This is a genomic window from Pseudomonas sp. P4_B4 (assembly GCF_056402255.1).
Map to the genome: position 1 here is coordinate 113,043 of NZ_JBFUHS010000003.1, position 56,238 is coordinate 169,280.

Below are 56,238 nucleotides of genomic sequence, written 5' to 3' on the forward strand. Positions count from 1 at the left end.
ATGATTGCCAACGACGGCAATATCATGGAGCACGCGGTGCCGTTCGATGGCAGCCTGGACCTCGATGGCGACGGCGACACACAGGACAACAATGCCATTCTGCCGATGCTGGGCGTTGCCGAACGCTATGACATCGTCGTCGACTTCGCGAAAAACGGCATCAACCCGGGCGACAGGATTTTCTTCGTCAACATTGAGGAGCATGAAGACGGCAAGCGTCCAAAACGTGATATTCCATTGGCGGATGTACTCTCCGAGAAGTACCTGCCCGTTGTCAGGCAAACCAGCAACGGGCCACAGTGGGTCGGGGGTGACCCGGGCGTGGGCCTGTTCCTGCAACTCAACGTCCAGCCTTACACCGGCCAGGATGTCAGCATGAATCCGGTCGACTTCGAGCCCGCCAAGCCTGGCAAGCCCGAGGGCAGGTTCATGATCCCCTTGCCCTTGCATCGTGATGACCCTGCCGATATCGCCCGGCTTGCCCAGGCGCGGCACCGCACCTTTATCTTTGGACGCTCCAACGGCACAGATTTCACGCCCTGGACGATCAAGACCGATGGCGGCAGAGGCTTCCCCATGGACCCGCGGCGGATTTCAGCCGCGCCACAACTGGCCACTGGCCCGACACCGGCAGGGTTCAAGGGTGAAGGCACGCTGGAAATCTGGAAGATCCAGAACGGCGGCAATGGCTGGACTCACCCGGTGCATGTGCACTTCGAGGAAGGGGTCATTCTCACTCGAGGTGGCAAACCGCCGCCAGAATGGGAAAAAGGCGCGCGCAAGGATATCTACCGTGTAGGCCGCGATTCCGACAGCCTCGACGATGTCGAAATGGCCATACACATCCGTGAGTTTGCCGGTACCTACATGGAGCACTGCCACAACACACAGCATGAGGACACGTCGATGCTGCTGCGCTGGGACTCTGAGCACCCGGGCCAGTTCCAATTGATGCCCACACCCTTGCCTAGCTGGGACGGCGTGAAATTCGTGGCCTCGGTTGCATTACCGACATTCCGTACGGGAGATGGCGTCGGGCCACAGGCCGGGGTCAACAATGACCAGGAAGGTAGCAGTGGCAGTGGTAGTGGTAGTGGTAGTGGTAGTGGCAGTAGCAGTGGTAGTGGCAGTAGCAGTGGTAGTGGCAGTAGCAGTAGCAGTAGCGGCAGTGGCAGCAGTGGCAGCAGTGGCAGCGGAGGCAAAGGCAAAGGCTAGCGTCGTCTATCAAGCCACTTTTCTCGTCGGACAAAAAAACGGGCGCCTCTTATGCGCCCGTTTTCATTTACTCCGCGGCCTGCGCCCGCAGTCGCCGTCCAATCACATCCATCAAATCACAACCATCGCGCAACGGAATGACCAGCAGCTTGGAAAAGTCCTCCAGCACCACGGTGTCGCAACCGAGTTCGGATCGGTAGGCAATGTTTTTCAGCACCTGCGTAACTGCCCGAACACGACATTCGCCATTGTTTACAGAACATCGTAAAAATAAATCAGTCCCCTTTGTTGCAGTAGCCCGTATATGGCAGATTGAATTCGGCACTTTTTGCTGTAAGGGTTTTTACTGGAGGCCGCAGGAATTACTTGGGCTTAAAGCCATCTCCCATGCACGACATATGCAGTTAATATTTCAGGTATTGAAATGAATTCATTATTGCAGCATAACTTTGGTGCTTGCCTATTACATGGAACTCATATTGTTGCACGGAGCGCTATATGCAAGAACCTATTACTCCTTCTCCGCTTTTAATAACGCCCGACTCTCGGCAGGTTCCACCCAGGGAAGCCCCGGTTTTTCCTACAGGCTTCGATAGTATTTTGTTTTGGGATGGGACTGTCCCGACGGTTACTACGCCCCATAGTATTGAGGGTGTCAAAAACACCAGCGACGCATACCAAAAGTTGGTGGCGATAGGGCTTTCGGTGCACGATCAGATAAAGAGTAGTTTTTCGGGTGGTGCACCGAATGTTCGAGATTATCTAGAAAAACGCATAGTTGCAGCCATTGACGGGCAGGAACTCAATGCGTTGGAAGCTGCCTTAAAAAAGAAAGCGATCATCGTTGAGCTTCTGCAAAGGGCCAAAATGCACAGGAGTTGGCACGACGCAATACTATATAATGGTTTAGACGCATTGTCGCTAGACAGAAAAATGAGTGCCGCGGTATTTGCAACGGATGTGGATGTCGAAGAAGATATGGCAGTGCGACTAAGCATTTATGAAGAGTTCCTATTATCGCTAACTGCCGCCTACGTTAAACGAATCCTGGTCGAAGCCATCCCCATTCTGGAGGACGCTTCCACAACTGCAGACGCTGCAATTCATCGCGCCTTGGCAAGGGGCGAAGTCGCCTACACCTACAGGTTACCCATTGGTAATGGCGCAGAGGCAGGAACTGTGGCGGGTGCCATTGCCATCCATGTCGCCGACGGTTGGACCTTCAGGGCAGTGATTCATGGAGGCATTAAGTTATTGGCAGGGTTGGGGGAAGCGCTTATCAGTCGGGCCACTGCTGTTGGGATCGGGGCCTTGTTCTATTCACCTGCTCTTGCTAACGGCGAACGCGTTCCTCAAACAGTTCTCACACTGTCCGGTAGCACTTTTTTGCCAAAGCTGCCGTCAAACCTGAATGAAATCGCCGCTGCCGAAGGAACCATTGACCTTCCTTATCGGATTGTTGGCGAGCTTAATCAATACACACTCGTTGCAACCCCGGCTGGAGGGAGTGTCTCGGCAAAAGTGCCAGTGCGAGCATTGGCATTCGATCCAGCGACCAGCAGCTACAGTTTTACGTCAAACGATACACCGCCCAATATCCTCAGTTTTCCCATTATTCACTTGGGAAACGGTTCGACAACTTCGCCCGCCCGACCTGCGCAAGTACCGACTTACACTGGAGTTACGCTGTCGCCATTGCTTGTGCAGCCTGAAACCTTACCCGCGTTCGAATTGCCTGATTTCAGGGATTGCATTTACTGCTTTCCGATTGAAAGCGGTCTGCCGCCAATCTACGTTGTTTTTAATAGTCCTTATGAAGGAGCAACCACAAGGGGAAAATACAGTGGTCGATTTTTCAATCCCGCCAAAGCTGGAGGCCCAATCCTCGATCTCGATTGGACCAGTGCTACGGTGACCCAAGCGGGTATTGACCTGATCAAATTACATACGGGACGTTTCAGGTCTTCGGATGCCAATGCCATCATGATTGATCGCTTGAAAAAAATTCTGCTGGGTGAATTGGTAATCACAGATGTGGACAAACGCTTCTATACTCATGAAATCAGAGAACTCGAACGTTTCAGAGCATTAGGTGTAGCTGACGGTGTAAACTCGGATGACGGTGTTATTTGGAACAACACTCACGCCGCGACGCTGGAGGACTACAAAGTCAAGGATGCTTTTGAATTGCTCTATAGTCCTGATGCTTTAGAAACGGATGAAAAGCAAAGGGAACGAGAGTACAAGGAACTTGGAGGGGTAATATAATGAGCGTCATTGCAACCATCGTACTTAACGAAAAACCTGAAGAGGTAATTCTATTTGTAACCAAAAATCAATTGGGTATTTCCTTTCCTCAGCTTGATGGCCTTTATAATCGGGCTAACTGGGCGCATGTGGAGAACAACATAGGGCTATTGAACCTTGTCCATAAAATGTGTGATGCCGGTTTTATCAAATATAGTGGGGGTGGGGTTGTGAGAGGGCCCAACTGGAGAGAGCCGGCATTCATGCTCGAAGGCAAATATACCTTTGATTGACAGCACCAGGTGCCTGAACGCAGGTGCCAGAGACCGATGACAGTAGCCATCATTTCGTGGTCGTCCGGTTCCCTTGTCCAGTCGTTTAAATCATCGAAGGTTTCCCAGGTTGAGCCGCTGCCGCAGCGGCTCTTCTCTTTGTTACGGGCATATTGAATATCTTCGCCTGATTGGTTTTTCGCGGCCTCGAATCAAGCTGAGGGGCAACCCCTTTCTGGCGTAGCAATAAAATGGGCGCGAGAGCCCCCGTTTTTCTTTACTCCGCAACCTGCGCCCGCAACTGCCGGCCAATCACATCCATCAAATCACAACCATCGCGCAACGGAATGACCAGCAGTTTGCAGAAGTCCTCCAGCACCACCGTGTCGCAACCGAGTTCGGAGCGATAGGCGATGTTTTCCAGCACCTGCGTGACTGTACGAATGCGGTATCCGCCATGGCTTGCAGAACGTCGAGTGGGGCTTGGGTGTCGATAAGCAGGGAGGCCGGAACCAGGTCGATTCCGGTGAGGGGCATGTATCGATTCATTTTGAATGATCTCTTTTAGATGGGCTCAAGGCCGTCAGTCGGTCATTCTCTGTTGTCAGGTCGCCAAACCCGAATCGCCATCTGGGCGACGGCGCCGACTATAAGCCGCAGGAGATCAGCGCGGGAAGGTGAGGGATTCCGAGTTTTGTGTAGGACCGGTGATGATGAAACTTCAGGCCTTTCACCTCACGTCGCTGGAAATATAAACACAGACCTGAGATGTTCAGCGCCCCTTGGTTTCAGCCACCAACGCTATCCTTAATCATCGCTCCCGCCGTCGAGATGGACCTTCCCGAATGCAAACCCCACCCCCCCAACGCCACCTCTGGAAAACCTACCTGCTGTTCCTCGCCCCCATGGTCCTGTCGAACTTCCTGCAATCCATGTCCGGCACGGTCAACAGCATCTACATCGGCCAGATGCTCGGCACCCAGGCGCTGGCGGCGGTGTCGGGGATGTTCCCCATTGTGTTTTTCTTCATCGCCCTGGTCATCGGCCTAGGGGCTGGCGCGGGGGTGTTGATCGGGCAGGCGTGGGGCGCGCGGGAGACGCATCTGGTGAAGGCCATCGCCGGGGCGACGTTGTTGTTGGGGGTGTTGATCGGTTTAACGGCGGCGGTGGTGGGGAGTGTGTTTGCGCGGTCGGCGTTGGTGGGGTTGGGGACGCCGGCGGATGTGCTGGACGATGCGGTGGCGTATGCCCATGTGATGTTGTGGATCATGCCGTCGCTGTTGGTGTTTGTGCTGTTCACGCAGTTGTTGCGCGGGGTCAGCGATACTCTGTCGCCGCTGTTGGCGCTGGTGGTGTCGACCTGTGTCGGGCTGGCGCTGACGCCGGCGTTGATTCGCGGGTGGTTGGGTTTTGCGCCGATGGGGATTCAGAGTGCGGCGTTTGCCGGGTTGGTGGGTAACCTGGTGGCCATGGGGTTGCTGGCGTGGCGGCTGATTGGCAAGGGCCATCCGCTGGCACCGGACCGCGAGTTCTTTGCGGCGATGAAGCTGGACTTGGCGATCCTCGGCAAGGTGCTGCGCATCGGTTTGCCCACCGGGTTGCAGATGGTGGTGTTGTCGCTGTCGGAGCTGGTGATTCTGGCGCTGGTGAACCAGCACGGTTCCCAGGCGACGGCGGCTTACGGGGCGGTGACGCAGATCGTCAATTACGTGCAGTTCCCGGCGCTGTCGATTGCGATCACCGCGTCGATTCTTGGGGCGCAGGCGATTGGGGCGGGGCGCATTGAGCGCATCGGGCCGATCTTGAAGACCGGGCTGATGATCAACGTGTGTTTGACCGGTGGTCTGGTGGTGCTCGGGTACTTGTTGTCGAGCTGGTTGCTGGCGTCGTTCCTCACCGAAGAAGCGACGCGGACCATGGCTCAGCATCTGTTGCACATCATGCTCTGGAGCCTGTTGGTGTTCGGCTTCCAGGCGATCATCGGCGGCATCATGCGCGCCAGCGGCACGGTGATGGTGCCGGTGGCGATTTCCATTGTGTGCGTGGTGGGTGTGCAGTTGCCGGCGGCGTATCTGCTGGATGCGAAGTTCGGGCTGCAAGGGGTGTGGATGGCGTTTCCGGTGGCGTATCTGGGGATGCTGGTGCTGCAGACGCTGTATTACAAACTGGTGTGGCAGCATCAGAAAATTGAGCGGTTGGTGTAGGCGGGATAAAGGGGCGGATAATGCTATGGACCAAGTTTGTGGCGAGCGAGCTTGCTCGCGCTTGAGTGCGTAGCGCTCACAAAACCCGGTAAGCGTTATCGGTTTTTTGGGGCTGCTGCGCAGCCCGGCGGGAGCAAGCTCCCTCGCCACAAAAGCCCCTGCCACAAAAGGCAGGTTTGGCTGAAGTTCGCAGGCGCGATCGCCTGGGGAGGTTTTCAAATGAGCCCCTTGTCCCATTCCATCCTGCAAGACCGGCCAGCGGCCGGACGGCGTTTGGTAGAGCCGCTGCTGCCTTACGCTAATCGCCCCGACGTCATCGTTCTGGCCTTGCCCCGTGGCGGCGTGCCGGTGGCTTATGAAGTGGCCACGGCGCTGAAGGTTCGCCTGGACCTGATGCTGGTGCGCAAGCTCGGCGTGCCGTCCCACCCGGAGTACGCCATGGGCGCGATTGCCAGCGGTGGCATCCAGATTCGTAATGAACAGGCACTGCGGGTGCACCCGATTGATCGCGCCGCGTTCGACGCCGTGGTCGAACGGGAAAGCCGCGAGCTGCTGCGCCGCGAGCAGGTCTACCGCGGCACGCGGCCGGCGGTGCAGCTCAAGGATCAGGTGGTGATCCTGATCGACGACGGCCTGGCCACCGGCGCTTCGATGAGGGCGGCGATCCAGGCGCTACGGGCGCAGGCGCCATCGCGCATCGTGGTGGCGGTGCCGGTGGCGCCGATCGAAACGGTAGAGGCGCTGCGCAGCGAGGTGGATGAGTTGATCTGCCCGCTGATGCCCGAGTGGTTCACTTCGATTGGCCATTGGTACATGGACTTTTCCCAGACCTCGGATACCGAGGTGATCGACCTGTTGCGGCGGGCGTGGCAACGCGGGGAGTGCGGGTAGCTCGGACGGCCATCGGCAGGTGGTCGCAAATCAACGCGCGAGGTGGAATAAACGCCGGTTGTTTGCTTTAGTCATCTGATGCCACCCGATCTGTGCGGCACGCCAACTCAAGACGGGAGCCCTCCCGGAGAGTGCCATGAACCTTCGATCCGCGCGTTGCGTCGCTCTGGCCGGAACGTTGGTGTTCGGCCTGGTGCCGTTCGCTGAAGCCGTGGAATACAAGAAAGTGAACGCCAAGGCCAGCACCTTGAGTTTCACCTATCAGCAGATGGGTTCGCGAAGCTACGGCACCTTCGGCAAGTTCGAGGCCAATCTCGACTTCGACACCGATAACCCTGGCGCCGCCCATGCCACGCTGACCATCGACCTGAACAGCATCGACGCCGGTAGCAGCGACGCCAATACCGAACTGCAAAAACCTGCGTGGTTCGATACGGCGACTTATCCGGTGGCGACCTTCGAATCGACGTCCATCAAAGCCCTCGGCAATAACCGCTACACCATCACCGGCAAGCTTTCCCTGCGGGGGCTCACTCGGGAAGTGAGTGTGCCGGTGCTGCTGAAATCGGAGAGCTCCATTGGCATCTTCGATGGTGAACTGGTCCTCAAGCGTAACGACTTCAAGATAGGCAAGGGCGAGTGGGCGGACAGTGTGGTGTCCAACGAGATCAATATCCGCTTTCGGATGGTGGCGCCGCAAAGGTGACCGTCAGCGCAAATGCCAGGCGCTTTGCGGATAGAACCGATAGTCAGTAAACCCCACCTCGGCACCACCGTACGATCCGCAAAAAAAAGCGCCCGATCCACATTGCATGGACCGGGCGCCGATCAATCCGCTCTAGTTCGCCACTATTGGCACCGTCACGGTTTTGCCGAGGGATGATTTGACGGTCGCCGTCGGGCTAGGCGACGGGCCACTGCCGACGGTTGTCACCGCTATATTCCAGCGTGCGCCTGTCGCCGTAGGCGTCAGGGTGGCGGTGCCTAGGTTCACCGTACCGGTTGTAACCGTGGCAGTCGCCGTGATGGTATTGCCCGTGCCACGGGAGGTGGTGCCGGACAGGACCCAATACCAGCGGCTGTTGCTGCGGGCGGTGACGGTAGCGCTGGTGACGATCAGGCTCTCGTTGACCGCTGCCGAGACCGCCACGGACACCGTTGCCGATGCCGACTCCGCGCCCTTCGTATCGGCGGCTTTATAGGTAAAGGTCGCGGTGAACGGCGCGGGGACCGTGGCCGGTGGTGTGTAGGTCACGCGCGTACCATCGGTGCTGACCACGCCCTTGCCGGAGTCCGGTTGCTCCAGCCCCACCACTTTAAGTGGCACGTTACCGTCAGGGTCGCTGTCGTTGGCCAGGACGTTGATGGTCAGCGGTTGGCCGTTGTTGCTGACGGCGCTGTCGGGGTTGGCGATCGGGTTTTTGTTATCGCCATCGTTATTGGCACGGGTATCGCCAGTGCGGAAGGTCGGCAACGCGGAGGAATTGACGTAGGTGACGCCGTCCCAGCCGGGCAGGGGCGCTGGCATCAACTGGAACTGGCCGGGGTGCTCGATATCCCAGCGCAGCAACATGGACGTGTCCTCGTGCTGGGTGTTGTGGCAGTGCTCCATGTAGGTCCCGGCGAATTCACGGAAGTGAATCGCCATTTCCACATCCACCGAGCTGTCGATGCCCTCGCCGATGCGATAGACGTCCTTGCGCGCCCACTTTTCCCATTCCGGCGGTGGGTTGCCATCGCGGTGGAGGACGATCCCCTCTTCGAAGTGCACGTGGACCGGGTGGTTCCAGCCGTTGCCGCCGCTCTTGATTTTCCACACCTCAAGGGTGCCGTCGCCGGAGAACCCGGCAGGGGTCGGGCCGTTAGCCAGTTGCGGAGCGGCGCTGATGATTCGAGTGTCCATGGGGAAGCCGAATTGACCACCGTCGGTCTTGATGGTCCAGGGGGCTTCGTCGGTGCCGTCGGAGCGGCCGAAGATGAACTCGCGATGCCGCGCCACCTTGAGCTTGGCCTGCACCGCCGGATCATCGCGGTTGAGGGTCAGCGGGATCATGGTCTTGCCGGCCGGTTTGCCCGGTTTGGCGGGTTCGTAGTCGGCGGGGTTCATGCTAACGTCCTGGCCGGCATAAGGCTGGACCACCATCTGCATGAACTTGCCCACCCCCGGGTCGCCGGCGTCCCACTCTAGCCCTTTGCTGCCCAGTTTGAGCACCGCCTTGTATGTGCCGGACAGGACATCGGCCAGGCTCAGCAGTGTAGCCTCCGGCCCCTTGCCGTCGTGATGCTCCATCAGGTTGACGAAGTACAGCTTGTCGCCGGTGTTGATTCCGTTTTTCGCGAAGTTGACGATGATGTCGTAACGCTCGGCGATGCCCATGGTGGGCAGGATGGCGTTGTGGTTCTGCATGTCACCGTTACCTTCCAGGTCCATGCTACCGTCGAACGGCACGGCGTGTTCCATGAGGTTGCCGTCGTTGGCGATCAAGTGGAACGGCACGCGGGTATAAGACAGGCCAGAACCGGCCGGGCCGGGGAATTCGCCGCCGGTGCCGGCGACTTCACGCACCAGCGCGATCCTGAAGTAGCGCGACACCGAGCCATTGAGGATGCGGAAGCGATAGCTGCGCGCCCGCACGTTCAGGCGCGGCTGGTACTGCCAGTTGACCAGGACCTGATCGCCGAGGAAGCCGTCGGTGTTGAACGGGTTGAACCACAATTGGCCGTTCTGATCCCAGGCCTTGTCGGCAATCATCAGGTTCACATCGTAGTCGCGGTTGCCCCAAGGCATCGCCGAACCGCTGGGCAGGCGCAGGTTGACGCCGTCTTCGAAGGCTTCGTTACCACGGTCCACGGCGCTGTAGTAATTCATCATCACCGCGTTGCCCTTGTAGACGTTCTGCGCGGTGAAATCGACCATGTGGTCATGGAACCAGTGGGTGCTCATGGTTTCGCGCCAGTCGCCACGGATCTTGATGCTGCCGTTGTTGCACGTCTTGAGGCCCGGAGTGGCATCGTTGACGAACAGGGTTTCGCCCGGGGCGCAAGGGAACGCCGCGCGCGGATCCTGGGCGCTGGTGTTGATGGTGTCGTAACCGGCCAGTTGTATCGGCCAGCGATAGTCGTAGTACTGTCCCGGAAAGAAAAACGCACCGGAAAAGCCATCGCTTTCGGCCGGGGAATGGCCGTTGTGTTCGTGGGTGGTGAGGGTGTGCAGGCCAAACCCCATGTTGGCCGCCGGATCGATCGGCAGGGCGTTGTAGTGGCGCATCAGCGCGGCTTGACCGTAACGCACCATCAACAGTTTTGGCGGAAAGGTGCCGTCGAAGGTCCAGAGCGCCTTGTGGTTCTGAATCGGCATGTTGGGGTGAAAACGAACATTTATGCCTTTGGTGGTGCCCGCTATGACCGGGGTGTTCGAGGTCTGGTTGTAGAGCCCGCCAGGCCCGAACTCACCGACGGCGTAGTTGTGCAACTGTCGGCGGTCGCGCATGCCGCTGTTGAGCTGGGCGCCCGCTTGAGCGGTCTTGAAGCCGACCTGTGGGTAAAACTCGTTCCAGCGCTGGTGCGACCAGCCTTTTCCTGGTGGACGACCTTCGGCCGGCGAGCCGACCGGATGGCGGTTGAGGAAGGCTTCGATCTGCGCTTTCCAGGGGTTGCGGTCCAGCACGTTGGAATACTGCGACGGAAACGGGTACAGCCCCGGCTGGCGCATGAAGGCTACCAGCGCCGTGGGCGAAGGGCCGCTGCGGGCGATGTTGTTCGGATCCTGCGTGGGCGCCGGGCCGACGAGCGGAACCGGGAAGGTCAGGGGCGGTGCCGGCAGAGTCGGGTCGAGTTTTTCCGTGCCGAATTCTTCGAACAGCAGCAGTTGCTGAGTGTACGGCTGGGCCCCGAACAATGGGCTGGGTTTGCCATTGGTGGGGATTTTGAATGATGTCTGCAGGGCTGGAGGCAGCACGTTGTCGGTCGTTGGCGTGGTGAGGCGGGTACCAAAAGCGCCATTGGGCAGGGCGATGGCGCCCTGGTTGACGGGTGGCATGGCCCGTAAGGCATCCGCCGCAGCTTTGAGGTCGGCCGGGGGATTGCTATATGCCGAAGGGTCCGTTGGGGGGGGCGGGCCGAAATCATCCAGCGGTACGGCGTTGGCGTTGCCGAGGCTGATGTTGATCAGCATCACAGCGGCGATGCCCGGTTTGCAGAAAAAACCGAGCGATTTGAGGTCAGGCATTTTTTTCATGTTGTTCCCCTCGGGGGCACGCCGGTGTGGCAGACGTTCGCAATTCGCAATTCGCTCGATGCAAGAGGTGCGCCAAGCGCGAGGAGATCCGGGGGAAACAAATAGCTGTTTGATATCAAACGCTTGATGGATTGGACTTTGGTCGTAGTGGCGCAATGGGTGGCAATCCTCACAGTTGGGGGCCTTCACCCACCGATTCCCCCCCACCCACACCAAAGGCTGTTGTGGTGGTGGACGCTTTCGCGAGCAGGCGAGCTCCCACAGGAGATCGAGGAGTGGGCAAAACCGCAGTCCCCTGTGGGAGCGAGCCTGCTCGCGAAGCCCCCTGTTCATCCAGCACAAAGTGTGCCTGACTCTGCTGTCAGCCTCGAAAACGCAACGCCTCCATTCGGACCGCAGGTGTCAGGCGCGCTATGATAGGCGGCCCTTGCCCCCGGAGCCTGTCACTGCAATGCCCCTGATCAGCCACTTCAAGACCCCGTGCCCCGAGCACATCAATAGCCAGATCCTGCAGATGGTGGTCGACAACCTGACCGACATCAGCATGGTCGCGATCCCGCCCAGCAACCTGCTGTACAACCTCTATCAATACGCGATCGGCTATGAGGTGCACCTGTATCTGGAGGCGCTGAACGGTGAAAAAGGCATTGCCGTGGAGTTGATCGTTGCCACGGACGAAGACGACCCGCAAAAGGTGACTGGCTTTGTGCTGTACCTGCCGGTGCAGGACGACCCCGAGGCCTGCGGCGTGGCGTACATGGCGGTGCAGGCCGAGTATCGGCGCCAGGGCGTGGCCCGGCGGATGCTGCGGGAAATGGTCGGTCGCTATCCCCATGCCGAGCTGACCTGCGCGGTGGCCAAGGTGCCGTATTTCGAGGCGATGGGCTTTGAGGTGGTGGGCGTGCGTGCGACCCAGGTGTTGATGAACACCCGCGACTACGCCACCGATGGCTTGATGGCGCTGCTGGATGTGGCGTCGATCTACAGCTCGCTGGAAGTGCGGCAGATTCATACCTACCTGCTGCAAAAGCATGGCAAGCGGGCCATGACCGACGCGGAAAAACAGCGCGACCGGCATCTGGACCAGTTGACGCGCAAGGCTCAGGAGTTTGTGCGGGGGCGGCTCGGAGAAGATGCCATACCAGCTAGCGGACCTCGATTGCGCCTGGTCTGACCGAACTCTCCTAAACACCACAACTCCCCTGTGGGAGCAAGCCCGCTCCCACATTGGTCCGCGCTTTACCTGTCCTTTCAATCAGTGTCAGGCCAGCTTCACATTCATGGTTATCCGCGCCGTGAAGACCTTCTTGCCCTCGGCATCGTGAATGTCCACCGGCACGATCTTGTCGCCTTCGGTGGTCCAGTCCACTGCGTCCCCCTCGGCTACCGCCGTCACATCGCTCTTGGCCTTGGCCAGGTATTCCACGGTCATGCCTTTGGGAATCCAGCGTGCACCAGCGGGAATGGAAACGTCGGTCATCATCCCGGCGGCCAGTTCGGCGGCGTTGCACATGGCAATCGCATGCACCGTACCCAAATGATTGGTGATTTCCCGGGCAAACGGTACGTGCACGGTGGCGGAGCCTTTGCGCAGGTCCTTGACCAGCGGGTTGATGGTGGAGAAGTAGGGCGCCACCTGGCAGGCCATTTTGCTGAATGCTTCTGGGCCTGCGCTGTTGAACATGCTGAGGAACTGACTCATTTTTTTGCCTCTTGAGGATGACGGTTTGCAGAATAATGTTCCGAAACAGAATAATGTTCTGTGGCGGAACAGTATTCTGTCGAAGGGAAATCTGTCAACCTAGCGCCACTTGTTCGCTGGTAACCGCCAGCCCTCACCTATGACTTTTCCGGACTGTCTTTGCGCATGGAAACCGCCGATCTGCTCGAACGCTGCTACCCCGGACGACGCGCCGAACTCAAGCGCGACATCTTTAGAAAGGCCCTCGGCCTGTTCAACGAACAGGGGATCGAGGCCACGACCATCGAAATGATCCGCGCCGAATGCGATACCAGTGTCGGTGCGATCTATCACCATTTCGGCAACAAGGAAGGCCTGGTGGCGGCGCTGTTTTTTACCGCCCTCGATGATCAGGCCCGCTTGCGCGACAGCTATCTCGCCGAGGCTCAAACCACTCAAGCAGGGGTGCATGCGCTGGTGCACAGTTATGTGGATTGGGTCGATAGCCAGCCGGAGTGGGCGCGGTTCCAGTACCACGCGCGGTTTGCCGTCACCAAGGGGCCGTTCAAGGACGAACTCGCCACCCGCAACAAGACGCGCAACAGGCAGTTGCTGGAATGGCTGGGGGCGCAGGGTAATGAACTGGGGAGTTTCCCGGCGGAGTTGATCCCGTCGCTGATCGTCGGCCAGGCAGACAGTTACTGCCGCGCCTGGTTGTCGGGCCGGGTCAAGGGCAGCCCGAAGGCGTACCGGGACATGCTGGCGGAGGCGGCGTGGCGGTCGTTGTGCACCAGCGAAGCACAATGAAAATCCCCCCTGTGGGGAATGTGTGTTTTTCGGAGGTAAAAAAAGAGCCTCAAAGCTCTTGATGGGGAGGAAGTGGAGCCGTGAGGCTCAAGATGCGCATGAAGCAAGCGGTGAGCTTGATAGTGGTTCAGTTCACTCACCACCTACGCAGCGGCTTGCACAAACAAGCGGCTGCGTAAGTTCATCCTAAAAAGACCTAGTGTTTCACTCAAGTACCGCTAGTCGCATCCCCCGGCCAGCCGGCGCGACGCAACGCCTTGAGCAGGGTTTCGGCATCCAGCCCCTGCACTCCATGTCCGTTGCCTTCGGCCGTTTCGGCGGCGAGCAGGGCATTGATGATGGCTTCTTCCACAGCTTCGGTGGCGGCCAGGAACAGCTCGCTGATGTGGTCGTTGTTGACCATGCTCAGGTTGTGGGTGGTCGGTGCTTTCTTGCTCTCGTAGGCAGCCGGTGGCACGTGATCGTTACCGGTGGCGAAGGCGATGAAGATGTCGCCGCTGTGGTCTTCATTGCCGCCGCCGGTGCGGGCCAGGCCGAGGCTGGCGCGCTGGGCCAGGCGGGTGCACTGGTGCGGCAGCAACGGCGCATCGGTGGCCAGGCAGACCACGATCGAACCCATGCCCGGATGGGGCAGCGAGGCCTTGAGGAACGGCGAATCGACCTGTTCCATATAGCGCCCGACCGGGTAGCCATCGACCCGCAGTTCATGGCGGATGCCGTGGTTGGCCTGAACAATCGCCCCCACCGTCCAGCCGCCCTGGGCGCTGTTCAAGCGGCGCGACGCGGTGCCGATGCCGCCCTTGAATTCGTGGCAGATCATGCCGCTGCCACCGCCGACATTGCCTTCGGCCACCGGGCCACCCGTCGCCGAGCGCACGGCCTGTGCCACGTGTTCCGGTTTCACGTGAAAGCCGTTGATGTCGTTGAGCAAGCCGTCGAAGGTTTCCAGCACCACCGGCATGTTCCAGTACAGGCGCCCGTCATCCGGCTGCTGCTCGCGGTCGAGCACGATCAGCGCGTCGCGCACCACGCCCAGGCTGTGGGTGTTGGTGAAGGCGATGGGGCTGGTCAGCAAGCCGGCCTCGCGAATCCACTCCAGCCCCGTGGCATCGCCGTTGCCGTTGAGCACATGCACACCGGCAAAGCAGGGTTGTTGGCTGGTGGAGCCGGCGCGCGGTTCGATGACGGTGACGCCCGTGAGGATGTCGCGGCCATTGGCCGTGCGGCCTCGTACATCGCTGTGGCCGACCCTTACGCCAGGGACGTCGGTGATGGCATTGAGCGGGCCGGGTTGCAGTTGGCCGATCGGGATGTTCAGGTCGCGGGCGCGTGGTTTCATGGTTTTCTCATCTTCAAATCGTGGCTGAAAAAGGGATGTTCCGGGCACCACAATCCCACAGGGAAATGCAGTGGATTCACTGACCGTTTTTGACCTTGCTCCAGATCCGCGTGCGCACGCGCTCGGTAGCCGGCGGCAGTGGCTGGAGGGTGAACAAGGTCGCCATCGCTTCGGCGGGTGGATAAACCGCCGGGTTGCTGCGGGTCGCTTCGGCCACCAGCGTGGTCGCACTGCGGTTGCCGTTGGGGTAGTTGAGGTGGTCGCTGACCGGGGCGATGACCTCAGGGCGCATCAGGTAGTCGATGAAGGCCATGCCTTGTTCCGGGTGCGGGGCGTCCTTGAGCAGCACCAGCGTGTCGAACCACACCGGCGCGCCTTCCTTGGGCAAGCTGTAGGCGATTTTCACGCCGTTGCCGGCCTGCTCGGCGGTGTTCTTGGCTTCGAGCATCGCCCCGGACCAGCCGACCGCCACGCAGATGTTGCCATTGGACAGGTCGCTGATGAATTTCGACGAGTTGAAGTAGGCGATATGCGGACGCAGCTTGAGCAGCAGCGCTTCGGCCTTCTTGTAGTCCTCGGGGTTGGTGCTGTTGGGCGGCAGGCCAAGGTAGTGCAGGGCCACCGGCAGCATCTCCGACGGCGAGTCGAGCATGGCCACGCCGCATTCGCCGAGTTTGGCCAGGTTCTCTTCCTTGAACACCAGGTCCCAGGAATCCACCGGCGCCTTGTCACCCAGCAGCGCGCGTACTTTGTCGATGTTGTAGCCGATGCCGTTGGTGCCCCACAGGTACGGCACGGCGTACTGGTTGCCTGGATCGTTGTTGGCCAGTTTCGCCAGCAGATCGGCATCCATGTTCTTGAAGTCCGGCATCTGCGCACGGGGCAGGGGGGCGAGGGCACCGGCCTTGATCAGCGTGGGTAGACTGAAGTTGCTGGCCACCACCACGTCGTAGCCGCTGCGGCTGGTGAGCAATTTGCCTTCCAGCACTTCGGCGCTGTCGAAGGTGTCATAGACCGGCGCAATCCCGGTGTCACGCTTGAAGTCCTGCAAGGTGGTGGGGCCGATGTAGTCGTACCAGTTGTACACGTGCACCGTCGGGGCTTCGACCGCAAAAGCCGACAGCGAAACCGCCAGACAGGCACCAAACCCCAGATTGAAATACAAGCGGTGACGACTCATGATGCGGCACTCCTGGCCTGTTGCGGCCGGTGGTAATCAGGAGTTTGCAGCGTATCGACCGGGGTGGCCTTCACCCATTCCCATCATGGGTTACTCAAAAGGGGTAGTGCGTGGACGCGTTGTTGAAAGAGTTGCCGGTGCACCAGGGGCTGGCGCGGGTTTTCACGGCGGTGGGGCGGGACAGTTTCTGGCGTGCGCTGGTGGATACCTTGCGCTTGCTGGTGCCGCTGGATAACGCGCTGGTAGCGCTGATGCGTCCGGGCCATGTGCCGCGCCTGCTGATCGATTTCGATGCCAAGGGCAGCACCGAAGAACATGAAGAACTGGCGGACTACCGCGCCGGCATGTACCTGCTCGACCCGTTCTACCAAGCCGCCTGCGCGGGCATCGCCGACGGTTTGCACAGCCTCGAATCGGTGGCCCCCGACCAGTTCCAGCACAGCGAGTACTACCTGAGTTACTTCAGCGCCGTGGTCGGTGGGGACGAGTTGCAATTCATGGTTAACGTCGATGGCGCCGTGCTCGGCCTGTCCCTGGGGCGTGCGACACGCTTCAGCCTTGAGGAGCAGGGCCGCCTGCTGTGCGTGCGTGACTGGGTGCTGGCGGCGATGCGCCGACACCTGGATTTGCTGCCGCTGGAAGGGCCGGCCGCCGAACCACCGGCCGGCGACCTGGCGACCTTGCTCGATCGCTTCGACGCACGCCTGACGCTGCGGGAAATCGAAACCGCGCGCCTGATTCTCCAGGGCTTCTCCAGCAAGGCCATCGCCCAGCAATTGGGCATCTCCCCGGAGACGGTGAAAGTGCACCGGCGCAACCTCTATCACAAGCTCAATGTGAACGGGCATGGCGAGTTGTTTGCGCTGGTGTTGCGGCCGCGTTGAACGGTCATGGGGTGTGCTGTTGCCAGTGCGCCTCGCTGATGATCAGCAGCCCTTCAGCTGACTGAGTGGACGGTTGCGTCCGACCGCGGCCCGAGCCATCGCGAGCCTGCTCGCGATGGTGATAACACTGATAACCGATTGCTCAGCCCTGCTTCATTCCCAGACATTCAATAGACCGATCCACCATCGCCTTGGCAATCTCCAGTAAATGCCAGATCGAAAACACCAGGGCCCGATCAGCGCCCTTGAGTTGATCGCCACACTGATACGCCGTGACCGAAGCGCAACGCAGCAGGTCGGCGATATAGAGCTGGGTATCTTCAAAGCTCACGTCGTTGCTGACGTTGTAAAAGCGCAGTTCATCGGGGCGGGTGGGTTGGTCGCCGGTGAGGTGAAAGTCAATCGCACGGTAGAGCGCTGATCGATCCCTGAGTCGGTCTTCAGTGACGGTTTCGTTGGTGGGGGTTTCGGGAGGTGGATCGGGTACGGATCTTTCCATGAGTGTTGCTCCTATTGCTGCATGGGAGCCATCACTTATCGCCTACTAAACGATTGGGTGGCGGCTGTACGCAGGTTAGTAGGCCGGTCAATAGGAAAAACCGGTGCACCCGAAGGTGCCCCACGCACAGCCACCATATTCTGCATGCGGCAAAATTTGCCGGACATGAGCATGGAATCGCTATGCGCCTATTGTTCCGGGCTACTAAACCCGATCACTGATGAGCAGTGACGGACCGAGACTAGCCACGGAAAATGGCAGGCGCAAGCGAGCGAAATGATCTAGGAAATGTCCTGCAAAAGAAAGGGAACGGGCCTGCAAAAGCGCTGATTTTCCTGTACGAAAACTTCCCTCTGGAAGTCTGTTATCACCTGTGGCGAGGGAGCTTGCTCCCGCTCGATTGCGCAGCAATCGTAAAATCTGACACCAGAATTTCACTGACACTGCGCATTGAATGGTTTGGGGCCGCTTCGCAGCCCAGCGGGAGCAAGCTCCCTCGCCACAAAAGCACGGTGACTTTCAGCTCGTCAGCGCTTGTTCAACCCCAGCGCCAACCGATCCCCACCCAACTGAATCACCGCCACCAGCAACACAACCACCGTCAACATGATCTGGCTGACAACCCACGGATATCCATTCGGCGCGATTCATTGTGGGAGCGAGCTTGCTCCGGGCGGCGTTCCGACGATGGCGATTTCACAGGCGCCGACCTGTAACTTCTTACAGTTTCGGTCCGGCCAAAAAAGGCCCAGTCTGTCCTCAGTCAAAGCGAAGGATCGTCAATGCCGTGAACGCTCACCACCACGCCGCGACACCGACGCTGTCGGTCATCGATCCACGCGCCCTGACGGTTCGCAGCGTGGGCTATTGCCGTCATCCTGACAGCCCGGAGATTGATCCGCGTATCACCCGGCAACGCTTCGACGCGGCAGGGCGCTTGGTCGAGTCGTGGGACCCTCGGTTGTGGGGCACGGCGCCGACGCCGAACCTGACCACGATCTACGGCTTGAACGGTCAACCGTTGCTGACGGACAGCGTCGATGCCGGGTGGCAGCTGAGTTTGCCGGACCAGGCCGGTTCGCCCTGTTCGTTCTGGGATGCACGAGGCAGTCAGCGTCACACGGTGTTCGACGGACAACAGCGGCCCATCACCGTCACGGAACAGGACGCGGGGGAACGACTTCGTGTGGTGGAACGCTTGACCTATGGTGGCTCCGAACCCGCGTACGCAGCGCACAACCAGTGCGGACAGGTGATCCGTCATGACCATCCGGCGGGCACACACTGGGCTGCTGACTACGGGCTCGCCGGTTCAGCACTGGTTGAAGAGCAACGCTTGCTCCTCGAGCTTGAAACACCCGACTGGCCGCCCGAAATCGATGCCAGAGAGGAGTACCTGGAAGCTCAATCATTCATCACCCGCCACCGTTTCAATCCCACTGGTGAGCTTCAGCGACAAATCGATGCGATGGGCAACGCTCGCACCTTTGGCTACGACGTGGCGGGCAAACCGAGTGAAGTCTGGCTGCAAATGGCCGGTGAGAGCAAGCAGCCACAATCCTTGGTCCACAACATTCGCTACAACGCCCAGGATCAGGTCGAACGCGAAACCGCCGGCAATGGTGTGCTGACCCACGCCGAGTACGCTGCCGAAGACGGCCGGCTGATTCGGCTGATGGCGGCAGACGGAAACCAGAAGCCCTTGCAGGACCTGAACTACGTCTACGACCCGGCGGGTAATATCGTCAGGCTGCACGACCAGTCCCAAGCCGTCAGCCATTTCAACAACCAGCGCATCGAGCCGATCAACCGCTACCGCTACGACAGCCTGTATCAACTGGTCGAAGCCCAGGGCTGGGAGGTCAGCCAGCCGAGTCATGGCCCAGCCCTGCCAACACTGCTGCCCACGCCGCTGGACCCCAGCCAGCGGCGCAATTACACCCAACGCTTCGAGTATGACCGGGGCGGGAATTTGATTAGCCGCCACCACAGCGGCGCGCCCGGCTTCTCGATGTTTACCTCGACACGAAGCAACCGTAGCCTCGCGCAGCGCGATGACGGCTCGCTGCCGGGCGAGCCTGAAATCGCGTCGGGTTTCGATGCCGGTGGCAATCAACGGGAGCTGCAACGCGGGCAAGCCATGCTCTGGGACAGTCGTAATCAATTGCACCAAGTCACGTTGGTCAAACGCGAAACCGAGCCCGACGACTACGAATGCTACCGCTACGACCGCCCCGGCCACCGCTTGCGCAAAACGGGATTCGCCCACAGCAGCGGCAGGACCCTGCGCAGCGAAGTCCGTTACCTCCCCGGTCTGGAAATCCACCGCCAGGCCGATGGCGAAGAGCACCACGTCATCAGCGTCGAAGCCGGGCGCAGCAATGTGTGGGCATTGCACTGGCCCCAAGGTGAGCACAGTGACCAGTTGCGTTACAACCTCAGTGATCACCTCGGTTCCAGCACGCTGGAACTGGACGACGAGGCGGGCGTGCGGACTCAGGAGCACTATTACCCCTATGGCGGGACAGCGTGCTGGGCGGGGAAAAGTGCACTGGTGGCGAAGTACAAAACCATCCGCTACTCGGGTAAAGAACGGGATGCGACCGGGCTTTATTACTATGGCTACCGATATTACGCACCGTGGTTACAGCGGTGGATTTGTCCAGATCCGGCTGGTGATATTTCCGGACCAAATAGGTTCTTAATGGTAAATAATAATCCAGTTATATTTTTTGATAAAATTGGCTTAAATAAAGAAAGTGCCATGGAATTATGGAGGCATGCGTTCAAAGTTATTGTCGCTACTGGGAGTGCTGTTCCAAATTTTGATCCTGATCTGGAAATGCGCTATCACCAGTCGAGTGATGAGGAAAAAAGGCGAGTTGCGTTTGTTACTAATAAATTGCGTCATCATTTTGTTGGTGAGAAAACAATAGAGTCCTATAGTGGAGGTGATATGTTTAATAATTCATATGATATGTCTGAGTGGGTATTTAAATCTAATTATAAAGAAAGCAAAACACGCAGATATTTTGCAAGTGACGTGACAAAATTTCAGTATGTCGCGGTTTCTCGGATGAATAACTATTTTGGATATCTTCCTTTTGTTTTGAAAAGACAGACGGTTACGAATCAAGAGACGCTCAGGAAGATGCATGAGGCGAAAGGAACATCAGAAGAAAAATTGAAGGTTTTTTTTACTGAAACGCCTAATGGGAAGTCAACAAAAAAAATTATGGATGACTTTAAACTTGTCGCTACGGATTTCAAACAGGTTCCAGAGACAATGACATTTAAAAGTGAGAATGGAGAAAGAGTTTTTAATTCGGCTGACTTTATCGTTTATGTACGTTTTTCAGTACTTTCCTCTGCTGGGGTGGCTAGTGGCGTTGGTCAGCCTATGCGGAGCGACATGAGACCAAAGTCTCCAAGCCGAGAATGACGTGGCACTATCGGTACACTTGAGATGGGGGCCACAACGGGATACACAGACTTTCGCTGAGCAAACAGTCTGGTATTCACTAGCGTTTAAATGGAATCCGCATTAGTAGTGTCCATGCTGCGATCTTCTAGCCTTGCAACTTGAACACCAACGCCTTCAACCCACACTCGACATCCGCATCCGGAAACTCCGGCGGATTCTCCAGCCGCTGCTCGAACCGCAAGCTCGGCGCCTCACGGGTCACACCATCGATCAGGAAGTCGGCACCGAACGCCGGGTCGTTCATGCACGCCAGCACGGTACCTTGAGGGCTGAGCAATTCCGGCAACCGGCGCAGTACGCGCTGGTAATCCTTGGTCAGCAAAAAGCTGCCTTTCTGGAACGACGGCGGGTCGATGATCACCAGGTCATACGGCCCCTTGCCGATCACTTTGCCCCAGGATTTGAACAGGTCGTGGCCGAGAAAGGTCACGTTGCTCAGGTCGTGGCCGTTGAGCCGGTGGTTGTCGCGACCACGGCTCAGGGCCGGGCTGGACATGTCGAGGTTGACCACATGCGTCGCGCCACCTTCGATGGCCGCCACCGAGAAGCCGCAGGTGTAGGCGAACAGGTTCAATACCCGCTTGCCTTCGGCATTGGCGCGGACCCAGTCGCGGCCGTAGCGCATGTCGAGGAACAACCCGGTGTTCTGCTTGCGGCCCAGGTCCACCCGGTACTTCAGGCCACCCTCGGTGATGGTCATTTCCTCGATCACTTCGCCGAGCAGCCACTCGGTGGTGCTTTGCAGCAGGTAGCGATGTTGCAACAGCAGCGTGTGGGCACCGGATTTTGCCCATTGCTCAGACCGGGTGACCGTCATCAGCACCTGCTTCAGGTCTTCCAGTTGCGCCGCTTCCGGCTCCTTGAACAGCGCCACCAGCACCACGCCCTGTAACCAGTCCACGGTCACTTGCTCCAGCCCCGGCCAGCAGCGGCCACGGCCGTGGAACAGGCGACGGGTTTCGGCGGGGGCGGCCGCCAGGGCGGTCAGCAGGTGCTGGTTGAGGGTGGCGAGGGCTTCAGGGGTCATCGGGTCGGGTCGGCAGCATGGAAAGGGGCGGCATTTAACCATAATTGCGCAATGGGCGGACCACACAAAACCCTGTGGGAGCGGGCTTGCTCGCGAAAGCGGTGTGTCAGCCAACATCGATAGCGACTGACACTACGCATTCGCGAGCAAGCCCGCTCCCACAGGTTCTTCGCGTCAGCAGTGACAGGCCAGTTATCACGTTTAATTTAACTTTACGTGAGGATTTGGCGATCTTCCGGCTCCCATAATCGGCTCCAACGAACAACAACAAACGGGAGCCGGACATGTCGCAGAGCACTGCTTCACCCAAGTCCAGTCATCCACGCTGGCTACGCCTGACCCACTGGCTCAACGCCCTGGCGGTGCTGGTAATGGTCACCAGTGGCTGGCGCATCTACAACGCCTCACCGATCTACGAATTCAGTTTTCCCAAGTCGATCACCCTCGGCGGCTGGCTGGGTGGTGCGCTGCAATGGCATTTCGCGGCGATGTGGTTACTGGCGATCAACGGCCTGATCTACCTGGCCTTCAACCTGTTCAGCGGACGCCTGAAGCGGCGTTTCTTCCCGGTTTCGCCCAAAGGTGTGCTGCATGACTTGTGGGCCGCGTTGCGCGGAAAACTCGGGCACGCCGACCTCAGCCACTACAACCAGGTGCAACGCGTCGCTTACCTATTCGTGATGGTCGACATCACGCTGCTGGTGCTCTCCGGGCTGGTGTTGTGGAAGTCGGTGCAGTTCCCGCTGTTGCGTGAATTGCTGTTCGGTTACGAAGGCGCGCGTCGTGTGCATTTCTTCGCCATGGCGCTGTTGGTGGCCTTCGTGGCGGTGCATCTGCTGATGGTGGCGCTGGTGCCGAAAACGCTGTTGGCCATGATCGTCGGCCGCAAGGAGCAGGTATGAAAAAGCGCATTCAGGTACCCGGGCTGGACGAGGCGTCGATCCTGACCGACGCTCGCAAGATCCTCGCCCCGCAGATCGAAGACCGCTCGCGCCGCTCGTTCCTGCTGCGTGGCCTGACCCTCGGCGGCGTGGCCATGTTGTCCGGTTGCAACATTACCGACAACGAAAGCGTCGAGACCGCGCTGTCGTCCATGTCGCGCTTCAACGACCGGGTGCAGGGCTGGCTGTTCAACCCCAACGCGATGGCGCCGACCTATCCCGAATCGATGATCACCCGGCCGTTTCCCTTCAATGCCTTTTACGGCATCGACGAGGTGCCGACGGTGGAGGAGGAGGGCTATCGCCTGGAAGTCACGGGCCTGGTCGCCGACAAGCGCAGCTGGCGCCTCGAAGAGCTGCGCGCCATGGCCCAGACCGAGCAGATCACCCGGCACATTTGCGTCGAAGGCTGGAGCGCGATCGGGCGTTGGGGCGGCGTGCGCTTCAGCGACTTCCTCAAACGCATCGGCGCTGACACAGACGCCAAATACGTCGGTTTCAAATGCGCCGACGACTACTACACCAGCATCGACATGGCCACCGCGCTGCATGCGCAAACCCTGCTGACGCTGACTTATGACGGCGCGGTGCTGCCGCGCGAATACGGCTTCCCGATGAAGCTGCGCATGCCCACCAAGCTCGGCTACAAGAACCCCAAACATATCCAGGCGATGTTCGTCACTAACACCTATCCGGGTGGCTTCTGGGAAGACCAGGGCTACAACTGGTTCGGTGGCAGCTGACGGGTGCCTGGCCAGTTCACACCTCCACAACCCACGCTCCAAGGAGTTTCATCATGAAAAAGTTGACCACTGTTGTTCTGTCCATGTGCCTGGCCGTTGGTGCTGCCAGTGTTTTTGCCGCCGACACCATGAGCAACGACAGCATGAGCAAGGATTCGATGTCCAAGGACGCCATGTCCAAGGATGCGATGAAAAAAGACACAATGAAGAAGACCGATACGATGTCCAAGGACGCCATGTCCAAAGACAGCATGTCCAAGGACGCGATGAAAAAAGATGCGATGTCCAAGGATGCGATGAAAAAAAGCGAAATGTCGCAATAAGTCCAAACAGCCGAAATCCCCTGTGGGAGCGGGCTTGCTCCGGGCGGCGTTCCGACGAAAGCGGTGTATCAGTCAACATTGATAGCGACTGACACTACGCCTTCGCGAGCAAGCCCGCTCCCACAGGTTTTTGTCGCCGCTCAAAAGGACATCGATGAAGTGATCCAGGGCAGCCGCCTGATGGGCAAGATTGATCAGGACGCTTGATACCGGTCGCCTGGCTGCATCAAAAATGAATTTCCACCGAGTCCGCTGCTCATACCTTTTAGGTAGCGGGTTAGAGCCTGCGAAATCATTGAGGCAATCAGGGAGCGGCACGGTCATGAGTCGAGTACCGACGGCGGGTGGGGATCTTCCTGGCGGGTTGATTCTGGTGGTTGAGGACGACCCGCTGATTCTGGAGTTTCTCTGTGAGATTCTTCAGGAGGAGGGTTTTGTCGTCGAGCCGAAAATCAGTGCGGATGCGGCAGCGATCTATCTGGAACAGCATGCGCCGCAGGTGCACATGCTGCTGACAGACATCACCATGCCCGGCACGCTCAACGGCGCGGACCTGGCCAACCAGTTCGGCGATCGCTGGCCGGACAAGCCGATCATGATCATGTCCGGTTTCGAAACCCCTGAAAGCGCAGGCGTGCGGCACGCGGTCTCGTTCATCAAGAAACCCTGGATGATTGGCGGACTGCTCGATTGCGTGGGCCAGACCTTCAAGTCCAAACGACTCAACTGACCTACGCGCAGATGCTACATTGCCGGGCAAATCCGTCTGGCACCTGCGAGGTTCTTTTCCTTGTCCGATCACTCCGTATTCAACTCGACTTACCGTGCCTTCCTGTTCGACATGGACGGTACGGTCCTGACGTCCATTGCCGCCGCCGAGCGGGTCTGGACCACCTGGGCGGTGCGCCATGGTGTCGATGTCAACAGCTTCCTGCCGACCATTCACGGTGCCCGCGCCATCGACACCATCAGGCGCCTGGGCTTGCCCGGGGTAGACGCCGAAGCTGAAGCCGCGTGGATTACCGAAGCGGAAATCGTCGACGTCGATGGGGTATTCGAAGTGGCTGGCGCGGCGAAATTCTTGCGGTCTTTGCCAGCCAGCCAATGGGCGATTGTCACTTCCGCCCCGCGGGAGCTGGCGTTGCGGCGGATGGCGGCGGCGGGGATTCCCGAGCCTGAGGTGATGGTGACGGCAGAGGACGTCACGGCTGGCAAACCCGACCCCGCGGGGTACCAACTCGCGGCCCGGCGTTTGGGCGTCGAGCCTGGGCAGTGCCTGGTTTTTGAAGACGCCACGGTGGGGATTCTGGCGGCCGAGGCGGCGGGGGCGGATTTGATGATTGTCACGGCGACCCATGAACAGCCGATCGAGACGTTGCATGGGACGTTGGCAGGTTATGACATGGTTGCCGCGAGCGTGGATGCCGACGGTCTGATTCGTTTGCAGTTTTTGTGAGCAACACATTTCCCCTGTGGGAGCGGGCTTGCTCGCGAAGGCGGTGTGTCAGGCAATTGCAATGTCGACTGATACTCCGCTTTCGCGAGCAAGCCCGCTCCCACAGGGGATCAGTGTTCCTGTCAGTAAAGTCTCGGGATTAACCGCCAGCTGCGGGCGCAATAGGCGACGTATTCGCTGCCGAACTGCGCCCTGAGCAAGGCTTCTTCAGCGTGAATGCGCGCGATCAGCGGGATCAGCGTCAACGCCACCAGTATCAGCCCGACACCAGAACGAAAGGCCAGTGCCCAACCCATGCCGATGACCATCATCCCCAGATAACTGGGGTTGCGCAGGTTGCGGTAAATCCCCTCGGTGACCAGTCGATGCCCCGGCTGAATGGCCACCAGCCCACTGAAGCGCTTGCCCAGCACAAACACCGGCCACAACCGCAGCGCGCCGCCGAAGATAAACAACAGCGCCCCGAGCCAGCGCACGCCCTCACCGCCAAACGTCCAGAAATCGATGCGGTCGGTATAGGCCGGCAGAAAGCCGCTCAGCAACCCGATCACGCCGAAGGCCGGAATGACCCAGCGGTTGGCCCGGTCTTCGCGTTCCCCCGAACTCAGGTTGACTTCGGTGAACAGTGATACGACGGCCATGATCAGGGTCGCCAGGGCAATGACGACCAGTGAACCGTGGCTGAAGTAAGCCGTGAAACCACCCAGCCCCCAGATTGCCAGGGCGAGGTAGGCGAGGGTGCTGACGACGGCGAAAAACGCCAGTTTGGCCGAAATTTTCATGGTGCCTCCAAAAGTAACCTCCGTCAGGTTCAGTGTAGATTCCGATGCTTCCCAAGCCGGGCGAGGGCGCGATCAAGGCACCTCTGCTCGCGCATTGCGCCGAATCACCTGTGGCGGTTGCCCGAACACCCGCAGGAACGTTTCGCGCATGCGTCGGCGGTCAGTGAACCCGGTTTCCACAGCGATCTGGTCGAGGGTCAGGCGTCCGCGTTCGAGCATCTGTCGCGCCGCTTCCAGGCGCAGGTTTTCGATGGCCTTGGCCGGCGATTGCCCGGTTTCGGCGCGAAACGCCCGGCTGAATTGCCGGGGGCTGAGGTTGGCCACTTGTGCCAGTTGTTCCACCGAAAGGGGCTGGGCCAGGTGTTCCCGGGCGTAGCCGAGCACGGTTTGAATGCGATCGGATTTCGGCTCCAGCTCCAGCAGCGCCGAGTGTTGCGACTGGCCGCCCGCGCGGCGGTGGTACATCACCAATTTTTGCGCAACGGCCCGGGCCAGCTCGGCGCCGTGGTCCTTTTCCACCATGGCCAGGGCGAGGTCGATGCCCGCCGTCATGCCGGCGGAGGTCCAGATCGAGCCATCGATCACGTAGATGCGATCAGCCTCGACCTTGATCGCCGGAAACCGCGCCTGCAGTTCCCGGGCATAGGCCCAGTGGGTGGTGGCCCGCCGTCCGTCGAGCAAGCCAGCCTGGGCCATGACGAACGCCCCGGAGCAGATCGACGCCGTACGCCGCGCGGTGTTGATGCTGGCCCGCAGGTAATCCAGCACGGCCTCGGGTGCCTGTTCGACGATGGAGTCGCCGCCGACCACGATCACCGTGTCGAACACGCGCCCGTCGAAGGCCTCGGTACCGACGCTCAAGCCGCCGGAGGCGCGTAGGTTGTGACCGTTTTCCGACAGCACGCGCACGTCATACAGCGCCTCTGCGGCACTGAAATTGGCGTACTCGAACACCGGCATGGCGGCCAGCGCCATGGACTGGAAACCCTCGAAAACCACGAACGCCACGCGGATCATTGGCCTGCCCTCAAACGGTTGCGTCCTAAAAACGTACTTTAAACGTCATTTGAGACAATCGTAAGCCCCTTTATAACGGTCAGCACCCGGCGAATCTCTCGCCTCACCGTAGAGGAATTGCACCATGGCGCTCTCATCCAAAGGCACTGCACTGATCACCGGCGCTTCTTCGGGCATTGGCGCGGTGTATGCCGACCGCCTGGCCCGGCAGGGTTACGACCTGATCCTGGTGGCCCGCAGCCAGGGCAAGCTCAATGCCCTGGCCAACCATTTGAGCGACGAAACCGGGCGCACCGTGGAGGTGGTGGCCGCCGACCTGACGAACAAGGCGGATTCGCTGCGGGTCGAACAGATCCTGCATAACGACGCCAGCATCACCCTGTTGGTCAACAACGCCGGGGTCGGTGGCGTCATGCCGCTGCTTGGCAGTCCCGTGGACGACATGGAAGCGATGATCAACCTCAACGTGACGGCGTTGATGCGCCTGGCCTATGCCGCCGTACCCGGCTTCGTCGCCCGGGGCACCGGCACCGTGATCAATATCGCCTCCATCGTCGCCATCGCTCCGGAAATCCTCAACGGCGTGTACGGCGGGAGCAAGGCGTTCGTCTTGAGCCTGAGCCAGTCGATGCAGCATGAACTGGCGGACAAGGGCGTACGCATCCAGGCTGTGTTGCCGGGGGCGACCGCCACCGATTTCTGGAGCGAGGCCGGCAACCCGGTGGAGAACCTGCCGCAGGAAATCGTGATGTCCGCCGAAGACATGGTCGATGCCGCACTCGCTGGCCTGGCAGCCGGCGAAGTGGTGACCATTCCAGGCTTGCACGATGGCAGCCAGTGGGACCGTTACGAAGCCCAGCGCCGGACGCTGTCCGGGTTGTTTGGCAACTCCGTGGCGGCGCCGCGTTATCGCTGAGACGGTCGCCCCGAGGCCGGGTGAACTAAGCTTGGGAGAGAGGACCGTTCACCACCGGCTCGCGCAAGCTCGGCGAGCCGGTGGCGTGTAACAGGAGCCCATATGCTTCACATCCGAACGCCTTTGATCCTGCACCCTGGCCTGTCGACCCCGACCCGCCGTATCTGGCTGAAACTGGAAAACCTGCAACCCAGCGGCTCGTTCAAGTTACGCGGCATGGGTTTGCTGTGCAGCCGGGCTCAGCAGCAGGGCAAGCGCAAGGTGGTCTGTCCCTCCGCCGGGAACGCGGGGCTGGCCACGGCCATGGCCGCTGCCCGCCTGGGGCTCAAGGCATGCATCGTGGTACCGCACACCACCCCGCAAAGTACCCGGGCGCGGATCAGCAAGACCGGCGCCGAGGTGATTGTGCACGGCAAGGTCTGGGACGAAGCCAATCAACGGGCACAGGAACTCGCCCAGGACCCACACAGCGAATTCGTGCCGGCCTTCGACCATCCGGTGTTGTGGGAAGGGCACAGCACAATGGTCGATGAAATCCTTGAAGACTGCCCGCAAGTCGATGCGCTGGTGACATCGGTGGGCGGCGGTGGCCTGCTGGCGGGGCTGCTCACCGGTCTGACTCGTCATGGGCGCACCGATTGCCGCATCATTGCCTGCGAAACCGAAGGCGCGGCGTCGTTCGCCGCGGCGGTGGCGGCCGGGCACCCGGTCAGATTGGCGAAAATCGACACCGTCGCCACGTCCCTGGGCGCCGCGCAAGTGGCCGCCTGGCCGGTCAGGCACATCGGCGATTTTCCCCATGAGTGCGTGGTGCTCAGTGATGATGAAGCGATCATGGGCGTGGTGCGTTATGCCAACGATTTGCGGCAGCTGGTCGAGCCGGCATGCGGGGTTTCATTGGCGCTTGCCTACCTCGATCACCCGGCGATTGCTGATGCCCATGACGTGGTGATCGTGGTGTGCGGCGGGGTGAGTATCAATGCGCAACTCGTGGCCGGGTGGGCTCGCTTGTCCACTGGCACGCACGCCCGGTAGGGCTGGAAACGCTATCCCGGTGTCACAAGCCCCACCACTGGCGATGACGATCTTCAATGATCGGCGGCAACGCCTTCCTGGACGAGAATGGCGCGGGCCAGGTCTTCGTCACTTGCGTTGTTGAGGGCGGGATTGTCCTGACGGATCTTTTTCAACACCGCCTCCAGATACGCACCACGAATCGCACCGCCACTGGCGACGAAGCTGGAAGCGTCATCCCGGGCGGGAATCATGAGTTTGTCGTCTTTGAACGTCGAATAAAGCGAGGCGGAAACCCCGGCCGAGGTGGCGACATCTTCGGCATCCACTTTGGCCATAGCGGAACCTGCGGGCAAACAAAGTACCAGAGAAGAAATGATAAACAGACGGCGCATGACGGTGTCCTCCGACAGCATGAAGCATAAGGGAAGTACCACATAATTTAGGATGCGCGGTGGTTGCCGAGAGTTCCGTGGAGCGTTTCCGCTTTATTGCCGACAACGCCGATCAGTTCATGGCCTTGCTGCTGCCGATTTCAATAGCAGCAGCTGCGCCGAACATGGCGTAGCTGAACGACCGATGATCAGTGCTGGCGCTGCTTTGCGGCCATCGGGTCTATGCTAGGGGGTGCGCTTACTGCCATCGGAGAACTCTGATGATCACCGTACGCACTGCCTGCCTGCTGGCCGATTACAAACGCTGGGCCAATCAGCGCCTCTTTGACAGCCTCGCGGCGCTCCCTCCGGGCGAAGTCAAAAAAGAACGGGTGTCGGTGTTCAAAAACATGATCGGCACCCTCAATCACGTGTACGTGGTGGATTGCATCTGGCAGGCGCATCTCGAAGGCCGGGGGCATGGCTTCAAGACTTCACACGACCTGCTGCATGCCGATCTGTCCGAACTGCGCCTGGCGCAAAAAGAAATCGATCGCTGGTACTGCGACTGGAGCGCCCGGCAAACCGATGCCTCCCTGGACAAGCCCCTGGAATTCACCTTTGTCTCGGGCGAGAGCGGCACCATGAGCGCTGGCGCGATGCTGATGCATGTGGTCAACCACGCCAGCTATCACCGTGGCTGGGTGGTGCAGATGTACTTCGAGATCCCGGCCATGCCACCGGTGACCGACATGCCGGTGTATTTGCGCGAGTCCGAGCCGGTGGTCCTGCAGTCGAACAACGCCCCGATAGTGGCGCCGCCATGTGCTGTGCAATTTTCGAGCGCAACCAGCGTTCTGCCGGATCGTTATCGTTGACCCCGTTCCAGACCATCGACAGTTCGGACAGGTTGATATCAAACGGCGCCTCGTCCGCCCGTAGCTGGCTCCAGGGTTCGTCCGTTGCGCACCAGCAACGGGTCGTCGAACAGATCGCGCAACTTTGCCAGCGACGCACTGACGGCGGGTTGGCCGAGAAACAGTTTTTCCCCGGCCCGGGTCAGGTTCTTTTCGAACATCAGAGTTTCGAAAATCACCAACAGGTTCATGTCCACGCGACGCAGGTCGTTGCGGTTCATGGTGTTGGCTCGGTGGCTTTTGGAGTCTTCTCAGTTAAGCATCAAACGTTCAGGAAAGACGCGCAACCTGTGGGAGCGAGCTTGCTCGCGAAGAGGGCGTGTCAGTCGAATCATCATTGCCTGACGGATCGCCATCGTCGGAACGCCGCCCGGAGCAAGCTCGCTCCCACACGGTCTGTGTCAGCTCAGGCAGATTTGTATCAGGCCGGGGGAATCAGACTCTGCCGGCAATCGAGCACCAGCCGCGCGCCACCCAGTTCGCTACTGCCCACCTCCAGGGTAAACCCGTGCAGGCTGACAATCGCCGCGACGATGGACAGCCCCAGCCCGAAGCCGCTTTTATGATTGCCCGCCTCGGCGCGATAGAAACGCTGGAATACCGCTTCACGTTCCGCCTCGGGAATGCCCGGGCCGGAGTCGAGCACTTCGATCCGCGTGTGCCCGCCAGCATTGACCCCGCGCAAGACCACCGCGCCACCGGGCGGGGTGAATTTGATCGAGTTGCTGAGCAGGTTCGCCACCGCTTCGAACAGCAGTGCGCGGTCGCCATGGAGGGGTGGCAATGACGCGGGCAGGTGCAGCTGGAACACCAGGCCGTCGTCCTCCGCCAGGGGCAGGTAGAACTCATGCAGCTCTTGCAGCAATGCCACCGGGTCCACTTGCACGAAACCGGAGCGGCGCTGGCGGTCTTCCAGTTCGGAAATTCGCAGCAATCCACGGAAGCGCGCCATCAGCGTATCGGCCTCGGCCAGCACCAAGTCCAGTTGCATGGCCTGCGGCGAGCCTTCGCCGGCTTGCTGCTGCATGCGGTAAAGCTGCGCGCGCAGACGGGTCAGGGGCGTGCGCAGGTCATGGGCGATGTTATCGCACACGCCCTTGACCTCGTTCATCAGGCGTTCGATGCGTTCGAGCATGGCGTTGACGATGGCGGCGAGCATGTCCAGTTCGTCACGCCGATTGGACAGTGGCAAGCGCCGGCTCAGGTCGCCGGCGACGATGGCTTCGGCACTGGCCTGAATCCCGCGAATGCGCCGCAACGGCCGGCGCCGCAGCAAAGACCAGCCGACGATGCCCGGCACAATGGTCAGGGTCACACCCCAGAACAAGGCGTGAAGGATGATCCGGGTCACGGCGAACAGCGAACCGTTGTCGCGCACCAGCACCAGCCAGCGGCCGTCGAGGGTGCGGGTCGCCACGGCGTCGCAACTGTCGGCGGGCAGCGTCTGGTCGTCGCTGTCGTCGGAGGCATCGCAATCGCGCAGCATGTGGATCTTGCCATCGAGCGGCAAGCCATCCGGAATGTAGCGCAGGGCGCCGCTGAGGTAACGGTGTCGGGCATCGAACAGGCCGTAGGCGTCGATGCCGCGGATGTCGAAGGTCATGCTGACGGCGAGGGCGTCCACCAGTTGTTCACCCGAGAAGCGCGAAAACAGGTGCTGGCGTTGCATCAGCGAATGCTTGGCCAGGTTGTCCAGGTAAGCGGAAACCTCGTAGTACATGACCCCCATGAGAATCCCGCTCCAGAGCACGAACAGCGAACTGTAGAGCGCCAGCAGACGACTGCTGGAAGAGCGCCAGCCTTTAGACGGGTTCGGCAATGACATAACCCGAGCCTCGCACGGTCCGAATCAGTGGGACATTGCCAGGCGGGTCGATCTTCTTGCGCAGACGGCCGATGTGGACGTCGATCAGGTTGGTGCCGGGGTCGAAGTGGTAACCCCATACCTCTTCGAAAATCATCATCCGCGAGAGGATTTGCCCGGTATTGCGCATCAGGAATTCCAGCAGTTTGTACTCGGTGGGCAACAGCGTCAGCAGTTGACCGTCGCGGCTGGCTTCGTGGCTGATCAGGTTGAGCTCCAGATCCGCCACCCGCAGCGTGGTGGCCTGGGCGGTCACGGTGTTCTGCCGGCGCAGCAGGACTTCGACCCGGGCGGCCATTTCATCGGTGGCGAAGGGTTTGGTCAGGTAGTCGTCGCCGCCGGCACGCAAGCCGCGCACGCGCTCATCGACGTCGGACAGTGCGCTTATCATCAGGATCGGCGTGGCCACGCCCATGGTCCGCAGCGTGGTGACAATCGCCAGGCCATCGAGCTCGGGCAGCATGCGGTCGAGGGTGATCAGGTCATAGTTGCCGCTGACCGCACGTTCCAGCCCTTCGCGGCCATTGTCGACCCAGTCGACGTCGAGGCCGTGGCTACTCAGTTCAGCGACAATTTCCCGGGCGGTCACGGCGTCGTCTTCGATGGTCAAGATGCGGGTCATAAGGCTGGCCTGATTAAATGTTCACAACGTTGTGCGGCATTTTGCCAAGAAATGATCGCAGGCTTTCTAAATAAAAGTTCATGGACGCGACACTGGTGACTGCCCAGGTTTCGTCGGAACGTCGCCCGGAGCAAGCTCGCTCCCACAAGAGAATGTAATCCCTTGTGGGAGCGAGCTTGCTCGCGATGACGGCAGATCAGGCGAAATGAATCTGTCAGTCAATCGGCGTACTGACAAACACCTCTAGCTCCTCGGCATACGCAGTAAACGCGGCGATCCGCGGAAACTGCGCCGCACTCACCTGATCCGGCACCACCAATCGGGTGAAGCTCCAGGCCACTGCCACCGTGATGCCGTCCTGCTCAAGCGAACCGTCAGTCTTCAGCGGCTGTTTTTCCAGCTCCCGCTCCAGCGCCGAATAGGCCGCCGTCAGCTGTCCTTCGACGCGCTGCACCCAGGGTTCGAATTGAATTTCCACCGGCCGCAAGTTGCGCTCGTAGTAAAGCTGCACGGACTTTTCGCTGGCGGCCAGCGCCAGGCCAATCAGGCGTAACGCGCGCAGGCGCTGACCCGGTTCGACGGGCATCAGGCTGTTATCGGCCAAGACTTCCAGATAGTCGATGATCAGTGTCGAGTCCATCAACACCTCACCGTCATCCAGCACCAGCGTGGGCGCCTTGACCACCGGGTTGATCTGCTGGAATTGTTCGAAGTGGCGGAACACCGAGACCGATTGATGTTCCAGGGTGATTCCCAGGCATTTGGCAGAAATGGCGGCGCGCCTTACATAGGGCGAATCCAGCATACCGATCAGCTTCATGGTCCTTTCCTTTATATGGCCATTTCGGGAGGGACAACCTTAGCTGAGGTTCGCAGCGCTGCAAATGACCGTGAATATGCCCGGTGCAGGCCGTTTGTCATCTATATACAGCCGCTCGGTTGAATTTCTTGCTATAAACGCACTCCGATTACCACCTCAAAGCCTGCGGTAGAGCATTTTCCGGGCTTTGTCGGACAAATTCGCTGTCTTTTCAGTTGCTGAGGCCTCAAGTCGGCCGTAGACTGCCGCCCCTCGTAAATTGAGTGCCGGGTGGCGCTTGGAACAAACGGCGCCTTTCCGATGGCCTCCCCAGGTCTGCCGGAACGCTCCCTAATTCGCCTTAATGCACGTTTTTTTATAGAGATATCAATGACAAAGGACAAGTTGCTGGCCATGCCGGCGGATGACTACATGAATGCCGAGCAACATGCTTTTTTCTCCGAGCTGTTGCAGAACATGAAAGTCGAAACCCATGAGCGCATCGAACAGAACCGCATCGCCATCGAAAGCCTGGACACCCCGGCCGATCCGGCAGACGCGGCTTCGGTCGAAGAAGAGCGCACCTGGCTGGTGAACGCGATCGATCGCGACCAGCGCATGCTGCCTCAGTTGGAACAAGCCCTTGAGCGCATCAAGGAAGACAGCTTTGGCTGGTGCGACGACAGCGGCGAGGCGATTGGCCTCAAGCGCCTGCTGATCAGCCCGACCACCAAGTACTGCATCGAAGCTCAGGAACGTCACGAGCAAATCGACAAGCACCAGCGTCAGGCCTGATTCTGCAAGGCAGTCCATCAAGATGGACTGCCTTTGAAAAGATCGCAGCCTGCGGCAGCTCCTACGCAATTGAAGTAGGGCGCTGTTGCAGGCTGCGATCTTCGTTTTCTGCCGTCTTCGATTTCCCGGTTGTTCTATTGATCTGCTGCAACGCTCACGACTAAAGGCTCATGGATAATGGCTTTATAGTGGCGTTTAATGCGAAGACAACAATTAGAAGCTTTCCGGGGTAACGATGATGACGAGAGACGGGTCTCTGGTTGCGGCAGTGCCCGCACCCGTGCTGTTGCCGAAAAACCGCTGGTTGACGCCAACGCTGCAAAGCATCGCCCTGATGCTGTTGTTAAGTGGCATGACGTTGGGCGGATGGTCGCTCTACCTTGGGCTGCCCCTGGCCATATTGATTGTCTGGCTGCCTCGCCTGCGTTCGCGCGCGACCCCGGTGGCTGCTTCCTCCGACAACCCCGATGCCATCAGCGAGTTGACTCGCGATCTTTCCTACACCACCAGCCATAACGCGCTGTCAGCCGCCGGTGTGGCGTTCTCGGTTCGGCAACTGGCGGACAAACTGCAATCGCAGCTCACGGCGGCGGCACAGATCGTCAGCAACGCCGAGGTCATGATCACCACCGAACAGGCCACCTCGACGCTCAGTCGCCAGGCGCTGAGTGCCGCCAGCGAGGCTCATCAAAGTGGCGCGGTGGGGCGTACGCAACTGATCGAGTCCATTGCGCGCATGCATCAGCTCAGCCAGCGCGCCAGCAACAGCCGTGAACTGATCGAAGCCTTGAGCCTGCGCAGCGATGATATCCAGCGCGTGACCCTGGTGATTCAGTCCATCGCCAGCCAGACCAATCTGTTGGCGTTGAACGCAGCGATAGAAGCGGCGCGGGCGGGGGAGCACGGTCGCGGGTTTGCAGTGGTGGCCGACGAGGTGCGTGGGCTCGCCGCACGCACGGCGACTGCCACCGGCGAAGTGGGCGAAATGGTGGCCGACATCCAGCAACGCACCGCGCAGGTGGTGGAGCAGATCCGCCAACTGTCCAGCGACCTTGATACCGGCGTCGAGCAGGTCGAACAGACGGGGCAGCACCTGGAGAACATTGCCCGGCTGGCGGCGAGTGTCGAGTCCCAGGTCGGGGCAATCGCCCAGGGGGCAGACACCAACCGTGAACAACTCGACAGCCTGTTCCACGCCATCGAACAGATGCGCAGCGACCTGGCGGTCAGCGACCAGCAGACTCAACGCCTGGCCCATGCAGCAGTGCAAATGGAAGGGCAAGCCGAAACCATCAGCGAGCGTCTTGCCGAGGTGGGGCTGGATGACTATCACCAGCGGATCTATGACCTGGCCCGGGAAGGCGCTACGCAGATTACAGCGCGATTCGAGGCGGATATCGATGCCGGTCGAATCAGTCTCGACGATCTGTTCGACCGCAATTACCAGATTATTCCCAATACCAGTCCGGCCAAGTACCAGACGCGTTTCGACCGCTACACCGATCAGGTTCTGCCAGCGATCCAGGAACCGTTGTTACCGCGTCACGAAGGATTGGTGTTCGCCATCGCCTGCACCCAGCAGGGTTATGTGCCGACCCATAACAAGGCGTTCAGCCAGCCGTTGACGGGCGACGCGCAGGTCGATGCCTTGCAGAACCGGACCAAACGCAAGTTCGCTGACCGCACCGGGATCCGCTGTGGCAGCCATCAGAAGGCCGTGTTGCTGCAAACCTATACGCGCGACACCGGCGAGTTGATGCACGATCTCTCGGTACCGATCATGCTCAAGGGCCGGCATTGGGGTGGTTTGCGCCTGGGCTACAAACCGGAAAAGCCGCGTTAGAAAACCCGGGCAGTCGGGCGACTGTTGCAATTTCTGCAATTAACCTGCGCAGGGTTTTGCTGTTTCCTCGCCGGTAAATTAATTAGCATACCTATTAATTAGGTTGCTAATTAAGTTGGGAGGGTCAGCATGCAAGGCAAAGTTGATGTCGCGGTCATGATTGGCAGCGGAGTACCTGCCAATCTGCGTCGTCGCGCACCGCCAACCCGACAATCAGGCTTTCAGCGCGCCTGCATCGACCGCCGCCTTCAGTTCCCTGGCCGATTCCTGGGCCGCAATGGCGGCGACATCCGGGGTTTTGAACCAGCGATCCTTTTCGACCTGGTAATACGTCACGGTCTTGAGCGGTGGTTTGGCGCGCATGACAATCACGGCCTGGAATTCACCCTCGACTTCTCTGGCTTCCCCCCGGATAAAAAACTCGCCGATATCAAATTCCGTCACGTTGCAGATTTCCCTGGAAATACATTGCTGTTGTCAACGCAACCCGATTTTTTGCGGATTCGTTTTATTGGGCGGGCAGTATGGCAGTAGTTGCCCGTCGACGGCTGAGATAAGTCGACGGGCAGACGAAACGTCGATGGCGATGAGTGCGGCGGGCATGTCAACAATGTGATTCAAGAAACCGGGCGAGGGCACAGGCTTCATTATGATCCGCTCGGAAACCTCTTACGCAGCCTGTCGAAATATCCTTGATATGAAAGAAGGCAATGCCTGCCATCACCACCTGAAATCGCGGGCGGGCCGGGACATCGTGAAGCGGTTCGTGGTGGCGAAACCGTATCGGGTGCGGGATCGGCGCTGTTTCTGAGTCAGGCGCCAAGGGATAAGCAAAGTGAGTCAGCGTGCACATATGAAGTCCTTTTCATGGTTTTATCGACGTATGTACGTCGTTTTGGCTAGTCTCCAAGAGCATCGCTGCTCTAGAATCACCCCCACTGGTGGGTGATTGATGTTTATCTAATGCAATTTTTTGTGGACGATATGTAGGAAAAGATTTTTTCTTGATGAGAATTTTCCCCGAAGTTGATAGTCCATGATTTTCTGGCAGCAGGAAGGGTGTTTTCCTTCAGCCTGTGACGAACGCCAGGCAGGACGACGCGAGTGACGTTCCAGTAGTCTTCTCAAGCTTCGTGATGAGTGAGCGCACTGCTCATTCAGGACTTCAATCCGGGTTCTTTGGCGACACCTTCGGCATTGCCGCTTTTTTGGCTGTGCGTTTATTTCTCGCGCACGGCACCATTTTTCAGATGTGGGGATGTTTCCTTGGCAGTAAGTAATCTCGATATGCATGCTTTGTTCGTGCTGGGTGATTTGCGCGCAAAGCTGGTCAAGCTGTTTCAGTCACGTTTCGTTTACATCACCGAACAGAACGCTGAAGGCATCTACATTGCCGAAATCGACACCGAATCAGCCCTGGTGGTGGACGACAAGCCCGGACTCAAACTCAAGGTCGGCGATCATTTCAGCGCGTCCGTGCTGCCCAGTCGTGAAGGCGGCAAGCTGGACATCAAGTTCCGCGACATCAAGCTGACGGTTTACGGCATTGGCGATTACGCCTTCGTGACCACAGCTGACGGTCAGGGGATAGTGTTCAAGGAAGGTCACAGCGTGGTGATGGTGTTTGCCGCCCATCAACAGCTGCAGGAAGGCCTGACCAAGACCCTCAAAGCCGTGACCGCCAAAGCGGCCAAGTGGCGCAAGGGCGAGCTGGTGACCTTCAAGGCCAGCGAGTGATGACCCTGACCCGCGCCGATTTCCACGAACAGAACCTGGCCAGCGCTCAAGACGAAGCGCGGCGGCTGTTCGGGCAGAGGGTCATTCTGCAAGGAGCCTGGCTGAATTGGGTGGCGTCACAGCTTTACCAACTGCAACCGGCGGCATACGCCAGCATGGTCAGGCGCGAGCTGATGCGTTTGCAGCAAACCTGCGAAAACTGATCCACGCACCTCGAAAGCAGGAACCTCTACTACAGTCAGTGAACTGAGTATTCAGAGGCTTCGCGGTCTACTGCCAGGCCATCCTGCTATTGCTGTGAACAGCACGAGGTGCAAAAGCATGAACGGATTTCGACGGTTGCTGGCTGCTGGCCTGGCCGCTTTCGGTTTACTGGCGACACCCGCCCCGGTGTTTGCCGCCCAGGCGCCGATCCACTTCGCCGACCTGAACTGGGAAAGCGGCAGCCTGATTACCGATGTCCTGCGCATCATTGTCGAGAAGGGCTATGGGCTGCCGACCGACACCTTGCCGGGCACCACCATCACCCTGGAAACCGCGCTGGCCAACAATGACATCCAGGTCATTGGCGAAGAGTGGGCCGGTCGCAGCCCGGTCTGGGTCAAGGCGGAAGCCGAAGGCAAGGTCGTCAGCCTCGGCGACACGGTGAAGGGCGCTACCGAAGGCTGGTGGGTGCCGGAATATGTGATCAAGGGCGACCCAGCCAAGGGCATCAAGCCGCTGGCGCCGGACCTGCGCAGCGTCAGCGACCTGCCGCGTTACAAAGACGTGTTCAAGGACCCGGAAGCCCCGACCAAGGGGCGTTTCCTCAACAGCCCCATCGGTTGGACCTCGGAAGTGGTCAACAAGCAGAAGCTCAAGGCGTATGGGCTGGACGACAGCTACGTGAACTTCCGCAGCGGTTCGGGTGCGGCACTGGATGCCGAGATCAGTTCGTCCATTCATCGTGGCAAGCCGGTACTGTTTTACTACTGGTCGCCCACGCCGTTGCTCGGCCGCTTCAAGCTGATTCAACTCGAAGAGCCACCGTTCAACGCGCAAGCCTGGAAGACCTTGACCGACGCCGATAACCCTAACCCACAGCCGACCCGTTCCCTGGCTTCCAAACTGTCCATCGGTGTGTCCACACCCTTCCAGAAACAGTATCCGCAGATTGTCGAGTTCTTCGCCAAGGTCGACTTTCCGATCGACCCGCTGAACAAAGCGCTGGCCGAGATGAGCGAGAAACATACGCCGCCGCGTCAGGCGGCGCAGGCGTTCATGAAGGCTCATCCGGACGTCTGGCGGGCCTGGCTGTCCAAGGACGTAGCGGATAAAGTCTCCGCCGCCCTGTAGGCGCTGCCGCAGGCTGCGATCTTTTGATCTTGTCTTAAAAAGCAAAATTAAAAGATCGCAGCCTGCGGCAGCTCCTACAATGTTCTGTTCATATCCCTTTCAAGGATCTCTGAACCATGACCTTGCTGTTGGCTCAGTGGCTGGTGACGATCTTCGCAGTGATCAGTCTGGTGCATGTGTATTGGGCGTTGGGTGGTGAATGGGCGGCTGTGGCGGCGGTCCCGCAAGTGCCGCAGGTGGGCAGCGCGCAACTGCGACCGGCGTTCAAGCCACGAGGCTGGGTCACGCTGGTGGTGGCCGGGCTGTTGCTGTTGATTGCCGCGCTGGTGTGCTGGCGGGTGGGTTGGTGGCTGCCACCCTTGCATCACTGGTCGTTGCAGTGGGTGATCAGCGCGATTGCGATTTTGCTGTTTGCCCGGGCGATTGGCGATTCGGAGCTGGTAGGTTTTTTCAAAGAGGTCAAAGGCTCGAAATTTGCCCGGCTGGACACCTGGGTTTACTCGCCGTTGTGCGTGGTGCTGGGGGCGGGGTTGTTGGCGGTGGCCTGGATTTGAGACAGGCCGGTCCTGATGTATTGACAGGTCTATCGCCTTCGTCGGATCACCGCCCGGACCAAGCCCGCTCCCACAGGGTTCAGCGCAATCCCTGTGGGAACGAGCTTGCTCGCGATGAGGCCGGCCCAGGCACTAACAATCTTTGGTCTAACTACCGCTCTCGGTCCGCCGACTGCTCACTTCAGCCGGCACATCATCCCCGGCCATGCGTTTGCGAAACAGCGCCGCCCGGGCCAGCAGCAAGGTGGTCACCGGTACGGTAATCGCCAGCAGGACCGGAATCAGCCAGGCGTGCAATACCGGCGCGGACTTGAGCGCCGAAAAGTAGATGATCGAAGCCAGCGCCACGCACCAGGCCCCGAGCGTCGAGGCCAGGGCTGGTGGGTGCATGCGCTGGAAGTAATCCTTCATGCACAGCAGGCCCGTGGCGCCGATCAATGCAAACAGGCTGCCGAGCACCAGCAGGATCGCCACCGGGATTTCCACCCACAACGACAATGGCGTATTCATTCGATCACCTCACCACGCAGCAGGAATTTCGCCAGGGCGAACGAGCCGACGAAACCGAACAGGGCGATCAGCAGCGCCGCCTCGAAGTAGGTGTCACTGGCATAACGAATGCCCAGCGCCAGCATCATCAGCATCGCGACGATATACAGATAGTCCAGCGCCAGGACCCGGTCCTGGGCCGACGGCCCCTTGAACAGGCGGATCAGGGTCAGGATCATCGCTAATGAAAAGAAGAACAGGCTCAGCAGGATCGCGCTCGACAGCAACGGGCTCATTCGAAGATCTCCATCAACGGACGTTCGTAGGTCGCCTTGAAGTGCTGGATGAACAGCGCCTCATCGTCCAGGTCGAAGACGTGCAACAGCAGAATGCTGCGGTCCAGCGCCAGCTCCGACCAGACCGTACCGGGCACCACCGTGGTGATCATCGATAGCGCGGCCAGGCCGTTGGCATCGCGCAAATCCAGCGGCACCTTGATGAATCGCGAGCGGGGCGGGCGGCGACCGGCATTGAGTACGCGCCAGGCCACGGCGAGGTTGGACACCAGCACATCACGCCCGACCAGCAGGACCAGGCGCAGGATCACCCCGGGACGACGGATGCGTACCGGCAGCGGACGCAGCCGGCGCATCATCAGCGGTGCACAGAACCCCAGCACCGCACCCAGCAGCAGATTGCCGGGGCTGGTCGACAGGTTCAGCAGCAACCACAGCAACCACAAGGCCAGCGACAGCAGCGGTGCCGGAAACAGGCGCTTCATGGCTGCACCTCCGGCGTGGTCGCATGGGCCGGTGGGTTCGGTACGACGCGCGTGTCGAGCACCGCCATTACGTATTGCTGGGGGTTGTACAAGGCATCGGCGGCGGCCTGGGTGTAGCGCAGCAGCGGATCGGCCTTGAAGGTCAGCGCAATGCTCAAGCCCAGCAGGGCGAAGATCGGCACGCATTCCAGGCGTCGCAGCAGGGGCGATGGACGTTCGGCTGGCGTCCAGAAGCGCTGGATACCCAAGCGCGAGAACGCGATCAGCGACGCCAGCCCGGACACAATCAACAACACCAGCAGGCCCCACGCGGCGTTGGAAACCGGTGTGTCGCCGCTGTTGCCCAGGCCCAGCGGATTGAGCAGGGCACCGATCAACCCGAGTTTGCCGATAAAGCCGGAGAGCGGCGGCATGCCGATGATCAGCAAGGCGCAGGCGATGAAACTCAGGCCAAGAAACGCCATGGTCCAGGGAATCACCTGGCCGACCACGGCTTTTTGTTCGTCGTCGAGGTTGATGCCTTTGGGCGGATGCAGGGATTCCAGTGGCCGGGGCAGCAGTTCGGTTTCATCTTCGAGCAGAATTTCATTGGCCGAGCGCGAGCGTTCGATCAGTTCGGCCAGCAGGAACAGTGCGCTCAACGCCAGGGTCGAGCTGAACAGGTAGAACAGTGCCGCGCCGACCAGGTTCGGCTGGGCGAAACCGATGGTCGACAACAGAATGCCCGCCGACACCAGAATGCTCAGGCTGGCCATGCGCTCCAGGCGTTGCGCGGCGAGGATCGCAATGGCGGCGCAGACGATGGTCGCCATGCCACCGTAAATCAGCCACTCACCGCCATAGAACGCCGATGCCCCGGCCTGGGCGGAGAACAGCAGCGTCCACAGGCGCAGCAAGGTGTAGACGCCGACCTTGGTCATGATCGCGAACATCGCGGCCACCGGCGCGCTGGCCGACGAATAGGCCGGCACCAGCCAGAAGTTCAGTGGCCACATGCCGGCCTTGGCCAGAAACGCGACAGCCAGAATCCCCGCGCCGGCGTGCAGCAAGCCGCGATCAGCTGCGGACACCAGCGGGATTTTTACCGCCAGGTCGGCCATGTTCAACGTGCCGGTGACGCCATAGATCAGCGCCGCGCCAATCAGGAACAGCGACGAGGCCAACAGGTTGATCGAGATGTAGTGCAGCCCCGACGACACCCGCGCCCGGCCCGAGCCGTGGAGCATCAACCCGTAGGACGCCGCCAGCAGCACCTCGAAGAACACGAACAGGTTGAACAGGTCAGCGGTGAGGAACGCGCCGTAAAGGCCCATCATCTGGATCTGGAACAGCGCGTGAAAACTCGAACCGGCGCCGTCCCAGCGGGCCATGGCAAACAGCAGCGCACAGACGCCGATGATACCGGTCAGCACCAGCATCAGCGCCGACAGGCGATCGACCACCAGCACCAGGCCGAACGGCACTTGCCAGTTGCTCGGCAGGTACACGCCGATGGAGCCGGGCACGCCGGTGGTCTGCGTCCATTGCCACAACGCCATCGCAATGCCCAGCCCGAGCAGGCTGGAGAACAGATTGATCCTGGCCTTGAGCGGCCGGTGCTTCTCGCCGAGCATCAGCATGATCGCGGCAGTCAGCAACGGCAGCAGGATGGGCGCGACGATCAGGTGGGTCATCGCCATCATTCCCTGGGCTCCCGGCCATCCACATGGTCGGTGCCGGTCAGGCCCCGGGAGGCCAGCAGCACCACCAGGAACAACGCGGTCATGGCGAAGCTGATGACGATCGCCGTCAGCACCAGTGCTTGCGGCAACGGGTCGGTGTAATGCAACAGGTCCTGAGGGATGCCGTCCTTGATGATCGGTTCCTTGCCGATGAACAGGCTGCCCATGCTGAAAATGAACAGATTGACGCCGTAGGACAGCAGGCACAGGCCCATGACCACCTGGAACGTCCGTGGACGCAGGATCAGCCAGACGCCGGACGCGGCCAGTACGCCGATGGCGATTGCGATGACTTCTTCCATCAGACGACCTCCTTCATGGCAACGGATTTAGGTTGGGCAGCGGTTTTGTGGCCCCGCACCGATTGGTGGGCGAGGGCGGTGAGGATCAACAGGGTCGAACCGACCACCACGCCGTACACGCCGATGTCGAAGAACAGCGCGCTGGCCAGGTGAATGTCACCCAGCAGCGGCAACGAGAAATGCCAGGTGTGGGTGGTCAGGAACGGATAGCCGACGACCATCGCGCCCAGGCCCGTGGCCGTGGCAATCATCAGTCCGGTGCCCATCCAGCGCAGCGGTCGCAGGCTCATTTGCGCCTCGACCCACTGCGTGCCGGCGACCATGTATTGCAGGATGAACGCCACCGACATCACCAGCCCCGCAACAAAGCCGCCGCCCGGTTGATTGTGCCCACGCATGAACAGGTAGAACGACACCACCAGCGCCACCGGCAGCAGCAGACGCACCAGTACCGCCGGCACCATCATGAAGCCGAGTGCGGTGTCGCTGGCGTGACGCGGGTTGACCAGGTCGGTGACCACGTCCGGTGCGAGCAAGCGTTGCTGGGCCGGCAGTTGCAGGCTTTCTTTCGGTGGGCGGAAGCGGCGTAGCAGGGCGAACACAGTCAGGGCCACCGCCACCAGCACGGTGATTTCACCGAGGGTGTCGAAACCACGGAAGTCCACCAGCATCACGTTGACCACGTTGCTGCCGCCGCCTTCGGGCAAGGCGCGACTCAGGTAGAACGAGGAAATATCGTTGGGGGTCTGGCGCGTCAGCATGGCGTAGGCCAGCAATGCCATGCCGACACCGACCGCGGTCGACAACAGCAAGTCGCGGATCCGCCGCACCCGCGCCCGGCGCAGACTGCCGGGCAACGGTGAGACCTCCTCGATCCGTCGTGGCAGCCAGCGCAGGCCCAGCAGGATCAGCACCGTGGTCACCACTTCGACCGCCAGTTGGGTCAGGGCCAGGTCCGGCGCCGAAAACCAGACGAAGGTGATGCAGGTCATCAGGCCGCAGACGCTGACCATGGTCAGGGCCGCGAGCCGGTGATACTTGGCTTGATAGGCCGCGCCAAGGGCGCAGGCGATGGCCAGCAACCACAAGGTGACGAACACGATCGACCCGGGGATTTTCGGCCGGTCGCCCCAGTGCAGGCTGCTGTGCAACATGGGAATCAACCCCGCCAGCACGGCAGCGAACACCACCAGGAACAACTGCATTTGCAGGCGCCGGGTGCCAATCCGCGGCTCCAGGCGCCGGGTCAGGCGCAGGATCGCAACCAGCGCGTATTCGAACAGGTGCTTGCCGTCCAGGCGACCAATGACCGGCGGACGGTCGAAGCGTCCGCGCTTGAACTGATTGCGCAGCAGCAGATAGAGCACGGTGCCGCAGGACAATGCGATCAGGCTCATGATCATTGGCGCGTTCAGGCCATGCCAGATCGCCAGGCTGTACTCGGGCAGCGTGCCGCCGACCACCGGTTGCGCCGCCGCCGCGAGGAGCGGGCCGACCACCTGGGCCGGGAAGATCCCCACCAGCAAACAAGTGAACACCAGCAACTCGACCGGCGCGCGCATCCAGCGTGGTGGCTCGTGCGGGGTGTGGGGCAAGTCGGTCGCGGGCGGACCGAAGAACACATCCACGGTGAAACGCAGGGAGTAAGCGACGCTGAAGGTACCGGCAATGGTTGCCACGATCGGCAAGCTCAGTTCGACCCAGCGCGTGGCATTGATGAATACGGTTTCGGCGAAAAACATTTCCTTGGACAGGAAACCATTGAGCAACGGCACGCCGGCCATCGAGGCGCTGGCGACCATGGCCAGGGTGGCGGTAAACGGCATCAGCTTGTACAGACCGCTGAGTTTGCGGATATCGCGGGTGCCGCTTTCGTGGTCGATGATGCCGGCGGCCATGAACAACGAGGCCTTGAACGTTGCGTGGTTGAGGATGTGGAACACTGCGGCGACGGCGGCCAGCGGGCTGTTCAAGCCAAGCAACAGGGTGATCAGGCCGAGGTGGCTGATGGTCGAATAGGCCAGCAAGCCCTTGAGGTCGTTCTGGAACATCGCGCAGTACGCCCCGAGCAACAGGGTGCAGGCACCGGCGCCGCTGACGATGTAGAACCATTCTTCACTGCCCGAAAGCGAGGGCCATAGCCGCGCGAGCAGGAAGACCCCGGCCTTGACCATGGTCGCCGAGTGCAGGTACGCCGACACGGGCGTTGGCGCGGCCATGGCATGGGGCAGCCAGAAGTGAAAGGGAAATTGCGCACTTTTGCTCAGTGCGCCGATCAGGATCAGGGGCAACAGGATCGGGTAGAGGGCATGGGCGCGAATCAGGTCGCCGGCAGCCAGGACCTTGTCCAGGTCATAGCTGCCGACCACATGGCCGAGCAGCATGACCCCCGCCAGCAGGCACAAACCGCCCGCACCGGTCACCATCAACGCCATGTAGGCGCCGCGCCGGGCATCGGCGCGATGGTGCCAGTAGCCGATCAACAGGAACGAGAAGAGGCTGGTGAGCTCCCAGAAAAACACGATCTGGATCAGGTTGCCGGAAATCACCAGGCCAAGCATGGCGCCCATGAAGGCCAGGAAAAACGCGAAGAATCGTGGCACCGGATCGTTCGGCGACATGTAGTAGCGGGCGTACAGCGAAACCAGGGTGCCGATGCCCAGCACCAGCATGGAGAACAGCCAGGCGAAACCGTCCATGCGCAGGACGAAGTTCAGGCCCAGGCTGGGCAGCCATGAAAACTCTTCGCGAATGATGCCGCCATGGGCGATCTGCGGGTACAGGAAGGCGACCTGAACGGTGCCGATCAGGGCGATCAGGCCAGCCAGCAGGGATTCGGCGTTACGTGCATTGTGCGGCAACACGGCCGCCAAACAGCTGCCTATGAAAGGCAGAAGCAGTAGAACTATCAGGGACATAGGCTTCTAATCTGCGGAAGTTTGTGAAGCATCATACGTGCCAGTTCCCGGATCACCAAACGCCAAGCTGTCGCAGAATCCTACGCGGTAGACGGAAAAGTCCTGATTCACATTGTTTCAGAGAGAGGTAGGGGAGTCAGTTCCGACGAAGGCGGCCTATCCGGCCATACAGAACCTGCGGTTTATCGCTGAGTTTCCTCTTCCAGCTCTTCCTCGGCCGCCGCAGCCTTACCCTTGGTCTTCAACTCACTGACAATCACTGCCATCACAATCAAGCCCGCGCCGACCAGGGCAATCGCCGGCAAACGTTCCCCGGCAATGCGCCCGACAATCCCGGCCCATACCGGTTCGCCGGCATAGATCAGCGTGGCGCGGGTCGGTGAAACGCTTTTCTGTGCCCAGTTCATCGCCACCTGAATCGCCGCACTCGCGGCCCCCAGGCCCAATGCGCTGCACAGCAGCAACCACGAGAAGTCCGGTATCGCCTCGTTGGTCGGCACCACCATCAGGAACGACAGCACCGAAGTGACCGCCAGTTGCACCGTCGTCACCCGGCGCACATCGACATGGCCGGCGTAGGTGCTGATCAGGATGATCTCCGCCGCAATGGCCACGGCGCTGATCAAGGTGGCGATTTCACCGGGGCTGAAGTTGAACGACGCACCGGACGGTCCGGACAACAACATCAACCCGGTAAAGGCCAGCATGATGCCGATGCTCGGCATCAACCCCGGGCGCCGTCCCAGCACCAGCCATTGCAGCAACGGCACGAAAGGCACGTACAGCGCGGTAATGAATGCCGATTGGCTGCTGGGAATGCTCTGCAACCCGACCGTCTGCAAGCCGTAGCCGAGCATGATCGCCACGCCGATAAACGCCCCGGCCTTGAGTTCGAACAGGGTCAGGTCGCGCAGGTGGCGCCAGGAAAACAGGGCGACGATGCTCGCGGCGGCGGCAAAGCGCAGGCCGACGAAAAACATCGGGCCGCTGACGGTCATCGCATGCTGTACCAGCAGGAAGGTACCGCCCCAGACCATGGTGATCAGCACCAGCACGCATTCGGCCTTGCTGAACCTTGTAAAACGGGAGGAAGCCTTTGGGGAGTTCACCGACGTCATGACCTTGCACGCTACTGGAGGGGGACGCACAATGCGCCGAATGTTGCGCAGTATACTGCCCAACCCCACTCAGTGAGCAATATAGTGCACAAAGATTCTACCCAACGGGCTTCGGTCCTCCAGCACGTCAGTCAAAACGTCCGTCGTTTGCGTCATGCCGCCGACCTGAGCCAGACCGCGCTGGCGGAAAAGTCCGGTGTCAGCCGTCGAATGCTGGTGGCAATCGAGGCGGGGGAAAAGAACGTCAGCCTGACCACCCTCGACCGGGTGGCCGAAGCCCTCGACGTTGCCTTCAGTGATTTGATCCAGGCCCCCGACGCTCGCGATCCCAGCCGTATCAACGAGCTGGCCTGGACCGGCACGATCCCCGGCAGTAAAGCGGTGTTGCTCTCCAAAGCCCAGGCCAGCCGCGAAGTCGAGCAGTGGGAATGGTGCCTGCAACCGGGCGAGGTGTATCCGTCAGAGCCGGACGCCGATGGCTGGAGCGAGCAGATTTATGTCTTCGAAGGTTGCCTGACCGTTATGCTCGGCGACCAGGCGCAAAATATCGCTGCGGGTGAATTCTTCATGTTCGCCAGCAACCAGCCGCACTGTTATCGCAACGACGGGGCGGTGGCGGCGAAGTTTGTGCGTAATGTGGTGATCTGAACAGGGAGTGCACGATGGGCCAGACCTTGACCAATGACGCCGACATCCTGATTGTCGGTGGCGGCCTCAGTGGCGCGATGCTGGCGGCGCAGTTGATGCGTTTGCCGGGCCGGCGCCGGGTGCTGGTGATCGAGCCCCGGGCCGAGTTGGGGCGGGGCGAAGCCTACAGTGCGGTGGAACTGGGCCATACGCTCAACGGCAATGCGGCGCGGATGAGTGTCGACCCGGACAACGCCGACGACCTGACCCAATGGTTGACCGGGTACATCGAGGCTGGCGGCTGGCCGGAATCGGATCAGCAGCACGTGCCGATCAGCGAACTGTTTCCGCCACGGGGGATTTTCGGCCTGTACGCCCGGCAGCGCCTGGCCGAAGCGCAGGCGGTGGGCGCCTTGAACGGTTCGACGGTCGAGCATGTGCAGGCCGAAGTGGTCGATTTGCAAACCGATGCCGACGCCGTACGGTTGACCTTGAGCGATGGCCGATGCTTGCAGGGCGCTTTTGCGGTACTGGCCACCGGGATGTTTTCCGCCGCGCGCACGCCACAAACCCGGTCCAGCGGCTTGAATGCGGCCGCCCTCGATCCGTGGGACGTGGCGGCCATGCAGCGGCTCGATCCGCAATCGACGGTCATGATCATCGGCTCGGGCCTGACCATGGTCGACGCCGTGGTGTCCCTGGAACAGGCCGGGCATCGCGGCCCGATCGAAGTGTTTTCCCGCCATGGCCTGCTGCCCCATGTGCGGCGCCAGCCTCCGGCCTGGGTGGATTTTCTCGCTGAGGATCAGAGCATCCGCACACCCCGCCAGTTGATGCGCGAACTGCGTCGGCACTGCCGGGACGCCATCGCCCAGGGCATCGACTGGCAGGCGCCGCTGGACACGGTGCGGGCACACATCGGCCGCTTGTGGCATCAGGCGACGGACGTGCAACGTCGGCAGTTCGTGCGGCATGTGCGGCCGTGGTGGGAAAGCCATCACCACCGCTCGCCGCCCTTGAGTGCCGAACTGGTGGCGCGCTTATATAAAGAAGGGCGGTTGCGTATTCATGCGGCCTCGTTCAAGGGGCTTGAGCCTTCGCTGAATGGCGAGGTGAGTATTCGCCTTCGACGGCGCGGCGAGGCGCACACCTGTGTGGTCAGCGGTGCCGGCCTGATCAACTCAAGCGGTATCGAGTACGACTGGCGCCGGGTTGCGCGGCCGCTTCCCCGGCAACTGCTCGCCCGTGGCCTGGTCCGGCCGGGGCCGTTGGCCTTGGGCATCGCGGCAGCGGTCGATGGCGCGGTCCTGAATGCCGAGGGGCTGCCCGCCAGCCGTTTGTTTGCCATGGGGCCGCCTTTGCGCGGCATGTGGTGGGAAAGTACCGCCGTCACCGACGTGGCTAGCCAGGCCAAGGCGTTGGCCGGGCGGCTGACGGGACTCGTCGATCAGGTTGTGGGTATGAGTACATATCCGTTGTTGCGGTAACGGCGGCTGGCGGTTTCGCCCTGACGGCGACTCACTTTTTTTACAAGCGCCTAAAAAAAGTAAGCAAAAAAACGCTCGCCCCGAACGTCCGGCCCCTCGCCAAGGCTCGGGGTTCCTTCGCTCTGGCATTCATCCGGGGGCATTGCCCTCCGGTCGGCTTCGCGCGACCTACATGCAATGAGTTCGACTGCGTCGAACGGCGCTGCGCGCCCATCCCCGGATGAACACCTCCGCTCAGCCTGCCGAGGGGGCGGGTGGATCAAGATCAAGAGCTGCAGGCGAGCTAACGCTCGGCCCTGTAGGAGCGAGCTTGCTCGCGAGGCGGCCTGACAGCCGACCATTTTCTTTCAGATGCCACCCAGTCCAACTGCAGGATTGAGCTTGGTCGGGCACCGGTCCAGGTCTGGTAGCTAGACCACCGCTGGATTGCTTCCATCAATGCACCCGGCAAAAAAACCGCGGCCCCCCACCCGAGGCCGCGGTTTTCCATAGGGTTCAAGCCTGCCCCATCAACCAACGTGGCTAATGGGGCGCGGGCTCAGTTGGCGATCACCGGCACTGTCCGCACGGAGCCTTGGGACGAGGTGATCGTGGCGGTCGGGTTCGCCGACGGAACGACCGTGGTGGTGTTGTTCACCGTCAACCGCCAGCGACCGTTCACCGGTACGGTGGAGGTGCCCAGGGTGACCAGCCCGGTCGGCGTGGTGACCTTGATGGTGATGGTGTTGCCGGTGGTCACCGATGAGGTGCCGGCAAAGTTCCAGGTGAAGCGGTTATTGGAACGGGCACTCACCGTTGCGGTGGTCACTGCGAAGGTTTCCGCAGCAGGCCGTGGCGAGACTTGCACCGTGACCGTGGCCGGCGACGTCGACTGGGCGCCGAAGCTGTCCCGGGCGATGTAGGTGAAGGTCGTGGTGAAGGCCGTGGTGACGGTGGCCGGTGGGGTATAGGTGAGCACCGTACCGTTACTGCTGACGATGCCGCGACCTGTCGGTGGTTGAGTGAAGCTGGCGACCGCTAGCGGCACATTGCCTTCCGGGTCGCTGTCGTTGGCCAGCACGTTGATTGGAATCGCCACACCCAGTGTCGTGACGGCATCGGCGACTGCCACCGGAGGCCGGTTAGGCGCCACGGTAATGGTCACGGTTGCCGCTGTCGTCGAGGCCAGGCCTTTGACGTCCTGGGCCTTGTAGGTGAAGGTCGTGGTCAGCGGCGCGTTGACGACAGCGGGAGGGGTGTAGACCACCGCCGTCGTGCCGCTCAATGCCACGCTGCCCTGGCCGGCGGCCGGTTGAGTCAGCGCGGTAATGCTCAGCGGCGTATTGCCGTCCGGGTCCCTGTCGTTGGCCAGCAGGTTGAGGGTGATCGGCACGCCGAAGCTGGTGCTGCCGGTATCGGCGACGGAGATCGGTGCCTGGTTCGCGCCGGTGTCCGGTGCAGTGCCGACGACTACGACCGGCTCGGTGTCATTGCCGCCGGCGGCGGATTTGACCGTAACGGTTGCAGGGGGTTGGGTCAGGTCAGCCACCGTAAGGTGTTGCAGGGTGCCGGTTTTTGACAGCCGGCCGTAACCCTGGGCGACCATGTCCGGAACCACCACTTCGTCTGTGGAGGTGGCCTCGATCAGCAGGCTGTGGTTGCTCCAGCTATAACGAGCGGTCTGGATTTTCACCACATCCGAGAGCTTGCTCGATACCGAGGTCGGGCGGGTGGTCCCGGCCGGGTTGGTGGCGGTGACCACCACGACCGGCGGCACCGTTGCATTGGCCAGCAGATGCTGGGCGAAGAACACGCCGTTGTTATCGCTCACCATGGTGGTCTGGCAAGGCGACACAGGCGGGCCGGGGACGAGGGCGATGCTTTCGCGAAAGCACAGGGTCGAACCGTTGGCGGCTTTGGCAAACACTTCGACCCGGGTGTTGTTGCCGCCCGTGCCGGCTATGCGGCGGTAGGTGGCACGGGTCATGTCCACCGCGGTTTGCGCGCGGTTGTCGAGCACCTTGCCGGACAGGGTGAAGAGGTTGGTCTGGAGGGTCCCGGCCGGGCCTTGGATGCGCACGAAGTTGGTGTTGTTGGGGCTACCGGTCACGGCTTCGGTGAGGTTCGGGTCGCCGACGAAGGTTTCGACGGTGCCGGTGTCCGGGTTCACTTCGGTGTAGGGGCCGTTGACGCTGCGCAGGAACGGCCCGATCGCCCCGTTGACCGCACCGCTGAAAACCCCCGGTGCACCGACGCCGACATCCTTGGTGATGTTGATCGCACGACGCCCGGGGGTGGTGACGTTGACCGTTTCCACGCCATAGGGGTGGGTAATGGTGTAGGTCCCGGCAGTGGGAATGTTCACCCGCATACGAATCCGCGCGAAGCTGATCTGGTCGCCGTCGAGCGGGTTGCCGCCAGCAAATGCAGCCTCGATCCCGGCGACATAAGCGTCCATGCCATAGCCGGCGGTGTTGTTGGGGATGCTGGTCTCGGCAAGGAACCAGAAGGCTTCGTCTGGCCAGTTATCCGGGAACACCATCGGCAGGGTGTCGTCGAAAATGCCTGGTGTCGGCAGCAGGGTGCACATGTAGGCCGGTGGCACACTGGCTGCCACCCGTGAGCTGGCGGCGCGTGACTGGCACAGCTCCATCGACAACAGATTGTTGTCCTGATACCAGATCGGGAATTTCCCGGTGGCAAAGGTGTAGGGGCCGGGATCGACGGCGGCGAGTTGCGCGAAGGCACTGCCGGACAGCGATAGAGTCAGTCCCAGGGCGTTGAGCGCCAGGCGTGGCCATTTGTTCATGATGCCTCCTGATGAGGATCCGGGCATGTGGGCGTTCATTGCACGATGACCACTTCTTCGGTATCGCTGCCGCCATTGGACGACGACACGCGAACCTGGGCTGGTGGAATCGGCGAGATGCCGGTGGCCAGGCTTTTCACCGCGCCGTCACCACTCAGGGCGCCGATGGCGATACCGGTGCCGGAGGTGGCAGTGAGCACCGGTGGCGACGTTTCATCGCTGGTCGAGGCCACGATGGTGATTTGCCCGGTGCTCAGGCTGTACTCGGCGCGTGAGATCGTCACCAGGTCGGTCAGCGGCATGGGCAAGGTGGTCGGCGTGCTGCTGGCGATGGCCAGGTGGTTGTCGGCGGTCACCTGCAAGGTGCTCGGCAGCGTCGGATTGTTCGGCGACTGCGCATACCAGTGGCCGGTGGTGTTCGCTTCGGTGAAGTTCAGCACCGGGTTGTTGCTGTCCAGGGTCACGCTGGCCGGTGGTGGCGGGGCCAGCACGAACACGTCCTGCTGGGCCACCGGGGCGCTGGTGCCGGCCTGTCGCGAATAGGTGCTGCGCTCGGCGATCACCGGGGTCGGCCGGACCACCGTCGACAACTTGCCGGATACGGCGAAGAGGTTGGTGCGCAAGTCCAGGCCATTGGGGCCTTCGATGCGCACATAGTTGGTGTTGAACGGGCTGCCAGTGACGGCTTCGGTGAGGTTCGGATCGCCGACGAATTGTTCGGCCTGACCCGTGGTCGGGTTGGTCTCGGTGTAGGGACCATTGACGCTGCGCAGGAACGGTCCGACGTCGCCCTTGAGCGCGCCGCCGTAGGTTTTTGGCGCACCGATGCCGATGTCCCGGGTCATGTTGATCGCCCGCCGGCCGGGAGTGTCGATGTTGAACACTTCGACGCCGTAGGGGTGGGTGATGACATAAGTGCCGGCGGTGGGCACGTCGATGCGAATACGGATACGGGCGAAGCTGATCTGGTCGCCCTCCAGTGGATCGCCGCCACTGAAGGCTGCCTCAACCGCCGAGACATAGGTCAGGTCGATGCCTCGGGCGGCATCGACGATGGTGGTTTCGCCTGTGGCCCAGAACGCTTCGTCGGGGAAATTGGTCGGGAAGACCAACGGTTGAGTGTCGTCGAAAATACCGGGGTTCGGGATCAACGAGCACATGTAAGTCGGGGCGCCCGGCGCGCTGGCAACCCTGGAACTGACAGCCTTGGATAAACACAGGTCAAGGGTTCGGCCATGGCTGTCTTGATACCAGGCGGCGAAATTGCCATTGGTTGGCAGGTAGGGTCCGGGGTCTACGGCAAACAGCGCTGCCTGGGCAATGCCTTGGGCTAGAGCGGTCAGGGCCAGGGCGGTCGCGGTTTTGCGCAGTAAAGGGTGCATGAGTATTCCCTCTATCGAAGTACCTGCCCCTTGGGGATGGGTCAGTTGGCAGGGTGTTCGGCAACTTCCATACCAATCAGCGAAAACGCCCGTGGGAAGCCCGGAGTAAAGGCATTGGCGCAGTCGCGGGTGACAGACCGGGAGGCTGGGGCGCGGGCGGCTTTCCCCAGTTTTGGGGGTGGATAGGGCGCGCGGGGCGGGAGGGGGGCGTAGTACACCGGGCAAACGGCCATGCGTGGGCTATAAACCTATAGGGGGTTTCCGGGAACCGTGTCCATGAACACCATCGCCAAAGTACTTGCGACCGAAAGCGAAGTTCGCTTGAACACGCGCAAGGAGCCGTTCGATCTGCTGCGCTGGTTTTCGCTGGTCAGCATGGTGGTGATCGGCACGGTGGCGGTGGCGCTGGGGGCGGTGTCCTCGCGGTTCGTGATTACCGAAAGCGTGCAGCGCGATGCGCTATTGACCTCACAATTCATACAGGCGATTGCCTCGACCGAGGTGCGCCATGTGTCGATTCCCAACGTCAGGACCATGGGTGAGTTGCTCGACCCACGAAACGACAAGGACTTTCCTGACGTCGACCCGCTGTCACGCGCCAATGCCCGTGATGATTTCCTCGACCATATCGAAAATCTGCCGGACGTGATCCTGGCCAACATCTATGCCCCCGACCGCATGGTGATCTGGTCGACCAACCCGGCCTTGATGGGCACCACGATCCATGGCGATGAAGACCTCGACCGGGCATTCAACTCGAAAATTTCCGTGTCGACCAGTTACCACGATGTGGACAAATCCCGCATGGAGCAGAAGTTCCTGGAGCCACCCAAATACACCTTCATCGAAAACTACATTCCCCTGTTCGACGCCGATGGCAGCACCGTCACGGCGATGGTCGAGATTTACAAGGAGCCGCAGGACTTGATCAACCGCATGGAGCGCGGCCTTGTGCTGATCTGGCTGGCGACCGCCCTGGGCGGCGGTCTGATTTACCTGGGCCTGTACTGGATCGTGCGGCGGGCGGCGATCCTGCTGGCGACGCAGCAGAAGCAATTGATCACCAACGAAACCTTTGTGGCTCTGGGGGAGGTGTCCTCGGCGGTCGCCCACAGTCTGCGCAATCCGTTGGCGAACATCCGTTCAAGCGCCGAGCTGGCGATGGAGTTCGACAGCGGTCCGGCACACGGGAACATCAACGACATCATTGGTCAGGTCGATCGCATGTCGAAGTGGGTCCGGGAGTTGCTCCAGTCCCTGCGACCGCTCAATGACGAGGCGGAACCTGTGAACCTGGTGGCGGCCCTGCATGACAGCCTGATGGCTTACGAGCATCAGATCAGCAAGGGCAGGATCAACGTGGTGTTCGAGCCGGACCAGACACCCATGGTCCTGAGCCAGCACGTGCAATTGACCCAGATCCTCAACAGCCTGCTGTCCAATGCGGTGGAAGCCATGGACGACGGCGGTACGCTGACCATCCAGATCGAGCCGCGCGATGCCCAGCGCGTCAGCGTGAGGGTCAGCGATACCGGCAAAGGCATGAGCGAAGAACAGCGCACCATGGCCTTCCGGCCGTTCTTCACCACCAAGCAGGGCGGGCTGGGAGTCGGGCTGGTGCTGGTCAAGCGGATCATGGAGCGTTTTGGCGGTGCGGTGACCCTGGATAGCCGTGAAGGCGAGGGCACCACTGTCCGCCTGTTGTTTAATCTGGTCCCCTGAAAACGGGGATGAACTATCCCCAATATCGGGGGTTCAATCCCCGGTCATTTCCACGGTCATCGCCCATTGATTTTGATAAATCATTGTTTTGTTGAGTGTTAGTACTTTTTTATAAAAAAAACACATGATTGGCGAGGTCCTTGCAAAACCATCATGACCCCCTTCACGACATCGAGGCGGCTGGTGATGGAAAAAAAACAGATGCATTCACCACGTTCACGAGCCTTGGGCATGCACCTGGTACTGATGTTGGTGACCGGTTTGCTGGCCAGCCAGCTGCTGGTCGCCAGCCAGCCGACGTCGACGCCCGCACCTGCTTCTGCATCCACTGCCGAACCCGCTGTCGTTGAAGACGACACTCCGTGGGGTGGCAACTATTTCCCCAACACCCTGCTGACCGACCAGGACGGTCAGCAACTGCGTTTTTTCGATGACATGATCAAAGGCAAGGTGGTGGTGATCAACTTCATCTTCACCTCGTGCAGCGACTCCTGCCCCCTGGAAACCGCGCGCCTGCGCCAGGTGCAGAAACTGCTGGGGGATCGGGTCGGCAAGGACGTCTTCTTCTATTCCATCAGCATCGACCCCTTGAGTGATACCCCCGAGGTGCTCAAGGCCTATGCGCAACGCTTCCAGGTCGGGCCCGGGTGGAAATTCCTCACCGGGGAATTCGCCGACGTCACCGACCTGCGCAAAAAACTGGGGCTGTTCATCGAAGGCATCGATAACGGGCGCAGCAAGGACCACAACCTGAGCCTGATCGTCGGCAACCAGGCAACGGGCCGCTGGATGAAATCCTCGCCGTTCGAAAACCCGTGGATTCTGGCCGACCAACTGGCCAATACCTTGCAGAACTGGAAACAGCCCAGTGTGGAAGAAAGCTATGCCGATGCACCGCAAATCC

52 protein-coding genes and 3 pseudogenes (2 of these 55 running past the window's edge) are annotated in these 56,238 nt (G+C 60.5%); 28 read left to right on the forward strand and 27 right to left on the reverse strand.

Translation table 11 applies throughout. From position 1 onward, the window contains the following. A protein-coding gene (locus AC1DVE_RS04910) for a multicopper oxidase domain-containing protein (protein ID WP_477783843.1) crosses the window boundary here: on the forward strand, positions 1–1,215 show its 3' portion. It extends 1,680 nt beyond the left edge of the window; 1,215 of the gene's 2,895 nt are visible here — the last part of the coding sequence; the start codon falls outside the window, past its left edge; it ends in the stop codon at positions 1,213–1,215. Between the two features lie 67 nt (positions 1,216–1,282). On the opposite strand, the gene AC1DVE_RS04915 is transcribed toward AC1DVE_RS04910, so the two are convergent. After that, positions 1,283–1,432, reverse strand: a complete 150-nt coding sequence (locus AC1DVE_RS04915; protein WP_223454098.1) for a hypothetical protein — start codon at positions 1,430–1,432, stop codon at positions 1,283–1,285. A gap of 281 nt (positions 1,433–1,713) precedes the next feature. Between AC1DVE_RS04915 and AC1DVE_RS04920 the strand changes: the two genes are divergently transcribed. Further along, on the forward strand, positions 1,714–3,483 hold the full coding sequence (locus tag AC1DVE_RS04920; protein WP_477783800.1) for an S-type pyocin domain-containing protein: 1,770 nt from the start codon (positions 1,714–1,716) through the stop codon (positions 3,481–3,483). Then, positions 3,483–3,755 carry a hypothetical protein gene (locus AC1DVE_RS04925; RefSeq protein WP_102685608.1) on the forward strand — a complete coding sequence of 91 codons (273 nt, stop codon included), beginning with the start codon at positions 3,483–3,485 and terminating at the stop codon, positions 3,753–3,755. The genes AC1DVE_RS04920 and AC1DVE_RS04925 overlap by 1 nt, the downstream gene beginning before the upstream one ends. A gap of 256 nt (positions 3,756–4,011) precedes the next feature. Here AC1DVE_RS04925 and AC1DVE_RS04930 read toward each other — a convergent pair. After that, positions 4,012–4,283: pseudogene (locus AC1DVE_RS04930) on the reverse strand (hypothetical protein). A gap of 296 nt (positions 4,284–4,579) precedes the next feature. On the opposite strand from AC1DVE_RS04930, the gene AC1DVE_RS04935 reads away from it, so the two are divergent. The 3 genes from AC1DVE_RS04935 to AC1DVE_RS04945 all read left to right on the forward strand — a co-directional run bounded on the left by AC1DVE_RS04935 (position 4,580) and on the right by AC1DVE_RS04945 (position 7,535). Further along, positions 4,580–5,938, forward strand: a complete 1,359-nt coding sequence (locus AC1DVE_RS04935; protein WP_477783801.1) for an MATE family efflux transporter — start codon at positions 4,580–4,582, stop codon at positions 5,936–5,938. Between the two features lie 219 nt (positions 5,939–6,157). Next, the gene (locus AC1DVE_RS04940; RefSeq protein ID WP_477783802.1) at positions 6,158–6,829 is read left to right on the forward strand and encodes a phosphoribosyltransferase; all 672 of its coding nucleotides are present in this window, start codon (positions 6,158–6,160) and stop codon (positions 6,827–6,829) included. A 136-nt stretch (positions 6,830–6,965) separates the two neighbouring features. Then, positions 6,966–7,535, forward strand: a complete 570-nt coding sequence (locus AC1DVE_RS04945) for a YceI family protein (RefSeq protein ID WP_477783803.1) — start codon at positions 6,966–6,968, stop codon at positions 7,533–7,535. Between the two features lie 132 nt (positions 7,536–7,667). On the opposite strand, the gene AC1DVE_RS04950 is transcribed toward AC1DVE_RS04945, so the two are convergent. Next, positions 7,668–11,066 (reverse strand): Ig-like domain-containing protein, encoded by a 3,399-nt coding sequence (locus tag AC1DVE_RS04950; RefSeq protein WP_477783804.1) that lies wholly within the window; start codon positions 11,064–11,066, stop codon positions 7,668–7,670. A gap of 451 nt (positions 11,067–11,517) precedes the next feature. On the opposite strand from AC1DVE_RS04950, the gene AC1DVE_RS04955 reads away from it, so the two are divergent. Further along, a complete protein-coding gene (locus tag AC1DVE_RS04955) occupies positions 11,518–12,240 on the forward strand; it encodes a GNAT family N-acetyltransferase (protein ID WP_223461410.1) in 723 nt (240 codons plus the stop codon). A gap of 87 nt (positions 12,241–12,327) precedes the next feature. Here AC1DVE_RS04955 and AC1DVE_RS04960 read toward each other — a convergent pair whose 3' ends face one another. Continuing rightward, positions 12,328–12,768, reverse strand: coding sequence for a hotdog fold domain-containing protein (locus AC1DVE_RS04960; protein ID WP_223461412.1), 441 nt, complete (start codon positions 12,766–12,768; stop codon positions 12,328–12,330). A 165-nt stretch (positions 12,769–12,933) separates the two neighbouring features. On the opposite strand from AC1DVE_RS04960, the gene AC1DVE_RS04965 reads away from it, so the two are divergent. After that, positions 12,934–13,554: a TetR/AcrR family transcriptional regulator gene (locus tag AC1DVE_RS04965; RefSeq protein WP_223461414.1), complete on the forward strand. Its 621-nt coding sequence runs from the start codon at positions 12,934–12,936 to the stop codon at positions 13,552–13,554. 208 nt (positions 13,555–13,762) lie between these two features. On the opposite strand, the gene AC1DVE_RS04970 is transcribed toward AC1DVE_RS04965, so the two are convergent. After that, positions 13,763–14,893 (reverse strand): DmpA family aminopeptidase, encoded by a 1,131-nt coding sequence (locus tag AC1DVE_RS04970; protein WP_223461416.1) that lies wholly within the window; start codon positions 14,891–14,893, stop codon positions 13,763–13,765. 76 nt (positions 14,894–14,969) lie between these two features. Further along, positions 14,970–16,073, reverse strand: coding sequence for an extracellular solute-binding protein (locus AC1DVE_RS04975; protein WP_223533503.1), 1,104 nt, complete (start codon positions 16,071–16,073; stop codon positions 14,970–14,972). Positions 16,074–16,183: 110 nt separating this feature from the next. On the opposite strand from AC1DVE_RS04975, the gene AC1DVE_RS04980 reads away from it, so the two are divergent. After that, a complete protein-coding gene (locus AC1DVE_RS04980; RefSeq protein WP_223461420.1) occupies positions 16,184–16,957 on the forward strand; it encodes a helix-turn-helix transcriptional regulator in 774 nt (257 codons plus the stop codon). Positions 16,958–17,099: 142 nt separating this feature from the next. On the opposite strand, the gene AC1DVE_RS04985 is transcribed toward AC1DVE_RS04980, so the two are convergent. Beyond that, entirely contained in the window at positions 17,100–17,456 is a 357-nt protein-coding gene (locus AC1DVE_RS04985) for a DUF6124 family protein (protein WP_223461422.1), read from the reverse strand. Between the two features lie 527 nt (positions 17,457–17,983). Then, positions 17,984–18,073: pseudogene (locus AC1DVE_RS04990) on the reverse strand (ABC transporter permease); the annotation flags it as partial. A gap of 170 nt (positions 18,074–18,243) precedes the next feature. On the opposite strand from AC1DVE_RS04990, the gene AC1DVE_RS04995 reads away from it, so the two are divergent. Beyond that, positions 18,244–20,898 (forward strand): RHS repeat domain-containing protein, encoded by a 2,655-nt coding sequence (locus AC1DVE_RS04995; RefSeq protein ID WP_477783805.1) that lies wholly within the window; start codon positions 18,244–18,246, stop codon positions 20,896–20,898. A 127-nt stretch (positions 20,899–21,025) separates the two neighbouring features. Here AC1DVE_RS04995 and AC1DVE_RS05000 read toward each other — a convergent pair whose 3' ends face one another. After that, positions 21,026–21,967: a class I SAM-dependent methyltransferase gene (locus AC1DVE_RS05000; RefSeq protein ID WP_223533505.1), complete on the reverse strand. Its 942-nt coding sequence runs from the start codon at positions 21,965–21,967 to the stop codon at positions 21,026–21,028. A 284-nt stretch (positions 21,968–22,251) separates the two neighbouring features. On the opposite strand from AC1DVE_RS05000, the gene AC1DVE_RS05005 reads away from it, so the two are divergent. The 5 genes from AC1DVE_RS05005 (at position 22,252) to AC1DVE_RS05025 (ending at position 25,430) form a co-directional block, all read left to right on the forward strand. Beyond that, positions 22,252–22,869, forward strand: a complete 618-nt coding sequence (locus tag AC1DVE_RS05005; protein WP_223533506.1) for a cytochrome b/b6 domain-containing protein — start codon at positions 22,252–22,254, stop codon at positions 22,867–22,869. Beyond that, the gene (locus AC1DVE_RS05010; RefSeq protein ID WP_223453497.1) at positions 22,866–23,651 is read left to right on the forward strand and encodes a molybdopterin-dependent oxidoreductase; all 786 of its coding nucleotides are present in this window, start codon (positions 22,866–22,868) and stop codon (positions 23,649–23,651) included. Before AC1DVE_RS05005 ends, AC1DVE_RS05010 begins: the two co-directional genes overlap by 4 nt. A gap of 53 nt (positions 23,652–23,704) precedes the next feature. Further along, positions 23,705–23,974, forward strand: a complete 270-nt coding sequence (locus AC1DVE_RS05015) for a pentapeptide MXKDX repeat protein (protein WP_223453495.1) — start codon at positions 23,705–23,707, stop codon at positions 23,972–23,974. A gap of 322 nt (positions 23,975–24,296) precedes the next feature. Continuing rightward, positions 24,297–24,704, forward strand: a complete 408-nt coding sequence (locus tag AC1DVE_RS05020) for a response regulator (protein WP_223453493.1) — start codon at positions 24,297–24,299, stop codon at positions 24,702–24,704. A gap of 60 nt (positions 24,705–24,764) precedes the next feature. Then, positions 24,765–25,430 (forward strand): HAD family hydrolase, encoded by a 666-nt coding sequence (locus AC1DVE_RS05025; protein ID WP_223453492.1) that lies wholly within the window; start codon positions 24,765–24,767, stop codon positions 25,428–25,430. Positions 25,431–25,552: 122 nt separating this feature from the next. On the opposite strand, the gene AC1DVE_RS05030 is transcribed toward AC1DVE_RS05025, so the two are convergent. Continuing rightward, the gene (locus AC1DVE_RS05030) at positions 25,553–26,212 is read right to left on the reverse strand and encodes a methyltransferase family protein (RefSeq protein ID WP_223537855.1); all 660 of its coding nucleotides are present in this window, start codon (positions 26,210–26,212) and stop codon (positions 25,553–25,555) included. 72 nt (positions 26,213–26,284) lie between these two features. Then, entirely contained in the window at positions 26,285–27,229 is a 945-nt protein-coding gene (locus AC1DVE_RS05035) for a GlxA family transcriptional regulator (protein WP_223460185.1), read from the reverse strand. 124 nt (positions 27,230–27,353) lie between these two features. On the opposite strand from AC1DVE_RS05035, the gene AC1DVE_RS05040 reads away from it, so the two are divergent. Further along, the gene (locus tag AC1DVE_RS05040; protein ID WP_223533510.1) at positions 27,354–28,145 is read left to right on the forward strand and encodes an SDR family NAD(P)-dependent oxidoreductase; all 792 of its coding nucleotides are present in this window, start codon (positions 27,354–27,356) and stop codon (positions 28,143–28,145) included. A gap of 102 nt (positions 28,146–28,247) precedes the next feature. Then, entirely contained in the window at positions 28,248–29,180 is a 933-nt protein-coding gene (locus tag AC1DVE_RS05045; RefSeq protein WP_223537849.1) for a pyridoxal-phosphate dependent enzyme, read from the forward strand. A gap of 53 nt (positions 29,181–29,233) precedes the next feature. Here AC1DVE_RS05045 and AC1DVE_RS05050 read toward each other — a convergent pair whose 3' ends face one another. After that, positions 29,234–29,554, reverse strand: a complete 321-nt coding sequence (locus AC1DVE_RS05050; protein WP_223460191.1) for a DUF2388 domain-containing protein — start codon at positions 29,552–29,554, stop codon at positions 29,234–29,236. Positions 29,555–29,814: 260 nt separating this feature from the next. Between AC1DVE_RS05050 and AC1DVE_RS05055 the strand changes: the two genes are divergently transcribed. Next, on the forward strand, positions 29,815–30,411 hold the full coding sequence (locus AC1DVE_RS05055) for a DinB family protein (RefSeq protein ID WP_223460193.1): 597 nt from the start codon (positions 29,815–29,817) through the stop codon (positions 30,409–30,411). A 65-nt stretch (positions 30,412–30,476) separates the two neighbouring features. Here AC1DVE_RS05055 and AC1DVE_RS05060 read toward each other — a convergent pair. The 4 genes and pseudogenes from AC1DVE_RS05060 to AC1DVE_RS05075 all read right to left on the reverse strand — a co-directional run. Then, positions 30,477–30,671 (reverse strand): annotated as a pseudogene (locus AC1DVE_RS05060) (LysR family transcriptional regulator); the annotation flags it as partial. A gap of 200 nt (positions 30,672–30,871) precedes the next feature. Further along, positions 30,872–32,275, reverse strand: a complete 1,404-nt coding sequence (locus AC1DVE_RS05065) for a sensor histidine kinase (RefSeq protein ID WP_223460195.1) — start codon at positions 32,273–32,275, stop codon at positions 30,872–30,874. Further along, positions 32,253–32,936, reverse strand: a complete 684-nt coding sequence (locus AC1DVE_RS05070; protein WP_020796732.1) for a response regulator transcription factor — start codon at positions 32,934–32,936, stop codon at positions 32,253–32,255. The genes AC1DVE_RS05065 and AC1DVE_RS05070 overlap by 23 nt, the downstream gene beginning before the upstream one ends. Positions 32,937–33,150: 214 nt before the next feature. Beyond that, positions 33,151–33,756, reverse strand: a complete 606-nt coding sequence (locus AC1DVE_RS05075) for a glutathione S-transferase (protein WP_477783806.1) — start codon at positions 33,754–33,756, stop codon at positions 33,151–33,153. Between the two features lie 369 nt (positions 33,757–34,125). On the opposite strand from AC1DVE_RS05075, the gene AC1DVE_RS05080 reads away from it, so the two are divergent. Both AC1DVE_RS05080 and AC1DVE_RS05085 read left to right on the forward strand, forming a co-directional pair. Continuing rightward, the gene (locus tag AC1DVE_RS05080) at positions 34,126–34,530 is read left to right on the forward strand and encodes a TraR/DksA family transcriptional regulator (RefSeq protein WP_007907888.1); all 405 of its coding nucleotides are present in this window, start codon (positions 34,126–34,128) and stop codon (positions 34,528–34,530) included. Between the two features lie 619 nt (positions 34,531–35,149). Beyond that, positions 35,150–36,373, forward strand: a complete 1,224-nt coding sequence (locus tag AC1DVE_RS05085; protein WP_477783844.1) for a methyl-accepting chemotaxis protein — start codon at positions 35,150–35,152, stop codon at positions 36,371–36,373. A gap of 213 nt (positions 36,374–36,586) precedes the next feature. Here AC1DVE_RS05085 and AC1DVE_RS05090 read toward each other — a convergent pair whose 3' ends face one another. Both AC1DVE_RS05090 and AC1DVE_RS05095 read right to left on the reverse strand, forming a co-directional pair. Then, entirely contained in the window at positions 36,587–36,817 is a 231-nt protein-coding gene (locus tag AC1DVE_RS05090; RefSeq protein ID WP_477753131.1) for a hypothetical protein, read from the reverse strand. 160 nt (positions 36,818–36,977) lie between these two features. Beyond that, the gene (locus AC1DVE_RS05095; RefSeq protein ID WP_108217953.1) at positions 36,978–37,226 is read right to left on the reverse strand and encodes a hypothetical protein; all 249 of its coding nucleotides are present in this window, start codon (positions 37,224–37,226) and stop codon (positions 36,978–36,980) included. 434 nt (positions 37,227–37,660) lie between these two features. Here AC1DVE_RS05095 and AC1DVE_RS05100 point away from each other — a divergent pair, with 434 nt between their 5' ends. The 4 genes from AC1DVE_RS05100 (at position 37,661) to AC1DVE_RS05115 (ending at position 39,999) form a co-directional block, all read left to right on the forward strand. Then, a complete protein-coding gene (locus AC1DVE_RS05100) occupies positions 37,661–38,110 on the forward strand; it encodes a hypothetical protein (protein WP_177413236.1) in 450 nt (149 codons plus the stop codon). Then, positions 38,110–38,313 (forward strand): hypothetical protein, encoded by a 204-nt coding sequence (locus tag AC1DVE_RS05105; RefSeq protein ID WP_477783807.1) that lies wholly within the window; start codon positions 38,110–38,112, stop codon positions 38,311–38,313. Before AC1DVE_RS05100 ends, AC1DVE_RS05105 begins: the two co-directional genes overlap by 1 nt. A 118-nt stretch (positions 38,314–38,431) precedes the next feature. Beyond that, complete coding sequence (locus AC1DVE_RS05110) at positions 38,432–39,445, forward strand: ABC transporter substrate-binding protein (RefSeq protein WP_477783808.1); 1,014 nt, start codon at positions 38,432–38,434, stop codon at positions 39,443–39,445. 116 nt (positions 39,446–39,561) lie between these two features. After that, complete coding sequence (locus tag AC1DVE_RS05115) at positions 39,562–39,999, forward strand: DUF3995 domain-containing protein (protein ID WP_477783809.1); 438 nt, start codon at positions 39,562–39,564, stop codon at positions 39,997–39,999. 147 nt (positions 40,000–40,146) lie between these two features. On the opposite strand, the gene AC1DVE_RS05120 is transcribed toward AC1DVE_RS05115, so the two are convergent. The 7 genes from AC1DVE_RS05120 to AC1DVE_RS05150 form a co-directional block, all read right to left on the reverse strand. Further along, entirely contained in the window at positions 40,147–40,509 is a 363-nt protein-coding gene (locus AC1DVE_RS05120) for a Na+/H+ antiporter subunit G (RefSeq protein WP_477783810.1), read from the reverse strand. Then, complete coding sequence (locus AC1DVE_RS05125; RefSeq protein WP_108217960.1) at positions 40,506–40,784, reverse strand: K+/H+ antiporter subunit F; 279 nt, start codon at positions 40,782–40,784, stop codon at positions 40,506–40,508. Before AC1DVE_RS05125 ends, AC1DVE_RS05120 begins: the two co-directional genes overlap by 4 nt. After that, positions 40,781–41,269 (reverse strand): Na+/H+ antiporter subunit E, encoded by a 489-nt coding sequence (locus tag AC1DVE_RS05130; RefSeq protein ID WP_223463531.1) that lies wholly within the window; start codon positions 41,267–41,269, stop codon positions 40,781–40,783. The genes AC1DVE_RS05125 and AC1DVE_RS05130 overlap by 4 nt, the downstream gene beginning before the upstream one ends. Next, a complete protein-coding gene (locus AC1DVE_RS05135; protein ID WP_477783811.1) occupies positions 41,266–42,951 on the reverse strand; it encodes a monovalent cation/H+ antiporter subunit D in 1,686 nt (561 codons plus the stop codon). The genes AC1DVE_RS05130 and AC1DVE_RS05135 overlap by 4 nt, the downstream gene beginning before the upstream one ends. Next, positions 42,948–43,292 carry a Na+/H+ antiporter subunit C gene (locus AC1DVE_RS05140; RefSeq protein WP_008020558.1) on the reverse strand — a complete coding sequence of 115 codons (345 nt, stop codon included), beginning with the start codon at positions 43,290–43,292 and terminating at the stop codon, positions 42,948–42,950. Before AC1DVE_RS05140 ends, AC1DVE_RS05135 begins: the two co-directional genes overlap by 4 nt. After that, positions 43,292–46,210: a monovalent cation/H+ antiporter subunit A gene (locus AC1DVE_RS05145; RefSeq protein WP_477783812.1), complete on the reverse strand. Its 2,919-nt coding sequence runs from the start codon at positions 46,208–46,210 to the stop codon at positions 43,292–43,294. Before AC1DVE_RS05145 ends, AC1DVE_RS05140 begins: the two co-directional genes overlap by 1 nt. 182 nt (positions 46,211–46,392) lie before the next feature. Further along, entirely contained in the window at positions 46,393–47,328 is a 936-nt protein-coding gene (locus AC1DVE_RS05150) for a DMT family transporter (RefSeq protein WP_477783813.1), read from the reverse strand. Positions 47,329–47,412: 84 nt separating this feature from the next. Here AC1DVE_RS05150 and AC1DVE_RS05155 point away from each other — a divergent pair, with 84 nt between their 5' ends. Then, on the forward strand, positions 47,413–47,976 hold the full coding sequence (locus tag AC1DVE_RS05155; protein ID WP_150726054.1) for a helix-turn-helix domain-containing protein: 564 nt from the start codon (positions 47,413–47,415) through the stop codon (positions 47,974–47,976). 14 nt (positions 47,977–47,990) lie between these two features. Then, positions 47,991–49,442, forward strand: coding sequence for an FAD/NAD(P)-binding protein (locus AC1DVE_RS05160; RefSeq protein ID WP_223460218.1), 1,452 nt, complete (start codon positions 47,991–47,993; stop codon positions 49,440–49,442). 538 nt (positions 49,443–49,980) lie between these two features. On the opposite strand, the gene AC1DVE_RS05165 is transcribed toward AC1DVE_RS05160, so the two are convergent. Together AC1DVE_RS05165 and AC1DVE_RS05170 are read right to left on the reverse strand one after the other, a co-directional pair. Beyond that, complete coding sequence (locus AC1DVE_RS05165; protein WP_223533512.1) at positions 49,981–52,230, reverse strand: Ig-like domain-containing protein; 2,250 nt, start codon at positions 52,228–52,230, stop codon at positions 49,981–49,983. A gap of 35 nt (positions 52,231–52,265) precedes the next feature. Then, positions 52,266–53,612: a hypothetical protein gene (locus tag AC1DVE_RS05170; protein WP_223460222.1), complete on the reverse strand. Its 1,347-nt coding sequence runs from the start codon at positions 53,610–53,612 to the stop codon at positions 52,266–52,268. A 276-nt stretch (positions 53,613–53,888) separates the two neighbouring features. On the opposite strand from AC1DVE_RS05170, the gene AC1DVE_RS05175 reads away from it, so the two are divergent. Together AC1DVE_RS05175 and AC1DVE_RS05180 are read left to right on the forward strand one after the other, a co-directional pair. Next, positions 53,889–55,334, forward strand: coding sequence for a sensor histidine kinase (locus tag AC1DVE_RS05175; protein ID WP_223457758.1), 1,446 nt, complete (start codon positions 53,889–53,891; stop codon positions 55,332–55,334). Positions 55,335–55,535: 201 nt separating this feature from the next. Next, positions 55,536–56,238, forward strand: partial view of an SCO family protein gene (locus AC1DVE_RS05180; protein ID WP_477783814.1) — the 5' portion only. Its footprint extends 398 nt past the window's final position; the window shows 703 of its 1,101 coding nt (coding positions 1–703); it begins with the start codon at positions 55,536–55,538; the stop codon falls past the right edge of the window.

Coding starts and splice junctions, on each gene's coding strand:
- AC1DVE_RS04920 (WP_477783800.1), top strand. CDS start 1,714: ATGCAAGAACCTATTACTCCTTCTCCGCTTTTAATAACGCCCGACTCT.
- AC1DVE_RS04925 (WP_102685608.1), top strand. CDS start 3,483: ATGAGCGTCATTGCAACCATCGTACTTAACGAAAAACCTGAAGAGGTA.
- AC1DVE_RS04935 (WP_477783801.1), top strand. CDS start 4,580: ATGCAAACCCCACCCCCCCAACGCCACCTCTGGAAAACCTACCTGCTG.
- AC1DVE_RS04940 (WP_477783802.1), top strand. CDS start 6,158: ATGAGCCCCTTGTCCCATTCCATCCTGCAAGACCGGCCAGCGGCCGGA.
- AC1DVE_RS04945 (WP_477783803.1), top strand. CDS start 6,966: ATGAACCTTCGATCCGCGCGTTGCGTCGCTCTGGCCGGAACGTTGGTG.
- AC1DVE_RS04950 (WP_477783804.1), bottom strand. CDS start 11,066: ATGAAAAAAATGCCTGACCTCAAATCGCTCGGTTTTTTCTGCAAACCG.
- AC1DVE_RS04955 (WP_223461410.1), top strand. CDS start 11,518: ATGCCCCTGATCAGCCACTTCAAGACCCCGTGCCCCGAGCACATCAAT.
- AC1DVE_RS04960 (WP_223461412.1), bottom strand. CDS start 12,768: ATGAGTCAGTTCCTCAGCATGTTCAACAGCGCAGGCCCAGAAGCATTC.
- AC1DVE_RS04965 (WP_223461414.1), top strand. CDS start 12,934: ATGGAAACCGCCGATCTGCTCGAACGCTGCTACCCCGGACGACGCGCC.
- AC1DVE_RS04970 (WP_223461416.1), bottom strand. CDS start 14,893: ATGAAACCACGCGCCCGCGACCTGAACATCCCGATCGGCCAACTGCAA.
- AC1DVE_RS04975 (WP_223533503.1), bottom strand. CDS start 16,073: ATGAGTCGTCACCGCTTGTATTTCAATCTGGGGTTTGGTGCCTGTCTG.
- AC1DVE_RS04985 (WP_223461422.1), bottom strand. CDS start 17,456: ATGGAAAGATCCGTACCCGATCCACCTCCCGAAACCCCCACCAACGAA.
- AC1DVE_RS05000 (WP_223533505.1), bottom strand. CDS start 21,967: ATGACCCCTGAAGCCCTCGCCACCCTCAACCAGCACCTGCTGACCGCC.
- AC1DVE_RS05005 (WP_223533506.1), top strand. CDS start 22,252: ATGTCGCAGAGCACTGCTTCACCCAAGTCCAGTCATCCACGCTGGCTA.
- AC1DVE_RS05010 (WP_223453497.1), top strand. CDS start 22,866: ATGAAAAAGCGCATTCAGGTACCCGGGCTGGACGAGGCGTCGATCCTG.
- AC1DVE_RS05015 (WP_223453495.1), top strand. CDS start 23,705: ATGAAAAAGTTGACCACTGTTGTTCTGTCCATGTGCCTGGCCGTTGGT.
- AC1DVE_RS05020 (WP_223453493.1), top strand. CDS start 24,297: ATGAGTCGAGTACCGACGGCGGGTGGGGATCTTCCTGGCGGGTTGATT.
- AC1DVE_RS05030 (WP_223537855.1), bottom strand. CDS start 26,212: ATGAAAATTTCGGCCAAACTGGCGTTTTTCGCCGTCGTCAGCACCCTC.
- AC1DVE_RS05035 (WP_223460185.1), bottom strand. CDS start 27,229: ATGATCCGCGTGGCGTTCGTGGTTTTCGAGGGTTTCCAGTCCATGGCG.
- AC1DVE_RS05040 (WP_223533510.1), top strand. CDS start 27,354: ATGGCGCTCTCATCCAAAGGCACTGCACTGATCACCGGCGCTTCTTCG.
- AC1DVE_RS05045 (WP_223537849.1), top strand. CDS start 28,248: ATGCTTCACATCCGAACGCCTTTGATCCTGCACCCTGGCCTGTCGACC.
- AC1DVE_RS05050 (WP_223460191.1), bottom strand. CDS start 29,554: ATGCGCCGTCTGTTTATCATTTCTTCTCTGGTACTTTGTTTGCCCGCA.
- AC1DVE_RS05055 (WP_223460193.1), top strand. CDS start 29,815: ATGATCACCGTACGCACTGCCTGCCTGCTGGCCGATTACAAACGCTGG.
- AC1DVE_RS05065 (WP_223460195.1), bottom strand. CDS start 32,275: ATGTCATTGCCGAACCCGTCTAAAGGCTGGCGCTCTTCCAGCAGTCGT.
- AC1DVE_RS05070 (WP_020796732.1), bottom strand. CDS start 32,936: ATGACCCGCATCTTGACCATCGAAGACGACGCCGTGACCGCCCGGGAA.
- AC1DVE_RS05075 (WP_477783806.1), bottom strand. CDS start 33,756: ATGAAGCTGATCGGTATGCTGGATTCGCCCTATGTAAGGCGCGCCGCC.
- AC1DVE_RS05080 (WP_007907888.1), top strand. CDS start 34,126: ATGACAAAGGACAAGTTGCTGGCCATGCCGGCGGATGACTACATGAAT.
- AC1DVE_RS05085 (WP_477783844.1), top strand. CDS start 35,150: ATGATCACCACCGAACAGGCCACCTCGACGCTCAGTCGCCAGGCGCTG.
- AC1DVE_RS05095 (WP_108217953.1), bottom strand. CDS start 37,226: ATGTGCACGCTGACTCACTTTGCTTATCCCTTGGCGCCTGACTCAGAA.
- AC1DVE_RS05100 (WP_177413236.1), top strand. CDS start 37,661: ATGCATGCTTTGTTCGTGCTGGGTGATTTGCGCGCAAAGCTGGTCAAG.
- AC1DVE_RS05105 (WP_477783807.1), top strand. CDS start 38,110: ATGACCCTGACCCGCGCCGATTTCCACGAACAGAACCTGGCCAGCGCT.
- AC1DVE_RS05110 (WP_477783808.1), top strand. CDS start 38,432: ATGAACGGATTTCGACGGTTGCTGGCTGCTGGCCTGGCCGCTTTCGGT.
- AC1DVE_RS05115 (WP_477783809.1), top strand. CDS start 39,562: ATGACCTTGCTGTTGGCTCAGTGGCTGGTGACGATCTTCGCAGTGATC.
- AC1DVE_RS05120 (WP_477783810.1), bottom strand. CDS start 40,509: ATGAATACGCCATTGTCGTTGTGGGTGGAAATCCCGGTGGCGATCCTG.
- AC1DVE_RS05125 (WP_108217960.1), bottom strand. CDS start 40,784: ATGAGCCCGTTGCTGTCGAGCGCGATCCTGCTGAGCCTGTTCTTCTTT.
- AC1DVE_RS05130 (WP_223463531.1), bottom strand. CDS start 41,269: ATGAAGCGCCTGTTTCCGGCACCGCTGCTGTCGCTGGCCTTGTGGTTG.
- AC1DVE_RS05135 (WP_477783811.1), bottom strand. CDS start 42,951: ATGATGGCGATGACCCACCTGATCGTCGCGCCCATCCTGCTGCCGTTG.
- AC1DVE_RS05140 (WP_008020558.1), bottom strand. CDS start 43,292: ATGGAAGAAGTCATCGCAATCGCCATCGGCGTACTGGCCGCGTCCGGC.
- AC1DVE_RS05145 (WP_477783812.1), bottom strand. CDS start 46,210: ATGTCCCTGATAGTTCTACTGCTTCTGCCTTTCATAGGCAGCTGTTTG.
- AC1DVE_RS05150 (WP_477783813.1), bottom strand. CDS start 47,328: ATGACGTCGGTGAACTCCCCAAAGGCTTCCTCCCGTTTTACAAGGTTC.
- AC1DVE_RS05160 (WP_223460218.1), top strand. CDS start 47,991: ATGGGCCAGACCTTGACCAATGACGCCGACATCCTGATTGTCGGTGGC.
- AC1DVE_RS05165 (WP_223533512.1), bottom strand. CDS start 52,230: ATGAACAAATGGCCACGCCTGGCGCTCAACGCCCTGGGACTGACTCTA.
- AC1DVE_RS05170 (WP_223460222.1), bottom strand. CDS start 53,612: ATGCACCCTTTACTGCGCAAAACCGCGACCGCCCTGGCCCTGACCGCT.
- AC1DVE_RS05175 (WP_223457758.1), top strand. CDS start 53,889: ATGAACACCATCGCCAAAGTACTTGCGACCGAAAGCGAAGTTCGCTTG.